The organism is Paenibacillus sp. J22P51 (genome assembly GCF_059692215.1).
In genome coordinates this window covers 1,153,429-1,202,773 of the sequence record NZ_JCAUAZ010000001.1, presented here as the reverse complement: position 1 = coordinate 1,202,773, position 49,345 = coordinate 1,153,429, and the positions used below count along the sequence as shown (strand labels likewise).

Below are 49,345 nucleotides of genomic sequence, written 5' to 3'. Positions count from 1 at the left end.
TCCATGGAGTCCTCTAAGTCGAAAAAATCGACTTAATCCGGCCAATCGAGCTCGATGGAGACCTCTAAGTCGAAAAAATCGACTTAATCCGGCCAATGGGGCTCGATGGAGTCCTCTAAGTCGAAAAAATCGATTTAATCCGGCCAATCGGGCTCGATGGAGTCCTCTAAGTCGAAAAAATCGACTTAATCCGGCCAATCGAGCTCGATGGAGACCTCTAAGTCGAAAAAATCGACTTAATCCGGCCAATGGGGCTCGATGGAGACTTCTAAGTCGAAAAAATCGACCAACTTGCATGGAATCGTGCCCGGCACGGGAAGGGTTCAGTCTCAAGACTGATTTACTGCGTAACAATGTTATGTTACATTAAAATAGCAAAGGAGGGATGTAGGTTGGAAGAGGATTTGATATCGAAAAAAGAGCTGCTAGAACTAACAGGCATATCATATGGTCAATTATACCGCTGGAAGCGTAAGAACTTAGTTCCCGAGGAATGGTTTATACGGAAATCAGCGTTTACTGGGCAGGAAACGTTCTTCCCGAAGGGACAGATGCTGGCGCGTATCGATAAAATTTTAAATATGAAAGATGATTTATCGTTGGACGAATTAGCCGATGTGTTCTCGATCGTTCCAAGTGATTTAAAAATAGACAAATTAGAGCTAGTGAAACGAAACATTGTTTCTCTGCAAACGATTGAGTATGCATCCCCATTTTTGGACGCTACAGCGGTATATAGCTTTGAACAAACGTTGTTTCTATTCCTATTAGAGGATTGCTTACAATCTGGTGAAATGAGCTTAGATGAAGGAAAGCACCTGCTTCTGACAATGAAAGAGCAGTATGCCAAGTTCGAAGGAAAGCCCTGTGATTTGATTTTTATCCGTAAGATGGGCTTAACATTGTTTCTACTTGTAACAACAGGCAGTGAGCTGTATTTCGAGCATGGGGTGAAGGTTGTGCTCCGCTTACAGATAGCGAAGAAAATAGAAGAGCTAAAGCTGAAAATAACAACAGTGTGAGGAGGTGGCATCCATGCAGGCAGACACGAAACGTAATTTGTTGATTTCCGGAATAGGTTCTTCGAACGGCGGGAGCTTTCGTGCAGTCAAAATTGATGGCATCGGACGTTTGGAAGGGGACATTACTTGCTCCAATTTTAATCTAAACGGTCGAGCGGAAGTGAATGGGAGCATCGCGTCTCAAACAGCTGAGATGAATGGAACCCTAACGATTCATGGAAATCTGAAGGCGGAGCGTACCCGTATTCATGGCAGAATCAAGATTGAGGGCAATTATGCTGGCGAAAGCCTTGAAATCAATGGTGCGACAATAATATCAGGCAGCTGTGAGGCAGAGAAGTTTAAAGCGAATGGAAAGCTGCAAGTGGGTACTCTCAATGCGGATACCATCCTTGTCACCCTGCATGGACACTGCAAAATTGCGGAGATCGGCGGGGAACGAATCCAAATTCGCAAGCAGTCGGGCATTGATTTGGTTCGTTGGTTGAAGATTCTGCCTAAGGCCATCGGCAATCATTTGACAGCGCAAACGATTGAGGGTGATCATATTTATCTGGAGTATACTTCTGCTGAGGTTGTTAGAGGGGCCAATATTACGATCGGACCTGGCTGTGAGATTGGACTTATTGAATACACGGAGAATCTCGAACAAGATAAACGCTCCAAAGTGAAGCATAGTGAAAAATTGTAGCAAAGAGAGGAGGGTTTGAGGTACAATGGGAATAGATACAAACAAACGTTCGACAATTGGTAATTTGAGCATTACGGGCAGCTCGACCGCGGCAGGCGGCCTCTATGATCGTGTGAAAATTGTTGGAGAAGGCATCATCGAAGGTGATCTGAAATGTCGTCTTATGAAATGTGTAGGCACCTTAGAGATGGAAGGTGATATGCAGACAGGCCATGCAGGCATTGTGGGCACATTTTCATTGACGGGCAATGTTCAAAGCGATAGAATGAAAAATTCGGGGACGGTGAGTATCAGTGGTGATGCAGATATTGGCTCACTTACTGGCTCGGGGACGATGGAAGTGAAAGGCCATATGCAAGGCACTCAGATCGCGTTAAAGGGCCACATCACTGTGGGAGGAGATTGCGAAGTTGATGTCTTTAAGCTGAAGGGTATGTTTGATGTTGGGGGACTACTTAACGCAGGGGAGATCGACATTAGACTTTTCCAAGACTCCACAGCGAAGGAAATCGGCGGGGAGAAAATTAGAATCCGTAAAGCGAGTTTGCTTCATCCGTTAAGCTTCTTCTTCAGACCCTCATCGCATGCCGCGGTAACGGTTTCGGTGATTGAAGGTGATGATATTTACTTGGAGCATACGAGAGCAAAGGTTGTTCGCGGTAACCAAGTCGTTATTGGTCCTGGTTGCAATGTCGATCTGGTGGAATACAAGGTGCATCTTGAGAAAAAGAAGGGTGCCATTGTCAAGGAATCCCGCAAGATGTAGTAAGCGTGTAAGTTGGAAGAGTTACAACGAAAACAAAATGTAAAGGAATGTGTAAGCATGACGAGTAAAGGCAATAAAGTAGGCTTTGTGCTAGCTGGTCTACTCCTAGCAATGTTGATGGCGTCAATGGATAATACCATTGTTGCTACTGCGATGGGAACCATCGTAGGAGATCTTGGCGGACTCGATAAGTTTGTATGGGTAACATCCGCTTATATGGTCGCGGAAATGGCGGGCATGCCGATCTTTGGGAAGCTGTCCGATATGTTCGGGCGCAAACGATTTTTTATTTTTGGCTTAATTGTTTTCTTGCTTGCCTCCATTCTGTGTGGTACAGCAGAAAGTATTGTACAGCTTAGTATTTACCGTGCGCTGCAAGGGATCGGTGGCGGAGCGTTAATTCCAATTGCGTTCACCATCATGTTTGATACGGTCCCTGTTGAACAACGTGGTAAGCTAGGCGGTTTGTTCGGCGCGGTGTTCGGTTTATCCAGTATTTTCGGGCCGTTGCTTGGCGCGTATATTACGGATTATATTAACTGGCATTGGGTCTTCTATGTGAATATTCCTCTTGGTATATTGGCGCTTATCTTTATTGCTATCTACTACAAAGAATCACCGATCCATACGAAACAAAAGATTGATTGGTGGGGAGCCGTTACGCTGGTTGGAGCTGTTGTCAGCATGATGTTTGCACTTGAGCTTGGCGGCAATGAATATGCGTGGGATTCCAGCATTATTATAGGACTTTTTGCAGCTTTCACAGTGCTTACGATTTGTTTTATTTTCATTGAAAGAAAAGTCATCGAACCCATTATTTCATTCCCAATGTTTAAAAATCGTTTGTTTACGACGAGTAATGCGCTTGGTTTATTGAGTGGGATGGGCTTTATTACCGCATCCGTCTATATCCCCATTTATATTCAAGGTGTGCTCGGCGGAACAGCAACCAATTCAGGACTTGTTCTACTACCCATGATGGTAGGCTCTGTGTTCTCAGCCGTGGGTGGCGGTTTCTTAATGAACAAAATGCCATACCGTAACATTATGATGGTCTTTGTTGTCATCTTAGCAGCAGGTATGTTCATGCTGACGCAGCTTCAGCCAGATACAAGCCGCTGGTTTGTGACACTTTGCATGATTGTGGTCGGTGTTGGAATTGGTGCAAGTTTCTCCGTGCTATCCAATTCGGCGATTCATCATTTCGATCCGTCGCAACGCGGTTCTGTCAACGCGACAGTTTCCTTCGTCCGTTCCCTAGGTATGACGCTAGGGATTACGCTATTCGGGATCATTCAACGGAATGATTTCACAGCGAAGCTTAAAGAGATTTTCGCGGCGAGTGGGCAAGGCAACATGTCGGATAATCCGGCATTCAGTGATCCAAGGGTTCTACTGGCACCAGAAATGCGTGCCCAAATCCCTACGCCAATTTTAGATAAGATTACGGCTGAGTTATCTTCCTCGATTACGTACACCTTCATGTGGGCATTGATTCCAACAGCCTTGGCTGTCGTAGCAGCGGTTCTAATGAGTAAAGAACGTTTAAGCGAATCGTTGGAGCATAAGCAAGCTGAGCAAGCAGCAGCAGAACTGAAAGCTTAATGTAAAGAGGCCTCAGCTAAGTAGGATGTTCTACTTGGCTGAGGCTATTTTCATGCAATCGTACCGGATAACCCACTCATATACGGCTTAAGCGTAGGATTCCTTGATGACAGGCTCAGTCAGCTTGTAGCCGACGTTGCGAATGGTCATGATATACTCAGGGTGACGTGCATTTTGCTCAATCTTGTCACGCAGATGTGAGATATGGACATCAACGATACGCGTATCGCCAAGGAAGTGATAATCCCAGACGCCATGAAGCAGCTGTTGCCGACTAAGCACTTTACCACGATGCTTGCAGAGGAAAAGAAGCAGTTCGAATTCCTTCGGCGTAAGCTCGATAGGCGCGCCATTCATCGTCACTTCACGTTGCTCTGCTTTGACAGAGATTTGGCCAATCGCGATAGGCGCTTCTTCCGTGGTGGAAGGCAAAGTCTGGATCCGACGATGGATCGCTTGAATGCGAGAGACGAGCTCCAGCGGTGAGAATGGCTTTGTCATGTAATCATCTGCGCCGTTGTCCAAACCGGCAATTTTATCGGTAAGATCCTGCATGGCTGTTAACATAATGATTGGGACAAGGTTGTTCTGGCTTCTAAGTTTGCGGCATACCTGTAAGCCGTCCATTTTGGGCAGCATGAGATCAAGGACGATGAGATCAGGGCGGAACGATTGAATCGCACTGAAGACAGCTTCCCCGTCGAACACGCAGTGTACCTCAAAGCCGGCAAGCTTGAGGTTGAATTCAATAAGCATTGAGATGGAAGGTTCGTCATCAACAATAAGAATTTTCTTTTTCATCGTTAGGTAGACTCCTTTTAATGAAGGATAACTCTAGTATGACGTACCTCTATCATCGCGATATTAAGATAAAGTTAACGCTGTGTTAAATTGCAATCCACCATCGGTTATAATAGGATAGATAATGAGGTGAATGAACAGAGATGGCTTTTCATATTGTATTAGTAGAACCCGAAATTCCTGCGAACACAGGCAATATTTCACGAACATGTGCTGCAACAGGCACTCATCTTCATTTGGTCCGCCCCCTTGGCTTTGATACCGATGATAAGACGCTGAAGCGCGCTGGACTTGATTATTGGCATTCTGTAAAGATTGACTACCACGACTCATTCGATGAGGTTTTGGCGGCGTACGAGGGCCATAGATTCTTCTTCGCTTCGACGAAAGCGAGCAAGCGCTACTCGGACTTTACCTTCCAAGATGGCGATTTCTTCGTGTTTGGCAAGGAGACCAAAGGACTTCCGGAGGAGCTATTGCGTCAGCATCCAGATACGCTAATTCGGTTGCCAATGACCGATACGGTTAGATCGTTAAATCTTTCCAACTCTGCTGCCATTATCTTATATGAGGGATTGCGCCAGACTGGATTTATAGGTCTTGAGTAGGATTCTTGCGACCTATATTTTTTAGGGCTGAACCGACATTTTTGACAGGAAAAGAAAGTTTTCTGGGTCTAAGCAGAAGGAATTTCATGAAACACGGCGAATAGTATCGGTAAGCTCGATATTGCTATGTTGGTCGAAGTGAAATTGCCGGAAACGTAGAAAACGTCTGGGAAAAGAGAGGTGAAGTCCTATGATGAAGCCAGCTGGAGTCGTACGTAAAGTCGATCAATTGGGACGAATCGTATTGCCTAAATCGTTACGAAAGCGATATCAAATGAACGAAGGAGATCCTGTAGAAATTCTAGTACAGGGTGACCATATCATTCTCGAGAGGTATCGTCCGAAATGTGTGTTCTGCGGTAGCATGGAAAGTGTCAGTGAATTCAAAGAACGTTATATTTGCGGCGTTTGTATAACTGAAATGAACCTGCTTAAGGCGAGAGCCTAGTAGTTAAAAAAGAAAAGCATCGCTTCCTCCAATTGGAGAAGGCGATGCTTTTTTTCTTTAATTAAAGGCCCTTTGTTTTGTCCTCGTTATAGGAAGCCGTCATCATCGCGACGAGGAATAATAGAAAAACGGCATTAACGAGCCAAAATGTTGTGGATAAACCGAACATTGCTGCACCTCCTATAGGGTTAAAGAGCGTTTTTGCACATAGTTAAGGCTTATTATACCCAACCATCCCCAAAAAAGAAACGAATTTTGTGTGAATAATTTGGGTCATTTGAAAAACAAGAGGTTCGTAGCTAGTGGTCGCAGTCTTCCATCAGAAGGACGGTTGATTACGCTTCCTCCCCAGACTAACGTCGTAGAGCCGCCTCCATCTAAATTATAAGCATCAACGACGCCTAATTGCTGCAACTTGTCTTGCAGCTCTGCAAGCGTAGCACCTGAATTACCGCTCTCGTCGTAGCCGTCCGTGACGAGGAACAAGAGCTGGTCATGCTTATAATTGGCCATCACTGTTCGAGCGGCTCTAGCCGGTGAACTCTGCCATTGATACGGAATGGACAGCTTGCTGCCATTTTTGATCAGCACAGGGACGAAGGTCGTTCCCATTAGAGGGTTCAACTTGTCGAGCTCTGCCTGTGAGCTGAACTTTCCACCTATCAGCTTGCGGTCTTTGTTCAAGCCGATGAAAGCCGTGTCATTATTGGTGGGAAAGAAGCCGTTGACATATTTCCCGTTCATAACGGTGGTGTCAAGCGGATAGCGCCTTCCGCGATTGTCGTCTGCGAAGCCGCCAGCGTTAATCCCAACAACGGCGCCATAGCGAGTAGCTGCGGCTAATGTTGTTTCACTGGAGCCGAGTTTGTCATTCCCCAAGACGAGCTTAATGGCTTTATCGCTCTTCAGGTTTACTTTAAGAGCATAACCTGAATAATGTTTTTCATTCAAAGCAAACAGTTGAATGTCGATATTGCCTGAAGTCGCTTGGCGGATTGGACTGCCAAGCTTGTCTGTAATACGTGCATCGTAGATAAGTCCGGGTTTGGCGACTTGTGAGGCCGCGCTCTGGAGCAAGGCTGTTACTTCCGCCGTGCTCTTCTCGTATAGCTGGAAATACTGCTGAATAATGGTTTTGGTTTGGACCGCATCCGTATTCGCTTGGGTAAGCAGGTTGTTCATAGTAAGCGTTTCTTGATGGAAATTGACCGGTACCGATGCCTCTGGAGCCCGTAAGGGGATGGAAATATGTAAGGAGACGAAGAGCAGCCAAATCAGCATTCCCAGAAAGGGTGCGCAAGCAAGCAACATGACACGATTAAGTTGCTGAATCGAATTCGCTGTCATTATTTCAACACATCCAGATTTTTGGTCAGCTCATCCAGCTTCTTCTTGACGTCAGCTAGCTGCGTATAAAGTTGATTACTATTATCGGTCTTGCTGTTAGCGCTATCTTTGGTGAAAGCCAGCAGTTCATTCAATGAATCTACTTTGGCTTGCAAAGTCTTCATATCGGAAGTTACACTATCCTTCAATTGAGAGACTTGCTTCTGATAATCTTGTTGAATGACTTGTAATTGCTGCTGGGTTTGCTGTGCGATATCGGTCGATATTTGTTGCCTCAGATGCTCGGTGTACATCATCGTAGCTGCTACTCCGACTGCGATCAGCATGGCCCAACCCACAAATAACATGACGTACGTTTTCTTCTTGACCCTGGTTGCCTTTGATGTGCGGGGAAAAGAATTCGCCGATACATTCTCAATGGGCATACTCATGAAAATCACCTCTTACTACTAGTATAGCATATTCCAATATTTTCTCGGAAGTTTAGATAGAATTCGTTGTTTTTCGATATTCATTGGGGGTCATGCCCGACATTTTTTTGAAAACTTTGCTGAAATATTTCTCATCCTGATAGCCAACCATCTCAGCAACCTGTGAAATACGTAGATTCGGATTACAGAGCAGTACCTTGGCCTTGCTCATCCGAATTTGACCTAAGTAATCAGAGAGATTGACTTCAAATTCCTGCTTAAATTTGCGTGAAATGTACTCGCGGCTGAGATAGAAGCGGCTGGCAATATCCGCAAGCGAAATATCTTCATGATAATGTTTTTCCAGAAAGCTAGCGATTTCGAAAATCACATTATTATCCTTGTGCTGGCTCTCCAGATGAAGCTTGGATACCTGTACGAGGCTGCGGGTAAGCTCTTGCTGCCAAAGAGATAAAGATAGGATCCCTTTCTCATCGAGCGTAATAATCGCGGCTGCGCTATCCTCAAGGAGCAACGGATGGATCTCCTCCTCTCGGGTATTCGGTATGAGTTGCTGGATCCAGCGACGCATCATCACCCGATATTCTCCCCACCAATGCTCAAGTTGTTCAGGGGTAATAATCTCACAACTTCGTATGGCATCGATCCATAGCTGAACGATATCCTGGATCTGATCCTCATTCCCACTACGCAGGGCTAGATGAATTTGCTCCTCAAATTGGTGGAAAGTCAACGTTGTTTGTGACCCCTTGGTCGTGTGCCAAGTATTATGGATCCACGTTTCTTTGGATTTCAAATTACGGTGCCTTAGCGCATCGCGCGCTTCCTGATAGCTTAGCTTCAAATGGGCAGGAAAATTGTGTGCACTCCCAATCCCAAAGTCCACACGGGTATGAAGCGCGGTTCGAATGCCATCGTTAATCGTTGCTAGCAGCTCTTCTGCCATGGTGGGAGACGACCATAAGAGAAGCACGATTTCATTCGGATTATGCCAATGTCGAAATGCGTAGCCGCGCTTCTGCGAGACGATAAATTCATTGCAAATATTAATCAATGAGAAGGCAAGAAGATCGATATTTTGACTGAATTTATTTTTAATACTGGCTTCCATCGTATCTAATGAAAGAATGGCAACACGGCACGATGCAATGCTTCTGGATAAATGAAGCTCGCGCTCCAGCTGATCAGCTACCGGTTCATAGGTACTGGGTTCTGTGATTAGCGCTGAAAGCAGCTTGTCCCAGTATATCGGTTTAAATTGATTCACCTCGATATTTAGTTCTCGGTTGGCATGCCTTTGCTCCTCATCCTTGAGCCAGGTCTGTATAGCTTTATCCAAAGCTTCATTTAACTGATCCGGATCAATCGGTTTCAGAATATAATCCGTTCCGCCAAACTTCACGGTGTGTCGAAGTAAAGAGAAGTCGTCGTGGCCGCTGATGACGATGGTTTTGGAATCAGGAGTATAGCGATGCAGCCACTCTAACAGCTTGACACCGTTCATGACGGGCATCATCATATCGGTCATAATAATCTCGGGATGCTCATTGCGAATCAACGCAATAGCGGCTTCACCGTCAGGTGCCTCTAAGATCGTATCAATCCCATGTTGCTTCCAATTCACAAGCAAACGGATCGCGTCACGAACATGCTTCTCATCATCCACAAGTAGTACTTTCATATCAGGTAACTCCCTTTTTCATCGGAATAAGGATGACAATCCGCAAGCCTTGAGGTTGTACATGGTCAATCTCCAGTGTTGCATGATCATTGAAATAAAGCTGAACGCGAGTTAGGACGTTGCGTAGTCCAATATAGGAATCATCAGTGACGGAAGGTGCTTTTAATCGACTGCGGACTTCGCCCATCCGCTGATCTGTCATCCCGACCCCATTATCTGCCACAGTGAGCTTTAAGAAGTCCCCCTCAAGGGTAATTAGCCTCAATGACTCGATACGTAATAAACCCACGTCCTGCGAATGGCTTGGTTTAAAGCCATGCTTGAAATAATTTTCGACAAGTGGTTGAAGAATCATTTTAGGCACAGAGAAAGTTTGGGTTCCATCTTCAATATCGTAGATAATATCAAATTGGTGTTCAAAACGCTGCTTCTGCAGCTCTAAATAAGCCTTGATATGATCGATTTCTTTCCGTAGTGGAACGACAGATTCGTTGGTATTCATGCTGTAATGCATCATTTTGGCTAACGAATTAATCAGCGTGTAAATCTTCGGTGCTTCATGCTGCAAAGCCAGTGTTCCGATTGATTGCAAGGCATTATTAAGGAAATGTGGATTAATTTGCGCTTGCAGCGCCATCAGCTGATTCGATTTATTCGCCAGCTCTAGCCGATATTCGCGCATCACCATTTGATTCAAGTCCTGCATAAGCCCATGGAAACGATTTGCGAGAATGCCCATCTCATCGACCCTCGTCAACTCAATGTCACTTTGAGGATCACCAAGCCCAACTTGTCCAGTTTGAATTCTTGTAATGTAACGAATCAACTGCTTGATCGGAGCTGTGAAACGAATGCTAATATACACCGTTCCGGCCATGACAATCAGCATAGAGAAGGAAAGAATGAGGGCGTTAATGAAGGTCAACTGCCGAGCGTTCTTGGTGAGCTGCTCATATGGAAGACGCTTTACAATCGTCCAGTTCAGATAGTCTGTACGCATTTTCTCATACATATTAATTCCCGCAAAAGCACCTTTTGACCATTCATAGCTGCCTTTGTCAAGGGTACTGTGAACAGCCTCATCACCCCAATTGCCGTCTAATTGAAGTCCCCATTGGCTTGGATCCGGACCGAATACGATATGTCCCGTTTCATCTAATATGTAGAGTTCCTCTTGATCATGGGTGAATAGGCCTTGGGAAATATTAGAGACAAGGTCCAAATTCAAATCAATGACAAGCTCACCGATAGATTGATTGCTGGGTGAGTACATGATGTTACGGTGCATAGAAATAACTGGGGTTGGGTTAGAATATGCAGAGAGTGACATGCCATATAAATTGCTTTGGTGCTTTATTTCGAAATACACAAGCTTGCCCGCAGGGAATGGCTGTAGTCCCTCATATTTACCAGCCATGCTTACTTGAATGTCATTGTGGGTGAGAAAGGAACTGTTGCTAACGGAGGCATACAAGTAAATTTGTTTGATTTCCTTAACAGAATGTGACATGACTTGCAGACCGCTTTTGATCACTTTATCACTCTGATAATTGATCTCGCGCTGCGTTTGAATAATCTCATAAAATTGGCCAAGCTCAGCGATATTCCTTCCTGTGTAAATCGTGGAGGAGGCTTGAACCACACCATCTAGATAGTTCACGAGATTCGTTTTACCTTGTGAGAGCAAGGCGGAATTGTTGGTCAGCGTATCTTCTGTCACCTTCTGTTTGGTAAAGAAATAGGAGACCACAAGGGAGGTAAGGAAAGGCACGAGAGTGGCGATCAGCAGAAATAAGATCAATTTATTACGAATACTGTGTCGGATCAGGCTTCATCAGCTCGGTTTCTATAATGGGATTTTCCCCTACATTGTAGCAGGAGAGGTCAACAAATTCCACCTAATGCATCACCATCGTCAGTGTTTCAGGGGCATGGAGATCTCTATACTTGAAGAATAGAAGTAAAATGGTAAGGGGGATTTCCCAATGAAAACAAAAAGAATGCTTTCAGGATGGCTGCAGCAGTGGGTATTTATCGGACCTGCATTGCTATTCTTTAGTATCGTTGTTCTCGTTCCATTTCTGATGAGTATTTACTATTCATTTACAGAATGGAATGGTGTAACGACAGATGTAACCTTTAACGGGTTGGCAAATTTCAAGCAAATCCTATTCCATGATAAGGATTATCGCAACGCCTTCAGCTTCACGTCACGTTTGACGGTTACGAATGTGATTCTTACGAACCTTGTAGGTTTCTTGTTAGCGCTGCTGCTTACGCAGGCGTTGAAGACAAGGAATGTGCTGCGCACGATCTTTTTTATGCCTAACGTAATCGGAGGCTTGTTGCTCGGTTTTATTTGGCAGTTTATTTTCGTAAAAGGTTTTGCAACTGTAGGGAGCCTAACGGGTATCGGATTTTTCGAGCTACCTTGGTTAGGGACTTCATCAACCGCATTCTGGGCAATCGTCATTGTAAGTGTCTGGCAGGGTGCTGGCTATCTCATGATCATCTACATAGCAGCCCTATCAAATGTGCCCAAGGATATGCTGGAAGCTGCGTATATTGATGGTGCTTCTCGCTTGCAAGTATTGCGCAGTATCATCGTACCGCTCATTATGCCAGCTGTCACCGTCTGTTTGTTCTTGACGATTTCGTGGTCATTCAAAATCTTTGATTTGAACTTCTCCTTAACGAAAGGTGGACCCTTCAATTCAACCGAATCTGTTTCAATTAATATTTATCAAGAAGCTTTCCGTAACAATCGCTACGGCTTAGGTACGGCGAAAGCTCTCGTATTCTTCATTGTGGTTGCCATTATTTCAACCATCCAAGTGATGTACACCAAGCGCAAGGAGGTTGAGGTCTAATGGATTCCGTCAAAAAATATACAGGTCGATTATTTGCCTTTGAAGTTATTGGCATTCTAATTGCTTTACTGTTCTTGGTGCCGTTTTACTTCGTGATCGCGAATTCCTTGAAGACCTTTCCCGAGCTTGCAGCGAATACGGCTAAACTTCCTAGCTCTCTGTATCTGGATAACTACACCAAAGTATGGAGCATCATGAAGTTTCCGAAAGCGTTCTTCAACTCGCTGTTCATTACCGTTTTGAGTAATGTAGGGCTCGTGATCATCTCCTCGATGGCGGCATACCGCATGGTGAGAAGGTCCACGAAGTTCAATAATCTCGTTTTCTTGGCATTCGTTGCCGCTATGGTTATTCCATTCCAATCGATCATGATTCCACTTGTCCGGGTAGCAAGTCAAGTAGGTTTAATGGATAGTAAGCTTGGATTGGTTGCATGCTATTACGGATTCGGTGTTTCCTTAAATGTGTTCTTGTATCATGGCTTCATCAAGTCCATTCCACTGGAAATTGAGGAGTCGGCCAAAGTAGATGGCAGCTCAGCATATGGGGTGTTTTGGAAAATCGTATTCCCGCTGCTCAAGCCGATGTCGATTACGATTATCATTCTAAACAGCCTATGGATCTGGAATGACTATTTGCTTCCTTCGCTGGTACTAGGCAATCCGGAGCTGCGAACCATTCCTCTTGCAACTTTCTCCTTCTTCGGACAATACACGAAGCAGTGGGATTTAGCTCTTGCAGGGTTAACATTAAGTGTGCTGCCGATCGTAATATTCTTCTTGTTCTTGCAAAAGCACATTGTTGAAGGGATTACAGCAGGATCAGTAAAAGGATAACAAAATTGCAAATATGTTCAAGATATTCCACCTTTATGTTCAATATACTCGGTGTTAAGGCACGATGTAAGTGTTTACAATGAATCTTGTAAGGAAGCAACGTAAGAACAAAGCACGGAGAGTTAAACGAGGAAACATTATAAAGGGAGGCATTACCTAAATGAAAAAATTAACAATGGTCTCAATGGCGGCTGTACTGTCCTTATCAGTACTTGCGGCTGGTTGCGGTAAAAAAGACGAGACAGCAAGTCCTGCTCCAACTTCAGGAGCATCCACAGCAACAACAACGCCTGCTGCTAGCGGCAAGCCAGTTACTATTAAAATCTTCCAATTTAAAGTAGAGATCGCAGATCAGCTTGGCAAAATGGTGCAAGAATATCAGAAGCTGAATCCGAATGTGAAAATCCAAGTTGACACTGTCGGCGGTGGAGCTGACTACGGTGCTGCCCTTCTTGCGAAATTTAACGCAGGTGACAAACCGGATATTTTCAACAACGGTGGTTTCACTGATCTAGATAAATGGATCGAGAACTTGGAAGATCTATCGGATCAACCTTGGGTTAAAGATCTTGTGGATGTAGCGAAAGAGCCAATGACCAAGGGTGGAAAGTTATACGGTCAACCGCTTAACCTTGAAGGTTATGGCTTCCAATACAATAAAGATCTATTTGCCAAAGCGGGCATCACTGAGCTTCCTAAAACGTTCTCTCAATTAGAAGCAGCGGCTAAAAAGCTAAAAGATGCGGGTATCACACCATTTGAAACAGGCTATGCCGAGTGGTGGGTACTAGGAAACCATTTCGTAAACCTTCCGTTTGCTTATCAGAAGGATCCGAATGCGTTTATCGATGGTTTGAACAAAGGAACTGCGAAGATTACGGGTAACGAAGTGTTTAATCAATGGGTGAAATTGTTCGACTTGCAATTGCAATATGGTAACAAAAACCCATTGCAAACCGACTACAACACACAAGTAACGGATTTCGCAACGGGTAAAGCAGCCATGACGCAACAAGGTAACTGGACACAAGTTCAAATTACAAAAACAAACCCAGACATCAAAATTGGTTTCTTGCCAATGCCGATCAGCGATGACGCTGCTGCGAATGACAAATTGTTCGTAGGCGTACCGAATAACTGGGTAGTTAATAAAAATTCTGCTGTAAAAGACGAAGCTAAGAAGTTCTTGAACTGGATGGTTAGCTCCGATATCGGTAAGAAATACATCACAGAAGAATTCAAGTTTATCCCAGCGTTCAAAACAATCCCTGCTGATGAGAAAGTACTTGGACCATTAGCTGCTGACATCATCACGTACAGCAAAGCTGGCAAAACATTGAGCTGGAACTGGTTCAAATTCCCTGGTGGCGAAGCATCCAGTAAAAAATTCGGCGATGTTATGCAAGGTTACGTAGCTAAGAAGTATACGAAGGATCAAATGTTGGAAGAATTCCAGAAAACATGGGATAGCCTTAAGAAGTAACCCGAATCTAGACGTACGACAAGCCTCAGCGCCAATGCTGAGGCTTTTTGCTATTTAACAGATGTGACAATGGCTGTTACAATGAAGAGGACTGGAGGTCTATCATGATTCTAAAAATTAGAGCATGGCTGCAAAGCAGAGGGACTACACTTCCACTTGAGAAAAAGCTGTCTCATGAGGCGGTCATTTCCCTACTTATTCATTCTATTTTTCAATTCGGAGCTTCCATGTCAGGGGTGTTTCTCAATTTATACTTATGGCGGTTAACGCATAGTGTTGTCGTGAATGGTACATACAGTATGATCGTTTATATCCTAACACCGATTGGGTTCGCCATTGGCGGTTATATGATTAAGAAGAAGGATCGCATGGTATCTTACCGGTTGGGTATCGTACTGATTGGTCTCTTCTATTTAAGTGTGAGTATTGCTGGGGAGCGGCTTGTTGAATATTACGTCCTATTTGCGATCTTTAATGGACTTGCAGGCAGCTTCTACTGGGTCGGCTATTTAACCCTCATGTATGATGTGTCAACCGAGCAGAATCGGATTCGATATCTCGCTTATAATATGATGTTTTTTACAGCGGCTACTCTCGCGGGGCCAGCCCTCGCTGGCTTCATTATTCGTCTAAAAGAAGGTCTAAGCGGCTATACCATCGTCTTCTCGATTGCTTTCTTCATGTTCTTACTTGCTGCGATCATTTCTATGAAAATTAAGGCATTAGGCGGCCATCACCGTGTTTACTATTTAAAATATACCGGGCTCATCATGAAGAAAAAGCAAGAGTGGTCAAAAGCGCTGCTTGGCTTCTTCGTCATGGGCTTGCTTCAGGGGACGATGTTGTTTCTACCTAACATCCTTTTATTCAAGGTGCTGCCGCGTGAGGATTTGGTAGGTTATCTCGGTGTTCTCTATTCAAGTTTAAGTATTGTTATGGGGATCTTTATTTCCAAATATGCAAACGCGAGCAGAGCGAGGATGTATCTTACGATTTCGACAGTGGGCTATCTTGTGGGGATCTCCTGTATTATCGGAAGTTTAAATGTGTGGTCCGTGGTCGGCTTTATGATTCTGTATTCGATCTTCGCACCGCTTCAAGGGAATACCATGACAGGCTACTATTATAGCTTGATTGCTAGGCTTCCTCTGAGAGGCGAATTAAAAGTAGAAAGCGTGGTTGTTCGGGAGTTTTTCTTGAATGTAGGACGGGTGATTTCCATTCTCGTTCTCATTATCTTCGGCAGCGACTTGGATGGCGGCCTTATTCCTTGGATCCTGCTAATAGCCGCTCTAACGCAGTTTGGTATCGTCTGGTCGCTCAAGAATCGATAGGCAAGTAAGTGAGAGTTTGAACAACCTATATAAGGATGATAGTCCCTCAATTCGGTTATCCTAGATGGTAGTGAATTGGAGAAGAGGGGCATTGTGCAAATGGAGAGAGTGGATAGTATTATCGTCGGAGGAGGCATTGCCGGACTTCAAGCGGCGATTCAGTTAGGCAGATATGAGCATAAAGTACTTGTGGTTGACGCTGGTTACGGTCGTTCTACCCTGTGCAGAAGCTATCATAATATTCTAGGTTGGCCAGATGGGGTATCGGGGGAGGAATTGCGGCGATTAGGCAGGCTGCAAGCTGAGAAGCTAGGGGTTGCATTTGTCCAAGATGAAGTCGTACAGGCTGTCGTCAAAGGAAGAATCGGTGATGGCTTCGAGCTATGGGGAAAAAGCGGGCGCGGATATGAAGCGAGGACGCTTCTGTTAGCAACGGGCTTAATGGACCGCATGCCTGAATTACCGAATTTGAAGGAATGCTTGGGACTTACGGTGTATGTGTGCCCGGATTGCGATGGTTATGAGATTAGGGATCGAAGTACGCTCGTGATGGGCTCAGGTGATGCAGGAGCTGCTATGGCGATTAAACTTCGTCATCGCACAGATAAGATGATCTATGTGAATCACCAAAATCGAGCTGTGAAAAGTGAGTTTCTGTTGGAAATGAAGAATAGGGGCATTACTTATGTGACGGAAGATCTTGCCCAGGTTGTGGTGGATTCGCCTGGGCGATTCAAGGGAGTCATGCTTAAAGATGGCGGACTCTTGCAAGCAGACCGAGGCTTTATTGCATTCGGCGGGAATGAAGTAAAGTCAGATTTGGCGCGACAGCTTGGCGCTGAACGCATGGAGAATCGGCATATTATGACCGATCCCCGGAGTAAAATGACGAGTATCCCGTTCGTATGGGCCGCCGGCGATGTTGGCGTTCATGCGGAGCAAGTGACGATCGCGATGGGGGAAGGCTCACAGGCGGCGATTTGGATGAACAAAGCGCTGCTGAGGATGAATGAGGAAGCGAATGTGCATCGGGTTGTTATTCGTTCTCAGGCTGACTAAAAGGAAAAGTGGAACAAAGGCTTGAGAAGTTTTGGGACAGACGGTAAGTGGATTAGACATAGAAAAAGACTAAGGGACAGACACGGCTGGGAATGCTGCTACTACGTGAGCATACTCTTGTAAGGCTTTCTCGCCGTTAGGCGTAAGATGATAGATGCCGCGGCTTTGTCTCACAAACCAACGATAGTAGTTTTGCTGTAGAAGCGAGCTGACGTTCATATTGTTGGTAAATTCTCGCAACTTGCGTGGGCTCAAAGGACCGTGCTGCTGCATCAGATAAGCGCAGTGAAGCGATTTCTCACGATACGCTGTCATTAGCTTCTGCTGGGAGCTTCCTCCCACATTATAGTCGCCACTGCGCTCATGAAATTCGGTCATAAGCTTTCCAGAAGCCCTTTTGTTCGGGCGAAGCGTATAGGGTGTAGGCTCACAGACGAGATCGACTGTGGGCTGTTTGCGTTTGTAGAATTGAACAGTTAAGACGCCAAGCCCCAGCATGCGACATAGTCGACGGATATCCTCCCATTGTAAGCGGTGGGGGGCTTTTCCTTTGTTAGGGAGCTCGAAGGCGACATATACGTCTTGGGTGAGCTTCAAGCGTTCTATACCTTGAACGAGAAGCGGGATATTAAAGCCTTTCTTTAGTTCAACAATAACCGGGGGCTCATCGCCACGAATTGCCACTAAGTCACAGTGCTTTACTTCCCCGCGGACGGTATAGCCACGCTGCTCGAAGAAGTGTTTAATCGGTGCATAGAGCTCGGTTTCGGTTTGGATCGGCATGAGGGTCTTTTCTCCTCTTTTCATGCAAAAAGTCTGATAGAATGGCTTTTATTATAGCATAGGTTACGCTAGAATAGGTGGGAGAATCACTTGTACGTACAGGACAGGAGATGAGAGATATGAGTGAATTGTTACAGGAATGGTTGGATAAAAGTTTGGCGTGCGCCTGCGGTCAAAAGCATGAAGTTCCGATTCGCCGTATTGTCATAGAACGAGAGGCTATAGCTGATGTTGTTTATTATGTGAGGGAAGCGGGCTATGAGGAAGTAACGCTTGTCGCGGACACGAATACGTATGCAGTGGCTGGTGATAAGCTTCGCTCGTTGTTGGAAGAAGCGCAGGTGAGAGTTGGCTTGAGCTTGATTCGTGAGAACGGGATGGGGGAAGTCGCCGCTGATGAGGGAGCAATCGTTCAATTGATGTTAGACACGTCGACTACTTCACAGGTATTGATGGCAGTGGGTACGGGGACGATTCATGACATTGTACGATTCGTGAGTCACCGAACGAATCGGCCTTTCCTCTCCGTGCCTACAGCTCCATCCGTTGATGGCTTTGCCTCTGTTGGCGCTCCGCTCATCGTTCGCGGCTTCAAACAGACGATTCCTTGCTCTGCGCCTGAGGCGATCTTCGCCGATTTGGGCATCCTCGCTGCGGCGCCGCAGGCGATGATTGCGGCTGGCGTTGGCGACATGCTCGGCAAGCACACCTCCCTCGCGGACTGGTCGCTCGGCCGTGTGCTACTGGATGAGCACTACTGCGAGCTCAGCGCTCGCTTGACATTGGAAGCGGTGGAGCTGTGCACCGCTCATCTAGAAGAGATTGCGCAGCGCACCGAGCTGGGCATGCGTCGATTGATGGAAGGCCTGATCCTATCCGGCCTTTCCATGCTCTTGGTCGGCCACTCGCGGCCGGCCTCTGGGGCTGAGCACCATCTCTCCCATTATTGGGAGATGGTGCTCCTGCAGCAGCGCCGTCGGGCGCTGCTGCACGGCGCGAAGGTCGGCGTCGCGACCGTGCTCATGGCGCAGCGCTATCGAGCGCTGCTGGGGCTCTCGGCCGACGAGGCCGCTGCGCGCCTAGCGCAAGGGCAGGCCCCGAGTGCGCAGACGGATGCGGAACGCATCCGGGCGGCCTACGGGGCCATGGCCGAGGCCATCATCGCCGAGAATGCGTCGGCGATGGGGGTGGATGCGCGTGCGCTGCAAGCGCGCATCGCTGCGCATTGGGGCGATGTGCAGAGCATCGCCCGCGCGGTTCCGGCGCCGGAGCAGCTTGCTGCGTGGCTAGCGGCGGTGCATGGGCCGGTAACGCCGGACCAGCTTGGCGTGGAGCCAGCGCTGGTGGAGGCGTCGCTGCAGGATGCGCTGTTCGTGCGCAACCGGTTTACGATCTTACGCTTACAGCGGCTGCTGTAAGCGTTGCGGTAAACTGCGCGTGCGACGAACGAACGGCATAAGTAAGTACAATGGTCGTGATCGCAGCGTGAGGTCTTCGCTGAGCTTGATCGATTTCCTCACGTGGAGATGTCCGTACGATTTAGCTGGAAAACCTACAGTTAATTCCGCCCTGTTTCCGCAAAAATGACGATTAGCTGGAAAAACTCCAGTTATTTCAGCCGATTTGGGGAAATCCGAGGGGAATGTATGAAATTAACTGTAGGAAACCCATTTAATCGCCTAACGTTTGCTATGTTGAATAAATTAGCTACAGAAAATCCATCTAATTTGTTTGCAGAAATCACCGCCTGACCTGGTAACGTGTCTATCCTAGTGTATGGCTAGCTACTTAAAACACGATTACCCATACGATTACTCCGTTTTATCCCATTTTTAGCGCCGCACCATCTCATCAACCAACACAGTTAATCTGAACGCTCCAGGATCCATCCCCCCTCCCCCAACAAGCCAGTCCTTTATAAACCTAACGCCAGCATCAAACTAGCTCCACCCAGACTAATTGCCTGTTACCTCGAGTAACTTGTGATGGTCCTCGTGTGAAGCCCCTACTGCATGACCTCCCGACAACACAATCCAGATGTGGAATTGGTTGGTTTTCACTTTGGGTTAACCCCGTTCTCCACTTGTTTTCATCTAGTTTTCAAGGAGTCGATCGTTTTCCAATGATGTAGTGACATTTTTGGAGAAAGGAACAAATCCATATTCTCTTTAAAATTTCGGGCAAGTTATCCTTCTTGGGTGCATAGGATTGTAGTACACAATTCACCATCACGAGCTGACCTATTGCCAGTAAAGGCAGCAGTGAAAGGAGGTACCCATGGACATATTCAAAAGAATTTCAGAGCATCGTACGGAGAAGGATTCATTGAGCTGGACCGGTACGTTCGCGGAGTACATAGAATTGCTTCGCAGTAATCCTGGACTCGCGAGAACTGCGCATTCAAGGGTCTATGACATGATTGCTTCGCAAGGCATCAACGACCAAGTCGGCCACAAATCCTACAAGTTTTTCAACCAAGAGATCTTTGGCCTGGATCGTGCCGTTGAGAAGCTGGTGGAAGAATATTTCCATTCCGCTGCCCGTCGATTGGATGTTCGTAAACGTATTTTGTTGCTAATGGGTCCTGTAAGCGGTGGGAAATCCACAATTGTGACCATGCTGAAACGCGGATTAGAGCAATTTTCCAAAACAGATTTAGGGGCAGTCTATGCGATCAAAGGGTGTCCGATGCACGAAGAGCCGCTTCATTTGATTCCAATGGAACTGCGACCAGAGATTGAGCGCGAGCTTAATGTGAAAATTGAAGGCAGCTTATGTCCATCGTGCCAAATGCGTCTGAAGACGGAGTACAACGGTTGTATTGAAGATGTGCATGTGGAGCGTGTATTTGTCTCCGAAGAAGGACGTGTAGGGATTGGTACCTTCAGTCCATCAGATCCCAAATCGCAAGATATCGCGGATTTAACGGGAAGCATTGACTTCTCGACGATTACGGAATTTGGTTCCGAGTCTGATCCTCGTGCGTATCGTTTCGATGGCGAGCTGAATAAGGCGAACAGGGGTATCATGGAGTTCCAGGAAATGCTGAAATGTGATGAGAAATTCCTGTGGAATTTGCTCTCGCTTACCCAAGAGGGTAATTTTAAAGCGGGTCGCTTTGCCCTAATTAGTGCCGATGAATTAATTATCGCGCATACGAATGAAACGGAGTATAAGTCCTTTATCGCCAATAAGAAAAATGAAGCCCTGCAGTCTCGTATGATTGTGATGCCGATCCCTTATAATTTGCGTGTATCAGATGAAGAGAAAATTTACTACAAGCTTATTGGGCAGAGTGATATGTCACACATTCATATTGCGCCTCATGCGCTTCGTGTGGCTGCGATCTTCTCCATTCTCACGCGTTTGAAGGAAACGAAGAAGCAAGGTATGGATTTGATCAAAAAAATGCGCATGTACGACGGTGAAGTGGTTGAAGGCTACAAAGAAGCTGATCTGAAGGAAATGCAAAATGAATATCAAGAAGAAGGCATGAGCGGAATTGATCCGCGGTATGTCATCAACCGAATTTCAAGTGCCTTAATCCGTCAGGATCTCCAATGTATTAATGCCTTAGATGTGCTGCGTGCGCTGAAAGACGGTTTGGATCAGCATCCATCGATTACCAAGGATGAGCGGGAGCGCTTCCTCAATTTCATCTCCGTTGCTCGTAAGGAATATGACGATATTGCCAAGAAGGAAGTGCAGAAAGCGTTCGTCTACTCCTTCGAAGAGTCGGCCAGAACGATTTTCGATAATTACTTGGATAATATTGAGGCTTACTGCAACTGGGGGAAAATTAAGGATCCGTTAACCGGCGAGGAGATGGATCCAGATGAGCGCCTCATGCGTTCCATTGAAGAGCAGATTGGGATATCGGAAAATGCGAAAAAAGCTTTCCGCGAAGAAATATTGATCCGCATCTCTTCTTACTCACGCAAAGGCAGAAGATTTGACTACAGCAGTCACGAGCGGCTTCGTGAAGCGATTGAGAAGAAGCTATTCGCTGATTTGAAGGACATCGTGAAGATTACAACCTCAACGAAAACACCAGATGAGAAGCAGCTTAAGAAAATTAACGACGTAACGAAGCAGTTGATCGATGAGCATGGGTATTGCCCAGTTTGTGCGAATGAATTGCTGCGTTATGTTGGAAGCTTGTTGAACAGATAGGCTAACGTGCTTAAAACCAAAGACCTGAGCGGGTGACGACCCCTTAGGTCTTTTTAGCTGTGTAATTGATGCCGATTGCTGCCTAACACGTAATCTATGAATCTCTCATATACTACTTTAGTTTCATAATAAGGGAGGTGTAGAAGATCATGGCAGGGAACTCAATGAAAATAACGGGCGCTTACATTTTAATGTTAGTAAGCTTTCTAGCTATCATCTTGACATGGGAGTTGAGGCTGCTATCACCTTTGGGGGGGATTTTCATTGTAGGTGTAAGCTTCGTTGGAGCCGTTTTGATGTGGCAGGATGCTGCCGAGCCATTGCAAGGAGCTGGCGAGGAGAATGTCAAACGAGCCAAGGCCGATCGCTGACAAGAAGGAGGATAAAGACAACACCCCCCAGAAGTCGAAGCCTGAATCCGGGAAGTGGAGTGATTTATTTGGATTCGGCAGAATGATGGACAAACTCCCACTGTATAAGCTCTCAGCAAGAATGGCCTATTGCATGTTTTTTGATTTGCTTTTATTATTTTTTGTTTTAATTCTTCGGGCTACTGATACCAAAATGAATGAGTTTCCGAATGCCTGGGATTTCAGATTCATTGTACTCACAACGATTGTTGTCTTTTTCGTGGGGATCTGTGATTTGTTTAAATTTAGGAAGTAAATTGGGGATTAGTTCTTGAACTAATGCCTCCTATGTAAAAAACATAAGAGGCTTCCTTTTTTCTGAGCAAGTTAAATTTAACTGAAAATTCACATATTAATTTCATGGGGGAACTTGTCGAAACGAATGGGTAATTTGTCATGTTTTGTCGAAATAGATAGGAAAATGCTACTATTTGAACGTATCGGACTTACTGCCTGAATTTTATGTAAAATTCGGATATTTTACAAAGATATATTTTTAATAAAGATTACATAAAGATAGCGTTGTGGTGCTATTTTCCTATTTTTTTGGTAGGCAATAATTTATTAATATGCTATACTTTCGTAAGACTTTCACCCAGAAAAATGCCAAAAATTCTAATTTTCTGTCGAATAGTACGAGCTAGTCCTAGTGATTGGGGTTTCCGATGATTGAAATACATAGTCATATACTACCAGATTTAGATGATGGGGCATCTGATTTGGAGCAAGCTGTTCACATGGCAAGGGAAGCTGTGGAACAGGGTATACATACAGTTATTGCTACCCCGCATCATGAGAATGGCAGGTTTACGAATGACGCTGGCTGCGTAGAGCTGCAGGTTAAAGCGTTTCAAGAGGAACTGAATAGAAGGAATATCCCTCTACACATTCATGCTGGTCAAGAGATCCGAGTGTATCGAGATTTAATTGAAGATGTGGAAGCAAAACGTTCAACCACCTTGGGTGGTTCTCGTTACATACTACTGGAATTCCCATCTGACCGAATACCTACGGGTATTCAAGAAATCGTGTATGAGTTACAACTAATGGATATTGTGCCGATTATTGCACATCCTGAGCGTAATCGTGAGATCATCGGTAATCCGATGAAGCTACTTGAGCTAGTGCAGCTCGGGACCCTGACACAAGTAACAGCTCATTCATTACTAGGCCATTTCGGTAAATCCATTCAGTCATTTTCGTTGGATTTATGTAAAAACAACCTTACTCATTTTGTTTCGTCAGATGCACACAACACGGCGAAACGTGGGTTTGCTCTTGCCGAAGCTTATGAAACTATAAGTGCTGAGCTTGGACAACAATATGTGAGTTCCTTCCAAAATAATGCCAACAGGGTCATACATAACTTACCCATTGAATCACTCTACCCTGTCTGGTCGAAGCCGAAATGGTTTCAGTTTTGGAAATCCAAATAAAGCAAGACAACTAATTTAATGAGGTGGATTTAGCATGACGATGAAAAAAAAATTAACCGTAACAACATTGGCAGCAAGCTTTATGTTTGCATCCATTGCAGGACTTCCATTAAGCGAAAAAGGTTTGGCTAACCAACTAGGAGTTACAGCCGGTGTGGCATCTGCAGCAACTGTTCAAGATCAATTGAATGCCCTGCGCACCGAACTTGCAAGAGATACACAAGGAATTACTGATGTAAGAGCGACTAGAGATTATATTAAGAATAATACGAATACCCCAACATTTAATTCAGCTAAGAAGATAGAGCTTCTTGGGGATATTTGGACGAAAATAAATACTAAGTCAACTATTCCAATTGATTTAAATCCAGTATTTACACTTTTTAATGGATTAGACTTGTTCTATGACGAGTCAGGCGCAACGGTTGACGAATTAATCAATGAGCCTGCCAATCGGACTGTCATTAACAATTTATTCGAGGGAGTAGGACTTCCAGGAATTGATGATCCACAAGGGTTAACGAAACAAAGCGTAATTAATTTCCAACAAGCTGCTCTTGCAGCCTTGCAACAAGCGGATAGCAAAACAACGCTTAAAATAGCAATCGCTACTGCATTTCTAAGCGACGGCAGCAATTCACAAGTTATCAAAAACGCAGTAAATGATATCGTTACGAATAAAGTGTTGAATCAGCCTGTTGATAAGACGAACCCAGATCTTTTGATTAGCAACTTTCTAAATCTCTATGGCATAACCTTAGGCGATCTGAATGCTTTCCAAAACAATGTAGCTAATGAAATTGCACGAGTAGACGCACCAGCAGGTGTAAAAGCTAAATCAGCTAGATCTGCCATCGAATCTGCCGGAGTAAGATACCTGCTTGCAGGAGACATTCAGCAATATGCAGTATCTAGCACAACGACTTCATTACAACCAGGACTTAAAGTTTTCACGCAATCGGTCAATAACTATGTTACTTGGTCATTGCAAAGTGGAACAAATGTTAACTTGTCAAGTGGTGTATTATCACTTAACAGTGGATCAACTACTGGGTCAGGTATTATTCAAGCGCGTGACAATAAGTTCGGACTTCTTCTATACATAACCAGCCCAGTGACATTCACACAGGCATCATCCACAGGTGGCGGTGGTGGTGGCGGCGGCGTTCAAAGCGATGCTGACAAAGCAATCTCAGAAATTACGGGTCTTTTCAAAGACATCGCTGGAGCATCTCCAGAGAAGAAAGAAGCAATTCTCAAAGAAGCTCAAGAGAAAGTCAATGCAGCTATTGCAAAACTTTCAACTCTAGATCTTGCTTCATTAGTTACTGTAGAGAACGGAATTGCTAAACCAAAGCTTGATGTTGCTGGGTTAGTTAGCAAAGTTAAAGATATTGCGGCACAGTCTAAATTGCTAAATGACAAATTAAAAGCATTGAATCCCAATGCTAAAACAGAGTTAGTTACACTTACACTTAACTTCGGTACAATTAGCGCCAAATCAACAGAAATTCCATTCCCGAAAGATTTGCTTGCTGCTGCAATTGCCGCTGGCGTTGACAAAGTTGCTGTAGGATTAAATGGTCTTACTCTTGCTGTAGATCCAGCTGAATTTGGTGCTGACGCAACGCTTAAAGTAACAAGTCAAGATGCAACAGTTGCAACGAGCGTAACTACACTTGCTGTAGCATCGGGTGTATATGAATTCGAGTTCACTTCGGGCGGTAACAAAATTGAAAGCTTCGATACACCTGTTGAAGTAAGCATCCCAGTTCCAAACGGCAAAAACTTCGATACAGAGTTACTTACACTTGCGAAAATCGTTGACGGAAAATTAGAGTTCTACGGTGGTAAATTCGAAGATGGTGTGTTGAATGGCGTGCGTAACTCCTTCTCAACTTACACCGTTGTTGAAAACAAAGTGTCTTTCGGTGATACAGCTTCTGTTAAAACATGGGCTGGAAGACAGATCGAAGTAGCAGCAGCGAAAGGTATTCTTGAAGGTCGCGCTAATCAAGTCTTCGAACCGAATGGATTAGTAACACGCGCTGAATTTGCTAAATTGATTGTTAAAACTTTTAACTTGGAAAATGCAAGTGCAACAGAAAGCTTCAGCGACGTTAATGATTCGGATTGGTTCAAATCCTATGTAGCAGCAGCTGTGAAAAGCGGAATCGTTAACGGGAAATCCGATGACAAATTTGATCCGAATGGACAAATTACACGTGCTGAGATGGCAGTTATGTCTTCAAGAGCATTGACGCTTAAAGGTGCATCCCTTGAAGTAAGTAAAATTGACGATGTCCTTAAAGGCTTCAAAGATGTAGATACAATTAATGCTTCATTGAAAAATGGTGTGGCTCTCGCAGCAAGCGAAGGTATCATCGTTGGTGAAGAAGGCAATTTATTTAATCCAAATGCGAACTCTACACGTGCGCAAGCAGCTGTCGTAATTTATCGTTTATTGAACAAATAAGAATAGACTTATACTAGGAGGAATCCTCCTCTCTTCATAAGGGGGGGATTCCTTGTAATGTCTAAGATGAGTAATTATACAACTGATGACGATATTCGACATCATAGCTATGGAGGGAAAGTAATGGAACTCGAATTAAAGGATTACTTGAAAATTTTGCGAAAAAGGGTGTGGATGATAATCGCAATAGTTGTGCTGGCGACAGTAACAACAGGTATTATCAGTTACTTTTTTATGCAGCCCGTGTATGAAGCTTCAACGAAATTAATTGTTAATAAATCAAATGATCAAGTAGGGGTATCCCGCATTGACACCGAATCGATCAATTTGAATCTCAGACTAATTGACACCTATAAAGAAATCATTCGAACGCCAAGAATTATGGATAAGGTCGTTGCCGATTACCCAGAATTGAAAATTAGTGCCGAGCAATTAGTTAAGACGGTTAAGGTCAGCTCGGTTAACAATACACAAGTGATGACCCTTATCGTACAAGATCCCTCGTATGATCGAGCAGCGAGAATCGTGAATGCCGTGTCAATTGTATTCCAGAGTGAAATTCCTAAGATTATGAAAGTAGACAATATCTCCTTATTGAATGAAGCCAAAGATATAGAAGCGCCCGTACCTGTTAAACCGAACAAGAAATTAAATGTAGCTATCAGCTTCGTTGTATCACTCATGATTGCATTAGGAATTGCATTCTTGCTGGAATATTTGAACGATAAATTAAAGACTGAGGAAGAAGTAGAACAATACTTAGGTCTACCAACCTTAACCATGATAATGAAGATGAAGCCAGAAGATTTTCAACATCATAGTAAGCAACAGAAAGAACAAAGGGTAGGGGAACAAACACATGTCAAACTCAGCCAATAAGAGACCTATAATTACTCATCAGAATCCCAAATCACCAATTTCCGAGGCATATCGGGCGCTGAGAACGAACATCCAATTTTCTTCAATCGATGAAGAGTTGAGAGTTGTTATGGTAACCTCTGCAGGACCTGGGGAAGGGAAATCAACGACGTTGATCAACCTTGCAGTCGCCTATGCGCAAGCGGATAAGAAAGTATTAATTATAGATGGGGATCTTAGGAAACCTACTTTGCATCATGCTTTACAAGTATCTAATCGTTTGGGTCTAACTAATCTATTAACGAATCAACTTACCATTACTGACGTATTGCAGGTCTCATTTGTTCCCAATTTGCAAATCATAACTTCGGGACCGATTCCACCTAACCCATCTGAAATTCTTTCTTCAAAAAAAATGTTAAGTGTACTCGATGAGTTAAAGCAGCAATTTGATATTATTCTTATCGATGCTCCCCCGGCAATTGCAGTAACTGACGCTCAGATCATTGCTACACGCTCAGATGGTGTAATACTTGTTGTAAATTCAGACAAAACGAAGAGAGATGTTGTTCTCAAAGCGAAACAAAACCTTGAAAATGTTCGAGCTAGAATACTCGGAGTTGTTCTAAACAATGTAGATCGTAAAAATAAAGATGCCTACTACTACTATTATTATGGTGAAAGTTAGTAAGATAATCTACTAGCGGGGGATTCCAGTGAAATTTGGCAGCAGAAAGACGATACTAGTTCTATTCGATATGATTTTGATTTGGCTAAGTGTTGTTATTGCTTATCTATTGAGGTTTGACTTGCATATTCCACATGCATATATGACACAGTGGATAGAATATTCTGCGATATCCATTGTGATTGGCACAGTTTGTTTGAACCACTTCAAAATGTATAGGCGTGTATGGGAATATGCTAGTATAGGTGAAGTCATTTCGATTATAAAGGCTGTTGTGATTACATGCACACTGTCATACTTCATCATGCTTGTGTTACATGAACCAAGAGTGCCGTTCTCTATCTACGTTAGGGTTATGGAGAACATGATCCTTATCATTGGAGCAAGTCGATTTCTCTGGAGAATATTTAGAGATAAATATTATAAGAAGAAGACAGACCAAAGAAAAGCTTTAATTATTGGTGCGGGTGATTGTGGAATTCTGATTGCCAAAGAATTGAAATATAATTCGAACTCACCGGTGTACCCTGTCGCCTTTGTGGATGATGATCCATTCAAGTTCAAGCATTTGATTATGGGGCTGCCTGTTCTTGGTGATCGGAATGATATTATTCAAATCGTGGAAGCTGGCGAGATTGAAGAAATCATTATCGCAATGCCGTCTGTCTCGAAGATAGAAGTATCTGAAATTATTACGATATGCAAGCATACGAAAGCCAAAATGAAGATCATCCCTAGGATTAATGATTTGATTGAAGGCAAAGTAACGATAAATGCAATTCGAGATGTCCAAGTCGAGGATCTGTTAGGCAGGGACCCAATTAATATCGATCTAGAGGGTATTGCTAATTATGTCCAAGATAAAGTTGTGCTTGTTACTGGTGCAGGTGGATCGATTGGTTCCGAGCTGTGCAGACAAATTGCACCATTTAAGCCAAGCAAGTTGATACTACTGGGTCATGGTGAGAACAGTATTTATGGGATCGAGAAAGAAATACATAGACTATTTCCTACTTTGAAAATAGAACCTGTTATCGCAGATGTCCAGGATATAGACCGGATGAAGGAAGTCTTTCAAACTTTTCAGCCTAAAGTTATTTTCCATGCAGCTGCACATAAACATGTTCCGCTCATGGAGCGCAATCCAGCGGAAGCTATTAAGAATAACGTATTCGGGACCAGAAATGTTGCAGAATGTGCCCACCAATTCAATGCTGAGAGATTCGTCCTTATTTCAACGGATAAAGCTGTTAACCCTACTAGCATAATGGGTGCAACTAAACGAATAGCTGAATTAATCATTCAAAATTTAGACTCGGTTAGCCAGACAAAATTCGTAGCTGTACGCTTCGGTAATGTGCTCGGTAGTCGGGGGAGTGTTATCCCGCATTTCAAAGAGCAAATTGCAATGGGTGGTCCTGTTACAGTTACCCATCCAGAAATGGTACGTTACTTCATGACAATTCCTGAAGCTGTACAACTTGTTATTCAAGCTGGATCCTTCGCACGAGGTGGAGAAGTATTCGTTCTCGATATGGGGGAACCTGTCAAAATTGTGGATCTAGCAACTGATCTTATCCGTCTATCCGGATTTGAACCTGGCATTGACATCGAGATTCAATTCTCTGGGATTCGTCCAGGAGAGAAGCTTTACGAAGAACTGCTTCTAAATGAAGAGGGACTTGGAAATACAACACATGATCGAATCTTCGTAGGTAGTCCAGTGAAGATTAGTCATGGTGAGCTTGCTTTGGAGATCCTGCGATTGGAACAAGTGATCGCGGAGAAAAGAGGGACTGTTCGTGAGGCTGTGAAGCAATTAGTGCCGAGTTTTAGTAATGTGGGTTAAATGCTCATTGCAGTAAGTTTCATACTACAATGAGGGAGTAGTGCACTTTGAAAAGCAAACGCTAAGTATAATTGAATCTGCAATAATAAGGAAGGAAGTCTTTGATAATGGGAGATCGAATATTTCTTTCATCACCACATATGAGTGATGAGGGTTATGAAATGCAATATATCAAGAAAGCTTTTGATACTAACTGGATTGCTCCTCTTGGGGAAAATGTGAATGAATTTGAGAAAGAGCTTTCGATTAAAGTTGGTTCTAAAGATGCAGCGGCACTTGTTTCTGGTACAGGGGCTATCCATCTAGCATTAAGAGCGGCAGGTGTTGGTGAAGGAGATATCGTTTTTTGTCCGACTCTGACCTTCTCAGCAACAGCGAATCCAATAATCTATCAAAATGCTGTTCCTGTATTTATCGACAGTGATTATGAGACTTGGAACATGTGTCCAAAAGCATTGGAAGAAGCCTTTGAGAAATTTCCGGAAGTAAAGGCAGTAATAGTAGTGCACCTTTATGGATTATCTGCTGATATGGATAAGATTATGGCAATTTGCAAGAAACACAATGTTACAGTTATAGAAGATGCTGCTGAATCTTTAGGTACTTATTATAAAGGAAAGCATACAGGTACCTTTGGGGATTATGGTATTTTCTCTTTTAATGGGAACAAGATTATTACTACTTCTGGTGGTGGGATGCTAGTTTCTGACAATAAAGAGCGTATTGCGAAGGTAAGATTTTGGGCTACTCAGAGTAGAGACCAAGCAAGGCACTATCAACACAGTGAATTAGGATTTAATTATCGTATGAGTAATGTGGTTGCTGGAATTGGTAGAGGGCAGCTTAAGATCTTAGATCAGAGAGTTGAAAAGAAAAAATATATTTTTGAATTTTATAAGAGTGAACTTGGTGAACTTGATGGTGTTGAATTCATGCCGAGCAATGACTGGAATGAGCCGAATTATTGGTTGAGCTCCATGACTTTAAGTAGCAAGGTTAGACCAATAGATATTATGGAGGCTCTTGAAAAAGAAAATATTGAGTCTAGACCCATATGGAAACCAATGCATTTGCAACCGTTTTTTGAAAATTATCGTTTTATTGGTAGAGATGTTTCTGAGAAGTTGTTTGAAAACGGTGTTTGTTTACCTTCTGATACGAAAATGACGGATGGAGATTTGGAGAAAGTCGTAAAGATTATTACAGGTTTGTGGTTAAAGTGATGAAACCTTCTAAAGGAAATATTTATAAAAGATTTATAAAAAGGCCGATGGATCTCATACTTTCTTTAATTTCTATTATTGTTCTCAGTCCAGTTCTTCTGATAGTTGCTATTTTTGTAAGAGTGAAGTTGGGTAGTCCAATTGTATTTAAACAACAGAGACCAGGACTGAATGAGAAGACTTTTATGATGTATAAGTTTAGGACTATGACTGATGAACGGGATGAGAATGGTGAGTTACTTCCTGATATTATTAGATTAACTAAATTCGGGAGATTCTTACGTTCTACCTCCCTTGATGAGCTTCCGGAAATTTTTAATATTATAAAAGGTGATATGTCTATCATAGGGCCAAGACCATTGCTAGTTCAATATCTCCCTCTGTACAACGTCCATCAAAAACGCCGTCATGAAGTAAGACCTGGTTTATCTGGTTTGGCACAGGTAAGCGGAAGGAATGCGATTAGTTGGGAAGAAAAATTTAATCTCGATGTAGAATATGTAGACAATATAAGCTTCATTGGAGATTGGAAAATTGTTTTTCTAACTATTAAGAAGGTTTTTGTTAGGGAAGGTATTAATTCAGGGACTTCTGCGACAATGGAGTTTTTTAAGGGAACTAAAAAGGAAAGAATGGAATTATGAACAATAAACTTTTCATAATCGGAGCCAGTGGCCAGGGTAAAGTTGTAGCTGATATTGCATTAAAAATGGATAAATGGCAGAGCATTGCTTTCCTAGATGATGATGAGAACATTAAGTCTTATATGGGAATAGAAGTCATCGGGAAATCAGTTGAAGCATTTGCACATATAAATGATTGCGACATTTTTGTAGGTATTGGAAATAACACAATAAGAAAAAAGATTCAGGAGTGTCTTGAGGCTAAGGGTGCAAGTATACCTACATTAATTCACCCCAATGCTGTTGTTGGAGAACAGGTTGACATAGCACCTGGAACAGCCGTCATGGCTGGAGTTGTGATTAACTGTTGCACCAAAATCGGAAAAGGATGCATTATCAATACTGGTGCTACGATAGACCATGACAATGTAATCGAAGATTTTGTTCATATTTCACCTGGTTCACATTTAGCAGGTACGGTAAAAGTTGGACATGGGTCTTGGTTAGGTATTGGTAGCGTAGTGAGCAATAACATAAACATCACCAGCAAGTGTAAAGTTGGAGCAGGTGCTGTGGTGGTTAAGGATTTAACGGAAAGCGGAACTTATGTAGGCGTTCCGGCGAGGAAACAAAAGGAATGAACATACTTTTTTTAACATTACTAGATTTTTCGACAATTGAGGAAAGTGGAATATACACTGATCTATTGCGACAGTTTGTAATAGATGACCATAACGTATATATTATTTCCCCAACCGAGAAGAGGAAGAAACAACCTACAGATTTAGTAGATAAGGGTACTAATAAAATACTTAAATTACAAATCGGAAATACCCAAAAGACTAATTTGATAGAAAAAGGTATTTCGACTCTTACTTTGGAATCAAAGTTTTTAGAAGGTATTAAAAAGTATTTTTCTAATGTGAAATTTGATCTCGTTATATATTCCACTCCGCCCATTACTTTGCAAAGAGCAGTAGAATACGTGAAAAAACGAGACAATGCAAAGGCATATTTGTTGTTAAAGGACATCTTTCCGCAAAATGCAGTTGATCTTGGTATTCTAAAGAAGACGGGGATTAAAAGCGTTCTATATAATTATTTTAGAACCAAAGAAAAAAAAATCTATAAGCTATCTGACTATATAGGGTGTATGTCAAAGGCAAACGCAGATTTTTTATTACAACATAATCCAGAAATATCTTCTGATATTGTTGAGATATGTCCTAATAGTATAGACCCATTAATCATCGAAAAAGACGAGAAAAGAATAGCCGAGATTAAAGAAAAGTATGGTATACCTCTTGATAAAACGGTGTTCATATATGGAGGAAATCTTGGAAAACCACAGGGTATTGAATTCTTGATTGAGTGTTTGAAGGCAAATAAAGCTAACGACCAAGTTTATTTCGTCATAGCTGGATCAGGGACAGAATTTACTAAGCTCAAAACCTTCTTTGATAATGAGAAACTACAGAACGCACAGTTGTTTTCCCAATTACGAAAAGATGATTATGAGATTCTAGCTAACTCTTGTGATGTTGGATTAATATTTCTTGATAAACGATTTACAATACCAAATTTCCCATCAAGACTACTTTCATATATGCAATCTTCTATGCCGGTGCTAGCAGCCACTGATGTTAATACCGATATTGGAAAAGTAATAGAAGAAGGACAGTTTGGGTACTGGTGTGAGAGTAGCAGTGTTGAAGAATTTAATAAAAAAGTACAGCTGTTGTGTGATGAAAGATTAAGGAAGCAAATGGGACTAAATTCAAGAAAATATTTAGAAGATAATTATACTGCAAAGCACTCGTACGAGATTATAATGCGCCATTTTAACTGACTTAAAGGGGATTATTAAATGTTTAAAGATAAAACTCTACTCATTACAGGCGGGACTGGATCTTTTGGTAATGCAGTAATGAAAAGATTCTTAAATACAGATATCAAAGAGATTCGCATTTTTTCAAGAGATGAGAAGAAACAAGATGATATGCGAAAGTTATATAATAATGATAAGTTAAAATTTTATATTGGAGATGTTAGAGATTTAGCTAGTGTCAAAAATGCCATGTACGGAGTAGATTATATCTTTCATGCTGCAGCGTTAAAACAAGTACCATCATGCGAATTCTTCCCCATGGAGGCTGTAAAAACAAATGTAATTGGTACAGATAATGTACTAACGGGTGCTATTGAAAGTGATGTAAAAAAAGTGATTTGTTTATCCACTGATAAAGCAGCTTATCCTATTAATGCAATGGGAATCTCCAAAGCAATGATGGAGAAGGTGTTCGTGGCAAAAGCAAATACAGTAGATCCAAGCAGGACTCTTATTTGTGGTACTCGTTATGGAAATGTGATGGCATCTAGAGGTTCTGTAATTCCATTATTTATTGATCAGATTAAAAGAGGACAGCCATTAACCGTTACAGATCCAAATATGACAAGATTCTTGATGAGTCTTGAAGAAGCAGTTGAACTAGTAGTATTTGCATTTGAAAATGCTGATGCTGGGGATATCCTGGTACAAAAATCTCCTGCATCGAGTATTGGAGATTTAGCGCAAGCAATTAAAGAATTATTCAATGTAGAAAATGAGATAAAAATAATTGGTACTCGTCATGGAGAGAAGCTCTATGAAACCCTACTCACTAGGGAAGAACATGTAGTTGCACAAGATTTAGGTGGATATTATCGAGTACCTGCTGACAAGAGAGATCTTAACTATGATAAGTATTTTGTAGAAGGTGACCAGAAATTGTCTAATGAAGAAGAGTACAACTCTCATAACACTGAGAGATTAAATATTGATCAGATTAAAGATAAACTATTAATGCTTGACTATGTTCGTGAAGAATTGAAAGGTTGGAGTCAACGATGAAGATACTAGTAACCGGTTCAAGGGGGTTCATAGGGAAGAATCTCATAGCTGAACTGAGAAACCAAAACTATACGGACATTTTTGAATATTGTAAGGAAACAGATCAAACAGATCCATCTTTATTTGAAGAGTACTGTAAAGAAGCGGATTTTGTGTTTCATTTTGCTGGTGTAAATCGTCCTAAGGACAAATCTGAATTCATGGACTGCAACTATGGTTTTACATCAATACTCCTTGAAACACTTAAAAAATACCAAAACACATGTCCAATAATGATTTCTTCATCTACCCAAGCTGAACTGGACAACCCATATGGTATCAGTAAAAAGGCAGGTGAAGATTTGCTTTTTAGTTACAGTAAAGAAACAGGAGCAAAAGTGCTTGTCTACCGATTGCCTAATGTATTTGGGAAATGGTGTAGACCTAATTATAATAGTGCGATAGCGACATTTTGTCATAACATTGCTCATGCAACACCGATTACAGTAAATGATCCTACTGTTGTGATGAATTTAGTTTATATCGATGATGTAGTGGAAGAGCTAATCAATGCATTAAAAGGTGCTGAAAATTCGGTTGGGGATTTTTGTGAAATTTCAGTAGTCCACTCTATCACTCTTGGTGACATTGTCGATTTGATTTATTCCTTTAATAATAGTCGTGAAGAACGCTCAATTCCAGATATGTCAAAAGCATTCACGAAGAAATTATATAGTACGTATTTGAGCTATTTGCCAGTAAATAAATTTAGTTATGATCTCAAAATGAATGTAGATCAAAGAGGCTCTTTCACAGAGTTTATTAAGACTCCGGATAGAGGGCAAGTATCTGTAAATATATCCAAACCCGGAATTACAAAAGGTAACCACTGGCATCATTCCAAAAATGAAAAATTCCTTGTGGTAAGTGGTAAAGGAGTTATTCGTTTTAGAAAAATTGACTCAAATGAAGTTATTGAATATTTTGTAAATGGAGAGAAAATGGAAGTGTTAGATATACCAACTGGTTATACACATAATATTGAAAATTTAGGTGATACAGACATGGTCACTGTTATGTGGGCGAATGAATTTTTTGATCCTGAGAAGCCAGATACTTATTATATGGAGGTTTAAGAGGAATGGAAAAACTGAAAGTAATGACAATAGTAGGAACTAGGCCAGAAATTATTAGATTATCTGAAACTATAAAAGCTTGTGATAAATACTTCAATCATACTCTAGTTCATACTGGACAGAACTGGGACTATACTTTAAACGAAATTTTTTTTGAAGAACTAGGGTTAAGACAACCTGATTATTTTCTAGAAGTCGTTGGGGCTGACCTAGGTGAAACTATGGGTAATATTATCGCTGCTACATATAAGATTATTAATCAAGTGCAACCTGATGCACTATTGATTTTAGGCGATACGAACAGTTGTTTAAGTGCTGTGGCAGCAAAACGATTGAAAGTACCTATTTTCCATATGGAAGCAGGGAATCGATGTTTTGATCAAAATGTTCCTGAAGAGATTAATAGGAAGATTGTGGATCATATTAGTGATATTAACCTACCATATACGGAACATAGTAGAAGATATCTCTTATCAGAAGGAATTCGAAAGGAACATATTTTTGTCACAGGATCACCAATGACAGAAGTCCTAACTAAAAATAAGAATAAAATTAATTATAGTAATGTGTTAGCTGAACTTGGCTTGCAAGCTGGAAAGTATATATTGGTTTCTGCACACCGCGAAGAAAATATCGATAATGATAAGAATTTTAATTCTTTAATGAACGCTTTGAACACCATTGCTGAATCATATCAATTACCAGTAATATATTCGACTCATCCAAGAAGTTGGAAGAGGATTGAAGAGAGGGAATTTAAATTTCACCCATTAATCAGGCAATTAAAGCCTTTCGGATTCTTTGATTATAACAAATTGCAGTTAGAGTCTTTTTGCACATTATCAGACAGTGGTACATTATCTGAAGAGTCAGCTATTCTTAACTTCCCGGGAGTTCTAATAAGAACCTCGACAGAGCGTCCAGAAGTGTTAGATAAGGGAACTGTTGTAATTGGCGGAATTACAGAAAAAGATATTGTTCAGTCTGTCGGTTTAAGTAGAGCAATGTGGGAGAATCAAGAAAAAACACTTCTTGCGACTGATTATACGGATGAAAATATATCGGTGAAAGTAGTTAAGATTATTCAAAGCTATGCAAAGATTGTTGAAAAGGTTGTATGGGGTAAATGAGGAGGAATTTTAAGTAATGAGTGTACACATCTCGATTTGCATTGCCACATGGTCAAGAAAAGATAATTTAGCAAACATTATATATTTACTTGAAAATCAATCAATACCACAAGCAGATTATGAAATAATAGTATGTGATAGCTATAGCCAAGACGGTACCATTGAACTAATGGAGGAACTTACTAATAAATATACAAATATTAAGTATATCAATACCAGTAAAAATGTTCTCGCGGTAAAGCGTAATATTGGTATAGATGCTGCATCATCTTCAATTGTTATTTTTATGGATGATGATGTATTTCCTTCAAAAAATTTTATTGAAACCCATTTGGTTGCTCATAGAAATACAGTAAATACGGTGTTTTGTGGGCAAGTACGCTTTCCAGAAGAATGGGTAAATACAAGTAATTACTATTTATATAGGGATCAGTGTCATTTAGGGCAAGCGGATGAACCCTTTCACAATAACTTACCTTTCAATAATATTGTGGTAATGAATATGTCATTTAAAAAAGAAGAGATATTAGATAAAGTAGGTTATGTGAGTGAAGAATTTATCGGATATGGATTTGAAGATATAGAATATGGATACAGAATATGCCATAATGGGATGAAACTTGTATATCTTAAAGAGGCTTTTGCCTATCATCACGAAAAAAGTCCAACTATTCTTTCCTATGGTGAAAAAATATTTAGAGCAAGTCGCGATGGTGCAAAAATATTAAATTTATTTAATTCTGATATTATCAAAAGAACCCAACTGGTTTTTTTCGAAGATAATGTTGGCAACGAAAGTCTAGTATTCAATATGAAAAAAGTTATGTATAGAATAATAATAAATAAAACAATAGCAACTATTATAGGGAAACTATTGGTTAAGACGGATAAAATTCGTATATTATATAACGCAAAACTTTACCGGTATTATGTTGCGTATAAATCCAAAGAAGGTAAATTGGCGCAAGGAAATGTAACCCTATCAGTGGATGATGTTAAAGCTGGATGGTACAGTAAATGAACCAGACGGATAAAGCGTTTTGTATTACAGTACTTGTGATGTTGTTTCAAATAACACGCAACATTAATATTTTCATTTATATTGCGATATTATTTGCTTCATATGCTTGGTTGTATATCACGTATTTATTTAATAAGAGATTATTGCCAAACAATAATACATCCATTAAACCGTCAGAAATGTTATTTGTATTTTCCTTATTGTGTATTCCTTTTATTAGTTTACAAAATATGAAGTTTTCTGAATTTATAATTTCTTTTCCGAGATATTTCGTTACGCTTCCTTTTATTTTATTTTGTTTTTTTTATAACCAGTTTAGTTATAATTTAGTAAAAAGAATTTTTCAAATATTATGTGTATTTTTAGCTCTCTCATCACTATCGATTCCATTCCAAATCATATTCGGCAGAATTTCTTTTTTTGCTGATACAGGGGAAAGGGAAGGGTTGGAAAGATACGCTTCACTTGCAGGTAGTCTTACGTCAATGGGAACTTTAGGGGCGTTGTCACTAGCAATATTGATGTTTAGTGGTGATTTTCTTTTTTCTAAATTTAAAAAAACAATTTTAATAATTGTAACTATATTGGGTATGTGTATGTCACTCCAAAAAGCAGCAATAGTTAATATAATTATATGTTTTGTATTATACTTATTTCTGGGTGAAACGAAAAAATTTACCAAGAGGGTAGTGGGTACGTTATTATTTTGCGGAATATTATTTCTGATTTATTATGTACTAAGAAACACAACTTTCGGAATTTATATCGATAGTATAATTCAATACTCTTTTTCTGATTCATCACTAAGCGCAAAGTCAGATTTTATTGATAGAATTTGGGGTTATCCATCAATAGTAGTTGATTATCATAGGATCAATATTATTGATCTTGTAACAGGGATTGGGTTTCTATCTCTTTCAGGAACACTAGGGCTACCTAATTATCCGATGGCACATAATAATTATTTTGATTTATTATTTTCCGGCGGTTTGGTTCACTTTGTTTCTTTCATGATTCTAGTTATTGGAATTCCGATTAAAATGATTTTGAAAACATTTAAAGGATTTAAATTAACTCATATTGATCGTAGTTATTCAGTCGTAATTCTGTTGATTTTAATAAATATGTCAATTGGAGCTATAAACTTTTATCAACCTATTGCGGCTGTATTCATTTTTATTGTGATTTTTTCTTATAAAAAATTAGTTAAACTTCAACTTTAGGAAGGTAGTAAAATTGTCTAAATTAAATTCATTAAAAAAAAATTTCTTTGCCAATTTTATTAGAGTTTCAGTAAATTTGTTATTTCCCTTAATTACTTTTCCGTATGCCTCTAGAATACTATTTGCAGAAGGCATCGGAAAGATAAGTTTTGCGCAAGCGTGGATAACTATCTTTGTTTTGATTTCCAACTTAGGTATACCGATATATGGAATAAGATCAGTTGCAAAGGTTAGGGAGGACAAAGAAAAATTATCAATACTAGTGCGGGAACTACTCTTGATCAATTTATTCTCGACAATGATTGTTTTATTATTATTTTTAATATCCGTTTTTTATAGTGAAAGAATTAATTCAGAAAAAGAATTATTTTTGGTTTTTAGCATATCTATCGTGTTGGCCAATTTGGGAGTTGAGTGGTTTTATCAAGGTGTAGAGGAATATAGTTACATCTCAAAAGTAAGTATACTATTTAAAGTTGTGTCTGTAATTTTATTATTTTTGTTAGTGAAAGACGAAAAAGACTATGTAATCTATTCATTCATTTTAGTACTCTCGGTTTACGGTAGTGGTATTATTAATTTTATTAATTTAAGAAAATATATCAATTTTGAAAAAAAATACAAATTAGAATTTCGAAGGCATTTAAAGCCGATTCTTATTATTTTTGGTTTTAACATCGCTACAAGTATTTATATTAATTTGGATTCCGTTATTCTAGGATACTTGTCTGGGGATAGAGCGGTTGGATTATATGCAGCTGCAATTAAAATCACAAAAATTGTAGTGGTGCTAGTAACTACACTAGGAGGTGTTTTATTGCCTAGAATATCTTACTATCTCGAAAATGGATATATTAATGAGTTTCAAAGAGTTTCAAGATTGTCTGCAAACTTCATCCTTTTAATGGGGTTGCCTGCGATCGTAGGGTTATATATGTTAGCTCCTGATGTAATTTATTTATTTGGAGGTAGTGATTTTTTAGAGGCAGACTTAAGCATGAGAATAATGTTGCCCATTATTTTGTTTATTGGCTTTAGCAATTTTATTGGTCTTCAAATAATGTATACATCTGGGCTTGAAAACAAAGTTTTATTATCAGTTATTTTTGGTGCTTTAATTAACATTATCTTAAGTATAGTTTTGGTTCCTGTATATCATCATGAAGGAGCAGCTATAGCAACAGTAGTAGCTGAAGGAAGTGTTCTTGCCATTCAGTTTATACTAGCAAGAAAAGTATTAAACTTTTCGATTTTTGATAATAACACTTTTAAATATATTATCGCTACAATAGTCATGTTTATTTGTTTAAATATTATTCCCGATTCGAATTTTGGATACAACCAAAGATTAATTGTAAAACTGTTTATAGGTGTTGGAGTGTATTTTACAACTTTAATCTTGTTAAAAGAACAATTTAGTATAATGATTATTAAAAGAGTGAGGTAATGTAATGTTAAGCAAATATGATTATCTAATAGTAGGTGCAGGTCTCTTTGGATCGGTCTTCGCATACGAAGCAACAAAGAGAGGTAAAAAATGTTTAGTAATTGATAAAAGAAATCATATTGGTGGAAATCTATATTGTGAATCCGTAGAAGGAATAAATGTACACAAGTATGGTGCACATATCTTTCATACTAGCAGTAAAAGGATTTGGGACTATGTAAATCAATTTGTTGAATTTAATAGGTATACGAATTCACCAATAGCTAATTACAAAGGTGAGATATATAATTTACCTTTTAATATGAATACTTTTAACGCACTATGGGGGACAGTTACCCCGCAAGAAGCGAAAGATAAGATAAATAAGCAGAGAGAAATTGCAGGGGTAAACGTTCCGACTAACTTGGAAGAACAAGCTATCTCACTAGTAGGTACCGATATTTATTATAAATTAATTAAAGGATATACTGAAAAGCAATGGGGTAGAAGCGCAACTGAATTGCCTGCTTTTATTATTAAAAGATTGCCTGTTAGATTTACGTATGACAATAATTATTTTAACGATAAGTATCAAGGAATACCTGAGGGAGGCTATAATGTAATTATTGAAAAGTTATTAGAAAATATTGATGTTAAGCTTGAAATCGATTTTTTGGAAAACAAAAAAGAATTGTCGGGAAATGCGACTAAAGTAGTATTTACAGGAATGATTGATCAATATTTTGATTATAAATATGGTATGTTGGAATATAGAAGTTTAAGATTTGAAAATGAGATACTGGATACTTCAAATTATCAAGGAAATGCTGTTGTGAACTATACTGATAGTGAAACAGCATTTACTAGAATTATTGAACACAAACACTTTGAATTTGGCATGCAAGAAAAAACCGTGATTACAAAAGAATACTCGACAGAGTGGAATCCCAAGGATGAACCTTATTATCCTATTAATAATGACAAAAATAATGAGTTGTTTAAGAAATACAAAGAATTAGCTGCAGAAGAAAAGAATACAATTTTTGGTGGGAGATTAGCAGATTATAAATATTATGATATGCATCATGTAATTCAACATGCATTAAACATAGTAGAGAAGGAGTTTAAGGCGGATGTTGAATAAAAAAAAGATACTTATGTATATGAATGAGAGTAATTTAATGCCTGTGGGAGGTCCTTCTGGGTATTTATACAATTTAAAAAAAGAATTAGATCAAAAAGAAATTAATAATATATCATTTATTCAAGGGAATGTTGGGCATTGGAAGGAAAAACTTAAGAAGAGAATACCTAAAAGATTAAAAAAATATTTGGGGAATCATTTGTTGGTTAGTTCCATAATTAATGAGAAAGTGGCACCTAACCAAAATTTTTCGGAATATGATATTGTGCATTTTCATTCAACTATAGCTTTATTTTTGAATAGAAAAAATCTAGAAAATTATAGTGGCAAAGTTCTTTTAACCTCACATACTCCCAAACCACACCACCAAGAATTATTAGATGAGCTTTCTAAATTTGAAAAGAAATATTTTGGGGTGAAGCTGAGGAATCTTGAAAATTTCGATAGATATTCATTTAATAGAGCAGATTACATATTGTTTCCGTGTAAAGAAGCGGAAGAACCCTATGATAATAATTGGAATGAATATAAAATGATAAAACATGCTAAGAACACTAGCTACAAATACATTCCCTCCGGAATAATCGGATGCTCACCCAAAATAAATAAAGAAGAAATTCTAAAAAAATATAACATTCCTGAAGGGAGTTTTATAATTTGCTATGCTGGAAGGCATAATGAAACCAAAGGCTATGATTTGCTTAAAAAAATTGGATCGGACTTATTAAAAACCAATAAAAATATATACTTCTTGATAGCTGGAGTTGAGGAACCTTTAAGAGGAATAGATGAAGATAGATGGATCGAAGTAGGTTGGACAAATGATCCACATTCTCTTATTTCCGCATCAGATTTGTTTGTACTACCAAACAAAGAGACATATTTTGATTTGGTTATGTTAGAGGTTCTATCCCTGGGTAAAATGGTTCTAGCAACTAACACAGGGGGGAATAAATATTTTAAACAGTTTAATAGTGAAGGAATAATCTATTTTGACTCTTTAGAAACAGCACTTTTTAAAATAAATGAAGTTATAAAAATGCCCCAGTCTCAAAGAATAGAGTTAGAAAAGAAAAACTACAACATATTCGATTTAAATTTTAGAGCTAGTAATTTTTTAGTAAATTACCTAAATATATTAGAAGGGATATTAATAGAGAATTGATGTTAAAAACTGGTCTGTCAAATCTTTTGTGTAAACGCATTTAAAAGACCTTCTACCGAGGGAAGAAAATGTTTGTTCAGATGTTGGCAAATGCGAGTTGAATAGAAGAAAACAGCTTGAGTAGCATTTGCCCCTGATTTGGATAGGGCTTATTTAATTTCGAGTGAGGTCTATTATGGTCAAGTAGAGTATCTTCAAGAGAGCTTTCTCCGTTTGGAATACGCTTTTTACTTAGTTACTCTTCGAAGCTAATGATAGCGAAGGATGAGAGGGTGATTAGTTCTCCAGGTTTCATTTTTCATTTATTTCAATTATGAGGTTAGAAGAAGTTTGAATATTGGAATCACAATTAAGAAAAGGATTGAAAAGCAGTTTAAAATAGCTAACAGTATTGGTAAATTCAACCCACTACCCTTACTCTCACCCTTACCTTTATCCCTATTTTTATACTTTTTGTGGAGGAAAACAGAAATGAAAGTACGTAAAGCGATTATACCTGCAGCGGGCTTAGGAACGCGTTTCTTGCCAGCAACTAAAGCGCAACCAAAAGAGATGTTACCAATTGTAGATAAGCCTACATTACAATATATTATAGAAGAAGCGGTTGAATCTGGGATAGAAGAAATACTAATCATTACTGGAAGAAATAAAAAGTCGATAGAGGATCATTTTGATAAATCAGTTGAACTAGAGGTTGAATTGGAAGCGAAAGGGAAATACGCACTTTTAGAAGAAGTTCGTAAAATCTCCGAAATGGTTAATATTCATTATATCCGCCAAAAAGAGCCTAAAGGGCTTGGTCATGCGATTCTTTGCGCGAAAAGCTTTATTGGAAATGAACCATTTGCTGTATTACTTGGTGACGATATTGTCTATGGAGATAAGCCGTGTTTAAAGCAAATGATTGAATCGTATGAAGAGTATAGGACAACAATTCTTGGAGTACAAGAAGTTCCGCTCGCAGAGGTTAATAAATATGGGATTGTTGAAGGAAAACAGATTGCGACTAAAGTTTATAAAGTAAATGGGTTAATTGAAAAACCAAATGTTGAAGATACTCCATCTAGAATAGCTATACTTGGAAGGTATATTATTACCCCCGCAATCTTTGAAATCTTGGTAAATACCGAACCTGGTAAAGGTGGAGAAATCCAATTAACCGATGCACTTAAAGTACTAGCACAAAAAGAAATAATGTATGCATACAACTTTATGGGTAGAAGGTACGACGTAGGTGATAAACTGGGTTTCTTACAAGCAACAGTGGATTACGCATTGAGAAATAAAGATCTTCGTAATGAGTTTCTCAAATACTTGATTTCAGTTACTGAGAACGAGAAAGTTACTAATCATTAACCCTGATTTATTAGTTTATTTTTTTATTCCAAAGTCTAGTACTTTAGACATCTCTACCCTCCAAGAGATACACGACGAAAAGCCCATTGCCGCAAATTATACATTTGCTACAATAGGTATATAAGTCATTCACATAAATTGGACGATAATGGCAAAACTGGTGAAAATCAGTGACGCAAAGCTACAGGGACTAAGGTGGGTCAATCCAGTATGTCAGCCAGCTTCCGAATCATCGTGCCTCCGCAGTGGATTTATGTGAAATCAAGGAGGAATTAGAATGGATAAGTTTTGGCATTCTTTTTGTTTAAGATTTAATGAGGTTATCCTGGATAGCTGCATCTGTGACATCGAGAGAGCGAAGATTTTTAATAAAATTAATTATCACCGAACGAAATTGCATACATAAGCGAAGGCACCTAGAGCAGGTGCTTTTTTTCTTTTGCAGGAAGAGGGAATGTATAGCCATTAGTGAATAACTATAAGAGAGAAGGTAGGATGATGGAGGTGAATTGCGGTGAACAAACAGCTTGAACAGGTGCTCTCAAGTATGGTGAAGCCCAGTGGCGAGTTGGATGCCGCTAGGATAATAGGTAGGCAGTCCCTGTATACAGGACGGAATGGCAAAGTGATTGAGCGCTTCTGGATAGATATGGATGGACAGCGTGAGTCGTATATTTTCAAACCATTAACGAATGGAACGACATGCGGTCGCGAGAAATGGATATACGAACACCTACTAGGATCAATACCAGTTCGCGTTCCTGCGCTGTATGCATCTGCCGAACACGAGGATCCCGAGAGCTATTGGGCTATTTATGAGGATATGGGCAAGATGTCGCACCAGTTGGAGGATAACGAGTATGCCGTTGCCACCGCGTGTATTCCCTTATGGCATATGCTGCCACATGATAGGGTGCCGTCGCGTTTCAAAGGGGATAAGACAGATCTAACCGACTTGAAACAAGATGATTTGAATGGGTTTCACGATATGGGGAAGCGTTTGCTTCGACTAGGTTTTGACAAAGAAAAAGTTGCAGCTATCGAGCAACTCATTATGCAATGGAACGGAACTTTTGAAACAGAGATTGTTATTTCGCATGGTGATTATCATCAAGGGAATGTATGCCGGCGTGGCGATGAGTTTATTATTCTAGATTGGGAATTCATGCATCATAATTCGGTGTTCTGGGATTTATATGGTTTGTTAGATATGAGTCATCCCGACTTTCCGAAAATGATCAGTTCCTCTACACGTCTAGACGCGTTACATGCGTATTTGAATCAGAGAGTTTCCTTGGGATGGGAAGCCGATTCTGGAAACTTTATTGCTGATTATCATCGATATGCGATTGTTCATTCAGTCTGGATGCTTGGACTAATTGAGAAAGATTTACAGAAAGGACAGTGGGATACATCCAAATTGCTTCGTGCCCAGCAAGAAACGATGCATTCACTTGTGGCGTGTTTGGCCTATTGTGAGAGAGCTTAAGTCGCCTGGACTACAAAATAGGACTAATGACCCTGTCTTTGGTCCCTCTTCATTTGGTGCATTTTAGCTTATACTTGTAAAATATTCGCAAATCGAGTCGATAGCCGACGCCTGATCAGAGACGCCAGCTATGCCTAAATTTACTTGCTCGATAGTCGTCTGCGTTTAAAAGCCCAGTATTTGATCCAAATAGCGCCTTCATCGTCTTTGAAAAGCTTAATACCAGCCAATTTCAATGGCGTCCAAACTTCTGTAAAATAGTAATTTGGCATCGCACAGCCTCCCGTATGATGTAACTTACTTCAATATAACCTTAGACCTATAAAAAGGCTGTCGAAATTTGTCGTTGAGAATTGTGAACGATTTCTTTTTTTTTTGCGTTAAAGCACCCTCAGGGTGCTTTTTTTATGCTTTTTCGATCGACAAGATGTGACTTCATGGCTCAAAAAGCTTATAATAGGAATTATCCAGTATGAGACTTGGTAGGTGAAGATATGTTAAAGAAGAAGTGGAAGAATCGAATACTATGGGTAGGAAGTAGTCTGGTTGTTCTACTTGCTATTGGGTATTATGGCATGAATATAGCTATGTCGTATGTCCTACAATCGATGATTCCGCAGATCCCTATTGAAATTAGTGGACAAGCTTTAGAGAGTGCTAGTTTGACAGGTTCGATTGGCATCAGTAAGGAAGCTGAAAGTGGTGTAGTGGCAACTGATAAAGCGGCAGGGTCTTTGGTTCCTATTTCTAAGCAGGGAGAAACTAATACCCAAGGTAGTCAGACTCAATCTACCACTGTGCCTATAGGAACATCTACGAGTAGCGAAGCCGTAGTTTCCCCCTCTAGTACCGTCAGTGTACCTAGTGTAGCTATACAAGATGGCCAGACTGCTACTCCAACACAACCAGTGACAAAGGATAAATTCGGTTACCAGGCACAGGTTTCATCGGAGAAAACGAAAGCGGTTCAAGACTCGATTACGCTAAAAGAGAAGGCATCGGTTACTTCCGTGCTGCTGAAGAAATTGAGTACTTCCGATCTTCAACTTTTTGCAAGTATGGCTGGGAATGGCTTATCTGTGGATGAGAAGAAGAATGCGAAGGAAATCATATTGCAAAAGCTAACGGAAGACGAGTATAACCAGCTGATTGGGATTGCTGCGAAATATGGATTGAGCCAGGGAAAGAATTATAAAGACACGCAGAAATAATCTCAGATTACAAATAGGTAGAGGGGATTTTGTGAGAAAACGAAAACGACTCATTCTGGTTTTGGTTAGTATAGGCATTATAGGTGCGGGCGGATATTCGGCCTACACCTATGCCATGAATGTGATAGGGAATAAAATCGCCGATCAGCTCGTTATTGAAACTGAGAATAATCAACAATTGTTGGAGCACATCGATTTGCCTGTTATACCTGAAACCCAAGCAGTTGTATCTTCTGAGGCATCTGTGCCGACTGCTGAGCCAGGTTTGGCAGATCAGCCGGTTGGTAACTCCAAGGCAGTTAATTCGGATCAGGGACAGTCAGAATCGAATTCTGTTCAGAGCAAGCAATCTCAGCAAGCTATAGTCAATGACCGAGAGAAGCAAACTGCGACTGAGAAGAAGGCAGCAGCTGGGTCATTTGAGAGTAAGCAGGAAGCCGTGAAGTTTGTAATGAGCAGGTTTTCGGCATCAGAGCTCAATAACCTTAGGCAAATGGCAAGCGGCGGCTTGACATCTGAGGAGAAGGCAGAGCTGAAGAAGATCGCTTATACGAAGTTTACTTCGGCCGAAATTACGGCAGTTCAGAAGGTTGTTTCCACCCAATAATATTAGAAGAGGTGTTTTGTAAGTGAAGGTTAGAAATGGCTTCAAAACGATTGGATTATCTTTGGCACTAATGATGGGTTTCAGCGCACAAGCAGCTGCAGCACAAGCACCAACGGATGTGGATGTGTATCAGATCCCAATGCATTTCACTTTTGACGGGAAGGAATATGCGCCACCAGAAGGTCAGCAGGGTTTCATTTACGAAGGTACGACTTATGTGCCGATCCGTTTCATATCCTATTCGCTGGATAAGGCGGTAAGCTGGGACCCGAATACATACACGGTATCGATCGCAGAGCCTAAAGCGGCAGAAAAAATTAATATTAATGAATATAAAATGAATGCACAAGTTTATTCGAAAAGTAATGAGAAGTTCGATAAATCAAAGTTAGCGCCTAGCAATCTGAAGGTATATAAAGAAAAGATTTCTTACATATTCGATGGTATTGCAAAAAGCCCATCTGATGAATTGCCAGGTTATATTGTGGATGGTAGTCTGTTTGTCCCGATTCGTTTTTTCTCTGAGTCAGTTGGAAAGACGATCAACTGGGATCCGGAAACCTACACGGTGTCCGCGGTTACCACGGAAGAGAAGAAAGCCGAGGACAAATTGCCTGAAACTACAAAACCAGATACGACAAAGCCTGTTACAACGCCGCCAATTGGCGGTGGGGCTGGTGGTGCCACGAAACCGTCATTAGCGTCGATTAAGGCGGATGCAGAAGCCCGATTGTCCCAGCTTAAGGCAGATGCTAAAGCCGCGTTACAAGACCTGTATAATCAATATAAGGAAACTCCAAATCCGAGTTTAATCGCGCAAGGCTTAGCGAAAGTCGCACAAATTGATGGCCAATTTGATCAAATTATTAGTGACACGGAAGCGAAGCTAAGTACGAACGGTTACGACACTTCCATTACTGATACCTACGAAGATCAATATGAGCAAATGAAGTCAGATGCGCTGGCTTCGATCAAACAGTAATCCGCCCATTTTTGGGCTTTTGTTCACCGAGTAGGCAATCGCACACATACAGTATAGTAGAAAATCAAACTATACAGAGAATGTGAGTGATTCCGATATGACTAAGCGTGAAGATCAAGAATTTCGTCCACCGATCGGAGGGCATGGCGGCGGTATTGGACATGGACCCGGAGGTATAGGTCATGGCCCTGGAGGCCCTGGAGGCCCTGGAGGCCCTGGAGGTATAGGTCATGGCCCTGGAGGCATTGGAGGCCCAGGTCATTTCCCCGGTGGCCCAGGTCACTTTCCAGGCGGACCTGGCCATTTTCCACATCATGGCGGCGGCTTTAACAATGTGCTGCCTTGGGTAGTGGCCCCATTGCTATATGGTGCGGCGACGCAACCGTACTACCCACCATATTACCCGTACCCATATCCATATCCTTATCCATACCCGCCATACTATCAGCAATATCCACAGTATCCGCCGTACCCAGTGATAAGGGAAGAGGAGGATCTGCAGTCCTCATAGCGTTAAAATCAGGCTGCCTTCGAGTAGGAAATTCCTACTTGCAAGGCGGTTTTATTTTTGTTTATTATTTAGAATTATTATAAATAAGCTTGACTTTATTTTTCTTTTATTTATAATAATTATTATCTAATATATATTATCGATGAAATTTAAAGGCCGTATGGAAGGAGTGCATCGGGATGTATGATGTCATTATTGTTGGAGCTGGTCCCGCGGGAGCTTCTGCTGCAATTTATACAGCAAGAGGGAATTTGAAAACATTAGTTATCGATAAAGCACCGAATACAGGAGCTTTAGCCATTACGCACAAAATTGCGAATTATCCCGGTGTCATTGGTGAATTGTCGGGGAAGGATTTGCTGGATACGATGCGTGACCAAGCCAGAGGCTTTGGAGCTGAGTTCATCCAAACGACGATCACGGATGTGGATGTGGAAGGCGAAACGAAATATGTGTTTACCGCTGACGGGATGTATGAAGGTAAGTCCATCATAATTGCAACAGGGTCTAAGGGACGCAATCGCATGCTGCCTGGTGAGGAAAATCTGATGGGGCGCGGGGTAAGCACGTGTGC

The 49,345-nt window shown here is 41.0% G+C and carries 46 protein-coding genes and 1 riboswitch (1 of these 47 cut by a window edge); of the genes, 39 read left to right on the top strand and 7 right to left on the bottom strand.

The window, feature by feature from the left end:
- Positions 1-392 precede the first annotated feature (392 nt).
- Genes AC58QC_RS04805 through AC58QC_RS04790 form a run of 4 tightly spaced genes read left to right on the top strand, consistent with a single transcriptional unit; the run spans position 393 to position 4,084 of the window.
- Positions 393-1,022, top strand: a complete 630-nt coding sequence (locus AC58QC_RS04805) for a YhbD family protein (RefSeq protein WP_497414040.1) — start codon at positions 393-395, stop codon at positions 1,020-1,022.
- Between the two features lie 13 nt (positions 1,023-1,035).
- Positions 1,036-1,713 (top strand): polymer-forming cytoskeletal protein, encoded by a 678-nt coding sequence (locus AC58QC_RS04800; protein ID WP_497414039.1) that lies wholly within the window; start codon positions 1,036-1,038, stop codon positions 1,711-1,713.
- Between the two features lie 25 nt (positions 1,714-1,738).
- Positions 1,739-2,479: a hypothetical protein gene (locus AC58QC_RS04795; protein ID WP_497414038.1), complete on the top strand. Its 741-nt coding sequence runs from the start codon at positions 1,739-1,741 to the stop codon at positions 2,477-2,479.
- A 57-nt stretch (positions 2,480-2,536) separates the two neighbouring features.
- Positions 2,537-4,084: an MDR family MFS transporter gene (locus AC58QC_RS04790; protein WP_497414037.1), complete on the top strand. Its 1,548-nt coding sequence runs from the start codon at positions 2,537-2,539 to the stop codon at positions 4,082-4,084.
- A gap of 87 nt (positions 4,085-4,171) precedes the next feature.
- On the opposite strand, the gene AC58QC_RS04785 is transcribed toward AC58QC_RS04790, so the two are convergent.
- Complete coding sequence (locus tag AC58QC_RS04785) at positions 4,172-4,885, bottom strand: response regulator transcription factor (RefSeq protein ID WP_497414036.1); 714 nt, start codon at positions 4,883-4,885, stop codon at positions 4,172-4,174.
- A 143-nt stretch (positions 4,886-5,028) separates the two neighbouring features.
- On the opposite strand from AC58QC_RS04785, the gene trmL reads away from it, so the two are divergent.
- Positions 5,029-5,493 carry a tRNA (uridine(34)/cytosine(34)/5-carboxymethylaminomethyluridine(34)-2'-O)-methyltransferase TrmL gene (trmL, locus tag AC58QC_RS04780; protein ID WP_497414035.1) on the top strand — a complete coding sequence of 155 codons (465 nt, stop codon included), beginning with the start codon at positions 5,029-5,031 and terminating at the stop codon, positions 5,491-5,493.
- A 193-nt stretch (positions 5,494-5,686) separates the two neighbouring features.
- Positions 5,687-5,941 carry an AbrB/MazE/SpoVT family DNA-binding domain-containing protein gene (locus tag AC58QC_RS04775; RefSeq protein WP_497252147.1) on the top strand — a complete coding sequence of 85 codons (255 nt, stop codon included), beginning with the start codon at positions 5,687-5,689 and terminating at the stop codon, positions 5,939-5,941.
- 273 nt (positions 5,942-6,214) lie between these two features.
- Here AC58QC_RS04775 and AC58QC_RS04770 read toward each other — a convergent pair whose 3' ends face one another.
- From AC58QC_RS04770 to AC58QC_RS04755, 4 genes are read right to left on the bottom strand one after another with little or no spacing between them, the layout of a single operon-like run.
- Complete coding sequence (locus AC58QC_RS04770; protein ID WP_497414034.1) at positions 6,215-7,288, bottom strand: phosphodiester glycosidase family protein; 1,074 nt, start codon at positions 7,286-7,288, stop codon at positions 6,215-6,217.
- Entirely contained in the window at positions 7,288-7,719 is a 432-nt protein-coding gene (locus AC58QC_RS04765; protein ID WP_497414033.1) for a hypothetical protein, read from the bottom strand. The genes AC58QC_RS04770 and AC58QC_RS04765 overlap by 1 nt, the downstream gene beginning before the upstream one ends.
- Positions 7,720-7,771: 52 nt before the next feature.
- Positions 7,772-9,400, bottom strand: a complete 1,629-nt coding sequence (locus tag AC58QC_RS04760; RefSeq protein ID WP_497414032.1) for a response regulator — start codon at positions 9,398-9,400, stop codon at positions 7,772-7,774.
- Between the two features lies 1 nt (position 9,401).
- The gene (locus AC58QC_RS04755) at positions 9,402-11,201 is read right to left on the bottom strand and encodes a cache domain-containing sensor histidine kinase (RefSeq protein WP_497414031.1); all 1,800 of its coding nucleotides are present in this window, start codon (positions 11,199-11,201) and stop codon (positions 9,402-9,404) included.
- Positions 11,202-11,385: 184 nt separating this feature from the next.
- On the opposite strand from AC58QC_RS04755, the gene AC58QC_RS04750 reads away from it, so the two are divergent.
- The 5 genes from AC58QC_RS04750 to AC58QC_RS04730 all read left to right on the top strand — a co-directional run bounded on the left by AC58QC_RS04750 (position 11,386) and on the right by AC58QC_RS04730 (position 16,982).
- Complete coding sequence (locus tag AC58QC_RS04750; protein WP_497414030.1) at positions 11,386-12,270, top strand: carbohydrate ABC transporter permease; 885 nt, start codon at positions 11,386-11,388, stop codon at positions 12,268-12,270.
- Positions 12,270-13,106 (top strand): carbohydrate ABC transporter permease, encoded by an 837-nt coding sequence (locus tag AC58QC_RS04745; protein WP_497414029.1) that lies wholly within the window; start codon positions 12,270-12,272, stop codon positions 13,104-13,106. The genes AC58QC_RS04750 and AC58QC_RS04745 overlap by 1 nt, the downstream gene beginning before the upstream one ends.
- A gap of 160 nt (positions 13,107-13,266) precedes the next feature.
- Positions 13,267-14,589 (top strand): ABC transporter substrate-binding protein, encoded by a 1,323-nt coding sequence (locus AC58QC_RS04740; RefSeq protein WP_497414028.1) that lies wholly within the window; start codon positions 13,267-13,269, stop codon positions 14,587-14,589.
- A 104-nt stretch (positions 14,590-14,693) separates the two neighbouring features.
- Positions 14,694-15,923 (top strand): MFS transporter, encoded by a 1,230-nt coding sequence (locus AC58QC_RS04735; RefSeq protein ID WP_497414027.1) that lies wholly within the window; start codon positions 14,694-14,696, stop codon positions 15,921-15,923.
- Between the two features lie 99 nt (positions 15,924-16,022).
- Entirely contained in the window at positions 16,023-16,982 is a 960-nt protein-coding gene (locus AC58QC_RS04730) for an NAD(P)/FAD-dependent oxidoreductase (protein ID WP_497414026.1), read from the top strand.
- Between the two features lie 69 nt (positions 16,983-17,051).
- Here AC58QC_RS04730 and AC58QC_RS04725 read toward each other — a convergent pair whose 3' ends face one another.
- Entirely contained in the window at positions 17,052-17,765 is a 714-nt protein-coding gene (locus AC58QC_RS04725; protein WP_497414025.1) for a DUF2161 domain-containing phosphodiesterase, read from the bottom strand.
- A gap of 119 nt (positions 17,766-17,884) precedes the next feature.
- Here AC58QC_RS04725 and AC58QC_RS04720 point away from each other — a divergent pair, with 119 nt between their 5' ends.
- The 23 genes from AC58QC_RS04720 to AC58QC_RS04610 all read left to right on the top strand — a co-directional run bounded on the left by AC58QC_RS04720 (position 17,885) and on the right by AC58QC_RS04610 (position 45,460).
- The gene (locus tag AC58QC_RS04720) at positions 17,885-19,183 is read left to right on the top strand and encodes a sn-glycerol-1-phosphate dehydrogenase (RefSeq protein WP_497414024.1); all 1,299 of its coding nucleotides are present in this window, start codon (positions 17,885-17,887) and stop codon (positions 19,181-19,183) included.
- An 859-nt stretch (positions 19,184-20,042) separates the two neighbouring features.
- Positions 20,043-21,938 (top strand): PrkA family serine protein kinase, encoded by a 1,896-nt coding sequence (locus AC58QC_RS04715; protein WP_497414023.1) that lies wholly within the window; start codon positions 20,043-20,045, stop codon positions 21,936-21,938.
- 149 nt (positions 21,939-22,087) lie between these two features.
- Positions 22,088-22,309 (top strand): hypothetical protein, encoded by a 222-nt coding sequence (locus tag AC58QC_RS04710; protein WP_497414022.1) that lies wholly within the window; start codon positions 22,088-22,090, stop codon positions 22,307-22,309.
- Positions 22,281-22,604: a hypothetical protein gene (locus AC58QC_RS04705; protein ID WP_497414021.1), complete on the top strand. Its 324-nt coding sequence runs from the start codon at positions 22,281-22,283 to the stop codon at positions 22,602-22,604. The genes AC58QC_RS04710 and AC58QC_RS04705 overlap by 29 nt, the downstream gene beginning before the upstream one ends.
- Before the next feature lie 409 nt (positions 22,605-23,013).
- A complete protein-coding gene (locus AC58QC_RS04700; protein WP_497414020.1) occupies positions 23,014-23,784 on the top strand; it encodes a tyrosine-protein phosphatase in 771 nt (256 codons plus the stop codon).
- Between the two features lie 34 nt (positions 23,785-23,818).
- A complete protein-coding gene (locus tag AC58QC_RS04695; RefSeq protein WP_497414019.1) occupies positions 23,819-26,260 on the top strand; it encodes an S-layer homology domain-containing protein in 2,442 nt (813 codons plus the stop codon).
- Positions 26,261-26,383: 123 nt separating this feature from the next.
- Complete coding sequence (locus AC58QC_RS04690; protein ID WP_497414018.1) at positions 26,384-27,139, top strand: YveK family protein; 756 nt, start codon at positions 26,384-26,386, stop codon at positions 27,137-27,139.
- Entirely contained in the window at positions 27,120-27,806 is a 687-nt protein-coding gene (locus AC58QC_RS04685) for a CpsD/CapB family tyrosine-protein kinase (RefSeq protein WP_497414017.1), read from the top strand. The genes AC58QC_RS04690 and AC58QC_RS04685 overlap by 20 nt, the downstream gene beginning before the upstream one ends.
- Positions 27,807-27,834: 28 nt before the next feature.
- The gene (locus tag AC58QC_RS04680) at positions 27,835-29,655 is read left to right on the top strand and encodes a polysaccharide biosynthesis protein (protein WP_497414016.1); all 1,821 of its coding nucleotides are present in this window, start codon (positions 27,835-27,837) and stop codon (positions 29,653-29,655) included.
- Between the two features lie 107 nt (positions 29,656-29,762).
- Positions 29,763-30,878, top strand: a complete 1,116-nt coding sequence (locus AC58QC_RS04675) for a DegT/DnrJ/EryC1/StrS family aminotransferase (RefSeq protein WP_497414015.1) — start codon at positions 29,763-29,765, stop codon at positions 30,876-30,878.
- Complete coding sequence (locus AC58QC_RS04670) at positions 30,878-31,522, top strand: sugar transferase (RefSeq protein WP_497414014.1); 645 nt, start codon at positions 30,878-30,880, stop codon at positions 31,520-31,522. The genes AC58QC_RS04675 and AC58QC_RS04670 overlap by 1 nt, the downstream gene beginning before the upstream one ends.
- Positions 31,519-32,142, top strand: coding sequence for an acetyltransferase (locus AC58QC_RS04665; protein WP_497414013.1), 624 nt, complete (start codon positions 31,519-31,521; stop codon positions 32,140-32,142). Before AC58QC_RS04670 ends, AC58QC_RS04665 begins: the two co-directional genes overlap by 4 nt.
- Entirely contained in the window at positions 32,139-33,350 is a 1,212-nt protein-coding gene (locus AC58QC_RS04660; RefSeq protein ID WP_497414012.1) for a glycosyltransferase family 4 protein, read from the top strand. Before AC58QC_RS04665 ends, AC58QC_RS04660 begins: the two co-directional genes overlap by 4 nt.
- Positions 33,351-33,368: 18 nt before the next feature.
- Positions 33,369-34,391: a polysaccharide biosynthesis protein gene (locus AC58QC_RS04655; RefSeq protein ID WP_497414011.1), complete on the top strand. Its 1,023-nt coding sequence runs from the start codon at positions 33,369-33,371 to the stop codon at positions 34,389-34,391.
- Positions 34,388-35,506: a capsular polysaccharide biosynthesis protein CapF gene (locus AC58QC_RS04650; RefSeq protein WP_497414010.1), complete on the top strand. Its 1,119-nt coding sequence runs from the start codon at positions 34,388-34,390 to the stop codon at positions 35,504-35,506. Before AC58QC_RS04655 ends, AC58QC_RS04650 begins: the two co-directional genes overlap by 4 nt.
- 5 nt (positions 35,507-35,511) lie before the next feature.
- Complete coding sequence (gene wecB / locus AC58QC_RS04645) at positions 35,512-36,636, top strand: non-hydrolyzing UDP-N-acetylglucosamine 2-epimerase (RefSeq protein ID WP_497414009.1); 1,125 nt, start codon at positions 35,512-35,514, stop codon at positions 36,634-36,636.
- A gap of 16 nt (positions 36,637-36,652) precedes the next feature.
- Positions 36,653-37,657, top strand: a complete 1,005-nt coding sequence (locus AC58QC_RS04640; RefSeq protein ID WP_497414008.1) for a glycosyltransferase family 2 protein — start codon at positions 36,653-36,655, stop codon at positions 37,655-37,657.
- Positions 37,654-38,880, top strand: coding sequence for an O-antigen ligase family protein (locus AC58QC_RS04635; RefSeq protein WP_497414007.1), 1,227 nt, complete (start codon positions 37,654-37,656; stop codon positions 38,878-38,880). Before AC58QC_RS04640 ends, AC58QC_RS04635 begins: the two co-directional genes overlap by 4 nt.
- A 13-nt stretch (positions 38,881-38,893) precedes the next feature.
- Complete coding sequence (locus AC58QC_RS04630; protein WP_497414006.1) at positions 38,894-40,327, top strand: flippase; 1,434 nt, start codon at positions 38,894-38,896, stop codon at positions 40,325-40,327.
- A gap of 4 nt (positions 40,328-40,331) precedes the next feature.
- Complete coding sequence (gene glf, locus AC58QC_RS04625) at positions 40,332-41,450, top strand: UDP-galactopyranose mutase (protein ID WP_497414005.1); 1,119 nt, start codon at positions 40,332-40,334, stop codon at positions 41,448-41,450.
- A complete protein-coding gene (locus tag AC58QC_RS04620; RefSeq protein WP_497414004.1) occupies positions 41,440-42,615 on the top strand; it encodes a glycosyltransferase family 4 protein in 1,176 nt (391 codons plus the stop codon). Before glf ends, AC58QC_RS04620 begins: the two co-directional genes overlap by 11 nt.
- A gap of 471 nt (positions 42,616-43,086) precedes the next feature.
- Positions 43,087-43,971: a UTP--glucose-1-phosphate uridylyltransferase GalU gene (galU, locus tag AC58QC_RS04615; RefSeq protein WP_497414003.1), complete on the top strand. Its 885-nt coding sequence runs from the start codon at positions 43,087-43,089 to the stop codon at positions 43,969-43,971.
- A 140-nt stretch (positions 43,972-44,111) separates the two neighbouring features.
- Positions 44,112-44,200: riboswitch (cyclic di-GMP riboswitch) on the top strand.
- Between the two features lie 285 nt (positions 44,201-44,485).
- A complete protein-coding gene (locus tag AC58QC_RS04610; RefSeq protein ID WP_497414002.1) occupies positions 44,486-45,460 on the top strand; it encodes a phosphotransferase in 975 nt (324 codons plus the stop codon).
- 140 nt (positions 45,461-45,600) lie between these two features.
- Here AC58QC_RS04610 and AC58QC_RS04605 read toward each other — a convergent pair whose 3' ends face one another.
- Positions 45,601-45,732 (bottom strand): hypothetical protein, encoded by a 132-nt coding sequence (locus tag AC58QC_RS04605; protein WP_497414001.1) that lies wholly within the window; start codon positions 45,730-45,732, stop codon positions 45,601-45,603.
- A gap of 222 nt (positions 45,733-45,954) precedes the next feature.
- On the opposite strand from AC58QC_RS04605, the gene AC58QC_RS04600 reads away from it, so the two are divergent.
- From AC58QC_RS04600 to AC58QC_RS04580, 5 genes are all read left to right on the top strand, one after another.
- On the top strand, positions 45,955-46,671 hold the full coding sequence (locus tag AC58QC_RS04600; protein WP_497414000.1) for a hypothetical protein: 717 nt from the start codon (positions 45,955-45,957) through the stop codon (positions 46,669-46,671).
- Between the two features lie 31 nt (positions 46,672-46,702).
- Positions 46,703-47,278, top strand: a complete 576-nt coding sequence (locus tag AC58QC_RS04595) for a hypothetical protein (protein WP_497413999.1) — start codon at positions 46,703-46,705, stop codon at positions 47,276-47,278.
- A 22-nt stretch (positions 47,279-47,300) separates the two neighbouring features.
- Complete coding sequence (locus tag AC58QC_RS04590; RefSeq protein WP_497413998.1) at positions 47,301-48,260, top strand: copper amine oxidase N-terminal domain-containing protein; 960 nt, start codon at positions 47,301-47,303, stop codon at positions 48,258-48,260.
- 97 nt (positions 48,261-48,357) lie between these two features.
- Entirely contained in the window at positions 48,358-48,771 is a 414-nt protein-coding gene (locus AC58QC_RS04585; RefSeq protein WP_497413997.1) for a hypothetical protein, read from the top strand.
- A 179-nt stretch (positions 48,772-48,950) separates the two neighbouring features.
- A protein-coding gene (locus tag AC58QC_RS04580) for an NAD(P)/FAD-dependent oxidoreductase (protein WP_497413996.1) crosses the window boundary here: on the top strand, positions 48,951-49,345 show its beginning. 529 nt of this gene lie beyond the right edge of the window; 395 of the gene's 924 nt are visible here — the first part of the coding sequence; the start codon lies at positions 48,951-48,953; its stop codon lies off the right edge, out of view.

Bases quoted from the DNA above. Each gene is read 5' to 3' on its own strand.
- AC58QC_RS04690 (WP_497414018.1), top strand. From the start codon at position 26,384: ATGGAACTCGAATTAAAGGATTACTTGAAAATTTTGCGAAAAAGGGTG.
- AC58QC_RS04715 (WP_497414023.1), top strand. From the start codon at position 20,043: ATGGACATATTCAAAAGAATTTCAGAGCATCGTACGGAGAAGGATTCA.
- AC58QC_RS04750 (WP_497414030.1), top strand. From the start codon at position 11,386: ATGAAAACAAAAAGAATGCTTTCAGGATGGCTGCAGCAGTGGGTATTT.
- AC58QC_RS04585 (WP_497413997.1), top strand. From the start codon at position 48,358: ATGACTAAGCGTGAAGATCAAGAATTTCGTCCACCGATCGGAGGGCAT.
- AC58QC_RS04775 (WP_497252147.1), top strand. From the start codon at position 5,687: ATGAAGCCAGCTGGAGTCGTACGTAAAGTCGATCAATTGGGACGAATC.
- AC58QC_RS04660 (WP_497414012.1), top strand. From the start codon at position 32,139: ATGAACATACTTTTTTTAACATTACTAGATTTTTCGACAATTGAGGAA.
- galU (WP_497414003.1), top strand. From the start codon at position 43,087: ATGAAAGTACGTAAAGCGATTATACCTGCAGCGGGCTTAGGAACGCGT.
- wecB (WP_497414009.1), top strand. From the start codon at position 35,512: ATGGAAAAACTGAAAGTAATGACAATAGTAGGAACTAGGCCAGAAATT.
- AC58QC_RS04710 (WP_497414022.1), top strand. From the start codon at position 22,088: ATGGCAGGGAACTCAATGAAAATAACGGGCGCTTACATTTTAATGTTA.
- AC58QC_RS04655 (WP_497414011.1), top strand. From the start codon at position 33,369: ATGTTTAAAGATAAAACTCTACTCATTACAGGCGGGACTGGATCTTTT.
- AC58QC_RS04740 (WP_497414028.1), top strand. From the start codon at position 13,267: ATGAAAAAATTAACAATGGTCTCAATGGCGGCTGTACTGTCCTTATCA.
- AC58QC_RS04735 (WP_497414027.1), top strand. From the start codon at position 14,694: ATGATTCTAAAAATTAGAGCATGGCTGCAAAGCAGAGGGACTACACTT.
- AC58QC_RS04745 (WP_497414029.1), top strand. From the start codon at position 12,270: ATGGATTCCGTCAAAAAATATACAGGTCGATTATTTGCCTTTGAAGTT.
- glf (WP_497414005.1), top strand. From the start codon at position 40,332: ATGTTAAGCAAATATGATTATCTAATAGTAGGTGCAGGTCTCTTTGGA.
- AC58QC_RS04685 (WP_497414017.1), top strand. From the start codon at position 27,120: ATGTCAAACTCAGCCAATAAGAGACCTATAATTACTCATCAGAATCCC.
- AC58QC_RS04765 (WP_497414033.1), bottom strand. From the start codon at position 7,719: ATGAGTATGCCCATTGAGAATGTATCGGCGAATTCTTTTCCCCGCACA.
- AC58QC_RS04800 (WP_497414039.1), top strand. From the start codon at position 1,036: ATGCAGGCAGACACGAAACGTAATTTGTTGATTTCCGGAATAGGTTCT.
- AC58QC_RS04785 (WP_497414036.1), bottom strand. From the start codon at position 4,885: ATGAAAAAGAAAATTCTTATTGTTGATGACGAACCTTCCATCTCAATG.
- AC58QC_RS04760 (WP_497414032.1), bottom strand. From the start codon at position 9,400: ATGAAAGTACTACTTGTGGATGATGAGAAGCATGTTCGTGACGCGATC.
- AC58QC_RS04670 (WP_497414014.1), top strand. From the start codon at position 30,878: ATGAAACCTTCTAAAGGAAATATTTATAAAAGATTTATAAAAAGGCCG.
- AC58QC_RS04695 (WP_497414019.1), top strand. From the start codon at position 23,819: ATGACGATGAAAAAAAAATTAACCGTAACAACATTGGCAGCAAGCTTT.
- AC58QC_RS04640 (WP_497414008.1), top strand. From the start codon at position 36,653: ATGAGTGTACACATCTCGATTTGCATTGCCACATGGTCAAGAAAAGAT.
- AC58QC_RS04675 (WP_497414015.1), top strand. From the start codon at position 29,763: ATGGGAGATCGAATATTTCTTTCATCACCACATATGAGTGATGAGGGT.
- AC58QC_RS04725 (WP_497414025.1), bottom strand. From the start codon at position 17,765: ATGCCGATCCAAACCGAAACCGAGCTCTATGCACCGATTAAACACTTC.
- AC58QC_RS04700 (WP_497414020.1), top strand. From the start codon at position 23,014: ATGATTGAAATACATAGTCATATACTACCAGATTTAGATGATGGGGCA.
- AC58QC_RS04600 (WP_497414000.1), top strand. From the start codon at position 45,955: ATGTTAAAGAAGAAGTGGAAGAATCGAATACTATGGGTAGGAAGTAGT.
- AC58QC_RS04705 (WP_497414021.1), top strand. From the start codon at position 22,281: ATGTCAAACGAGCCAAGGCCGATCGCTGACAAGAAGGAGGATAAAGAC.
- AC58QC_RS04635 (WP_497414007.1), top strand. From the start codon at position 37,654: ATGAACCAGACGGATAAAGCGTTTTGTATTACAGTACTTGTGATGTTG.
- AC58QC_RS04665 (WP_497414013.1), top strand. From the start codon at position 31,519: ATGAACAATAAACTTTTCATAATCGGAGCCAGTGGCCAGGGTAAAGTT.
- AC58QC_RS04730 (WP_497414026.1), top strand. From the start codon at position 16,023: ATGGAGAGAGTGGATAGTATTATCGTCGGAGGAGGCATTGCCGGACTT.
- AC58QC_RS04605 (WP_497414001.1), bottom strand. From the start codon at position 45,732: ATGCCAAATTACTATTTTACAGAAGTTTGGACGCCATTGAAATTGGCT.
- AC58QC_RS04770 (WP_497414034.1), bottom strand. From the start codon at position 7,288: ATGACAGCGAATTCGATTCAGCAACTTAATCGTGTCATGTTGCTTGCT.
- AC58QC_RS04790 (WP_497414037.1), top strand. From the start codon at position 2,537: ATGACGAGTAAAGGCAATAAAGTAGGCTTTGTGCTAGCTGGTCTACTC.
- AC58QC_RS04650 (WP_497414010.1), top strand. From the start codon at position 34,388: ATGAAGATACTAGTAACCGGTTCAAGGGGGTTCATAGGGAAGAATCTC.
- AC58QC_RS04620 (WP_497414004.1), top strand. From the start codon at position 41,440: ATGTTGAATAAAAAAAAGATACTTATGTATATGAATGAGAGTAATTTA.
- trmL (WP_497414035.1), top strand. From the start codon at position 5,029: ATGGCTTTTCATATTGTATTAGTAGAACCCGAAATTCCTGCGAACACA.
- AC58QC_RS04795 (WP_497414038.1), top strand. From the start codon at position 1,739: ATGGGAATAGATACAAACAAACGTTCGACAATTGGTAATTTGAGCATT.
- AC58QC_RS04720 (WP_497414024.1), top strand. From the start codon at position 17,885: ATGAGTGAATTGTTACAGGAATGGTTGGATAAAAGTTTGGCGTGCGCC.